42 protein-coding genes (2 of these 42 only partly in view) are annotated in these 57671 nt (G+C 41.6%); 15 read left to right on the forward strand and 27 right to left on the reverse strand.

Annotated elements, in window-relative coordinates; translation table 11 throughout:
• On the reverse strand, positions 1-2278 hold the 5' portion of the coding sequence (locus tag FHT21_RS13425; protein ID WP_167295149.1) for a SusC/RagA family TonB-linked outer membrane protein. The gene continues 668 nt to the left of window position 1, outside the view; only the first 2278 of its 2946 coding nucleotides appear in the window; it begins with the start codon at positions 2276-2278; its stop codon lies beyond the left edge, outside the window.
• 739 nt (positions 2279-3017) lie between these two features.
• Positions 3018-10652 (reverse strand): LamG-like jellyroll fold domain-containing protein, encoded by a 7635-nt coding sequence (locus FHT21_RS13430; protein WP_167295150.1) that lies wholly within the window; start codon positions 10650-10652, stop codon positions 3018-3020.
• A gap of 623 nt (positions 10653-11275) precedes the next feature.
• On the opposite strand from FHT21_RS13430, the gene FHT21_RS13435 reads away from it, so the two are divergent.
• Positions 11276-11446: a hypothetical protein gene (locus tag FHT21_RS13435; protein ID WP_167295151.1), complete on the forward strand. Its 171-nt coding sequence runs from the start codon at positions 11276-11278 to the stop codon at positions 11444-11446.
• A 253-nt stretch (positions 11447-11699) separates the two neighbouring features.
• Here the strand turns inward: FHT21_RS13435 and FHT21_RS13440 are convergent, their stop codons facing one another.
• The 3 genes from FHT21_RS13440 to FHT21_RS13450 form a co-directional block, all read right to left on the reverse strand.
• Positions 11700-12293 carry a hypothetical protein gene (locus tag FHT21_RS13440; protein ID WP_167295152.1) on the reverse strand — a complete coding sequence of 198 codons (594 nt, stop codon included), beginning with the start codon at positions 12291-12293 and terminating at the stop codon, positions 11700-11702.
• Between the two features lie 615 nt (positions 12294-12908).
• Positions 12909-13418 (reverse strand): hypothetical protein, encoded by a 510-nt coding sequence (locus tag FHT21_RS13445; RefSeq protein WP_167295153.1) that lies wholly within the window; start codon positions 13416-13418, stop codon positions 12909-12911.
• A 26-nt stretch (positions 13419-13444) separates the two neighbouring features.
• Positions 13445-13945, reverse strand: a complete 501-nt coding sequence (locus FHT21_RS13450) for a hypothetical protein (protein WP_167295154.1) — start codon at positions 13943-13945, stop codon at positions 13445-13447.
• A 484-nt stretch (positions 13946-14429) separates the two neighbouring features.
• Between FHT21_RS13450 and FHT21_RS13455 the strand changes: the two genes are divergently transcribed.
• Entirely contained in the window at positions 14430-14939 is a 510-nt protein-coding gene (locus FHT21_RS13455) for an O-acetyl-ADP-ribose deacetylase (RefSeq protein WP_167295155.1), read from the forward strand.
• A gap of 22 nt (positions 14940-14961) precedes the next feature.
• On the opposite strand, the gene FHT21_RS13460 is transcribed toward FHT21_RS13455, so the two are convergent.
• The 12 genes from FHT21_RS13460 to FHT21_RS13515 all read right to left on the reverse strand — a co-directional run bounded on the left by FHT21_RS13460 (position 14962) and on the right by FHT21_RS13515 (position 30805).
• On the reverse strand, positions 14962-15267 hold the full coding sequence (locus FHT21_RS13460; protein WP_167295156.1) for a hypothetical protein: 306 nt from the start codon (positions 15265-15267) through the stop codon (positions 14962-14964).
• A gap of 1 nt (position 15268) precedes the next feature.
• Positions 15269-20812 (reverse strand): DUF6443 domain-containing protein, encoded by a 5544-nt coding sequence (locus tag FHT21_RS13465; RefSeq protein ID WP_167295157.1) that lies wholly within the window; start codon positions 20810-20812, stop codon positions 15269-15271.
• 31 nt (positions 20813-20843) lie between these two features.
• A complete protein-coding gene (locus FHT21_RS13470; RefSeq protein WP_167295158.1) occupies positions 20844-21206 on the reverse strand; it encodes a hypothetical protein in 363 nt (120 codons plus the stop codon).
• 2 nt (positions 21207-21208) lie between these two features.
• Positions 21209-24289, reverse strand: a complete 3081-nt coding sequence (locus FHT21_RS13475; protein ID WP_167295159.1) for a hypothetical protein — start codon at positions 24287-24289, stop codon at positions 21209-21211.
• Between the two features lie 224 nt (positions 24290-24513).
• On the reverse strand, positions 24514-25257 hold the full coding sequence (locus FHT21_RS13480; RefSeq protein WP_167295160.1) for a LytTR family DNA-binding domain-containing protein: 744 nt from the start codon (positions 25255-25257) through the stop codon (positions 24514-24516).
• A 508-nt stretch (positions 25258-25765) separates the two neighbouring features.
• Positions 25766-26248, reverse strand: a complete 483-nt coding sequence (locus tag FHT21_RS13485) for a hypothetical protein (protein ID WP_167295161.1) — start codon at positions 26246-26248, stop codon at positions 25766-25768.
• Positions 26238-26801, reverse strand: a complete 564-nt coding sequence (locus FHT21_RS13490) for a peptidoglycan-binding protein (RefSeq protein WP_243853993.1) — start codon at positions 26799-26801, stop codon at positions 26238-26240. The genes FHT21_RS13485 and FHT21_RS13490 overlap by 11 nt, the downstream gene beginning before the upstream one ends.
• Positions 26720-27094, reverse strand: a complete 375-nt coding sequence (locus FHT21_RS13495) for a hypothetical protein (protein WP_167295162.1) — start codon at positions 27092-27094, stop codon at positions 26720-26722. Before FHT21_RS13495 ends, FHT21_RS13490 begins: the two co-directional genes overlap by 82 nt.
• Before the next feature lie 66 nt (positions 27095-27160).
• A complete protein-coding gene (locus FHT21_RS13500) occupies positions 27161-27799 on the reverse strand; it encodes a DUF6266 family protein (RefSeq protein ID WP_167295163.1) in 639 nt (212 codons plus the stop codon).
• A 540-nt stretch (positions 27800-28339) separates the two neighbouring features.
• Complete coding sequence (locus FHT21_RS13505; RefSeq protein WP_167295164.1) at positions 28340-28618, reverse strand: helix-turn-helix domain-containing protein; 279 nt, start codon at positions 28616-28618, stop codon at positions 28340-28342.
• A gap of 483 nt (positions 28619-29101) precedes the next feature.
• Positions 29102-29368, reverse strand: coding sequence for a helix-turn-helix transcriptional regulator (locus FHT21_RS13510; protein ID WP_167295165.1), 267 nt, complete (start codon positions 29366-29368; stop codon positions 29102-29104).
• A gap of 288 nt (positions 29369-29656) precedes the next feature.
• Positions 29657-30805: a hypothetical protein gene (locus FHT21_RS13515; RefSeq protein ID WP_167295166.1), complete on the reverse strand. Its 1149-nt coding sequence runs from the start codon at positions 30803-30805 to the stop codon at positions 29657-29659.
• A gap of 277 nt (positions 30806-31082) precedes the next feature.
• Here FHT21_RS13515 and FHT21_RS13520 point away from each other — a divergent pair, with 277 nt between their 5' ends.
• Both FHT21_RS13520 and FHT21_RS13525 read left to right on the forward strand, forming a co-directional pair.
• A complete protein-coding gene (locus tag FHT21_RS13520) occupies positions 31083-32177 on the forward strand; it encodes a sensor histidine kinase (RefSeq protein ID WP_167295167.1) in 1095 nt (364 codons plus the stop codon).
• Positions 32174-32911, forward strand: a complete 738-nt coding sequence (locus tag FHT21_RS13525; RefSeq protein ID WP_167295168.1) for a LytTR family DNA-binding domain-containing protein — start codon at positions 32174-32176, stop codon at positions 32909-32911. The genes FHT21_RS13520 and FHT21_RS13525 overlap by 4 nt, the downstream gene beginning before the upstream one ends.
• On the opposite strand, the gene FHT21_RS13530 is transcribed toward FHT21_RS13525, so the two are convergent.
• On the reverse strand, positions 32908-35919 hold the full coding sequence (locus FHT21_RS13530; RefSeq protein WP_167295169.1) for a lantibiotic dehydratase: 3012 nt from the start codon (positions 35917-35919) through the stop codon (positions 32908-32910). The genes FHT21_RS13525 and FHT21_RS13530 overlap by 4 nt on opposite strands.
• Positions 35920-36007: 88 nt before the next feature.
• On the opposite strand from FHT21_RS13530, the gene FHT21_RS13535 reads away from it, so the two are divergent.
• Positions 36008-36433 (forward strand): MauE/DoxX family redox-associated membrane protein, encoded by a 426-nt coding sequence (locus FHT21_RS13535; RefSeq protein ID WP_167295170.1) that lies wholly within the window; start codon positions 36008-36010, stop codon positions 36431-36433.
• A 118-nt stretch (positions 36434-36551) separates the two neighbouring features.
• Positions 36552-36851, forward strand: a complete 300-nt coding sequence (locus tag FHT21_RS13540) for a hypothetical protein (protein ID WP_167295171.1) — start codon at positions 36552-36554, stop codon at positions 36849-36851.
• 39 nt (positions 36852-36890) lie between these two features.
• On the opposite strand, the gene FHT21_RS13545 is transcribed toward FHT21_RS13540, so the two are convergent.
• The 5 genes from FHT21_RS13545 to FHT21_RS13565 form a co-directional block, all read right to left on the reverse strand.
• Positions 36891-38231, reverse strand: a complete 1341-nt coding sequence (locus FHT21_RS13545; RefSeq protein WP_167295172.1) for a RagB/SusD family nutrient uptake outer membrane protein — start codon at positions 38229-38231, stop codon at positions 36891-36893.
• 11 nt (positions 38232-38242) lie between these two features.
• Positions 38243-41428: a SusC/RagA family TonB-linked outer membrane protein gene (locus FHT21_RS13550; RefSeq protein ID WP_167295173.1), complete on the reverse strand. Its 3186-nt coding sequence runs from the start codon at positions 41426-41428 to the stop codon at positions 38243-38245.
• Between the two features lie 2 nt (positions 41429-41430).
• Entirely contained in the window at positions 41431-42027 is a 597-nt protein-coding gene (locus tag FHT21_RS13555) for a TlpA disulfide reductase family protein (RefSeq protein WP_167295174.1), read from the reverse strand.
• Positions 42028-42205: 178 nt separating this feature from the next.
• The gene (locus tag FHT21_RS13560; protein ID WP_167295175.1) at positions 42206-42484 is read right to left on the reverse strand and encodes a hypothetical protein; all 279 of its coding nucleotides are present in this window, start codon (positions 42482-42484) and stop codon (positions 42206-42208) included.
• 1493 nt (positions 42485-43977) lie between these two features.
• The gene (locus tag FHT21_RS13565; protein WP_167295176.1) at positions 43978-44262 is read right to left on the reverse strand and encodes a hypothetical protein; all 285 of its coding nucleotides are present in this window, start codon (positions 44260-44262) and stop codon (positions 43978-43980) included.
• Positions 44263-44664: 402 nt separating this feature from the next.
• Between FHT21_RS13565 and FHT21_RS13570 the strand changes: the two genes are divergently transcribed.
• Complete coding sequence (locus FHT21_RS13570; RefSeq protein WP_167295177.1) at positions 44665-45987, forward strand: hypothetical protein; 1323 nt, start codon at positions 44665-44667, stop codon at positions 45985-45987.
• An 89-nt stretch (positions 45988-46076) separates the two neighbouring features.
• Here FHT21_RS13570 and FHT21_RS13575 read toward each other — a convergent pair whose 3' ends face one another.
• On the reverse strand, positions 46077-46478 hold the full coding sequence (locus FHT21_RS13575) for a nuclear transport factor 2 family protein (RefSeq protein ID WP_208398917.1): 402 nt from the start codon (positions 46476-46478) through the stop codon (positions 46077-46079).
• 144 nt (positions 46479-46622) lie between these two features.
• On the opposite strand from FHT21_RS13575, the gene FHT21_RS13580 reads away from it, so the two are divergent.
• From FHT21_RS13580 to FHT21_RS13615, 8 genes are all read left to right on the forward strand, one after another.
• Positions 46623-47636: an AraC family transcriptional regulator gene (locus FHT21_RS13580; protein WP_167295178.1), complete on the forward strand. Its 1014-nt coding sequence runs from the start codon at positions 46623-46625 to the stop codon at positions 47634-47636.
• A 205-nt stretch (positions 47637-47841) separates the two neighbouring features.
• Positions 47842-48864: a histidine kinase gene (locus tag FHT21_RS13585; RefSeq protein ID WP_167295179.1), complete on the forward strand. Its 1023-nt coding sequence runs from the start codon at positions 47842-47844 to the stop codon at positions 48862-48864.
• On the forward strand, positions 48861-49637 hold the full coding sequence (locus FHT21_RS13590) for a LytTR family DNA-binding domain-containing protein (RefSeq protein WP_167295180.1): 777 nt from the start codon (positions 48861-48863) through the stop codon (positions 49635-49637). The genes FHT21_RS13585 and FHT21_RS13590 overlap by 4 nt, the downstream gene beginning before the upstream one ends.
• A gap of 110 nt (positions 49638-49747) precedes the next feature.
• Complete coding sequence (locus tag FHT21_RS13595; protein ID WP_167295181.1) at positions 49748-50581, forward strand: sterol desaturase family protein; 834 nt, start codon at positions 49748-49750, stop codon at positions 50579-50581.
• A 26-nt stretch (positions 50582-50607) separates the two neighbouring features.
• On the forward strand, positions 50608-50826 hold the full coding sequence (locus tag FHT21_RS13600) for a hypothetical protein (protein WP_167295182.1): 219 nt from the start codon (positions 50608-50610) through the stop codon (positions 50824-50826).
• Between the two features lie 43 nt (positions 50827-50869).
• On the forward strand, positions 50870-51259 hold the full coding sequence (locus tag FHT21_RS13605) for a hypothetical protein (RefSeq protein WP_167295183.1): 390 nt from the start codon (positions 50870-50872) through the stop codon (positions 51257-51259).
• Position 51260: 1 nt separating this feature from the next.
• Positions 51261-52304, forward strand: coding sequence for an alpha/beta hydrolase (locus FHT21_RS13610; RefSeq protein ID WP_167295184.1), 1044 nt, complete (start codon positions 51261-51263; stop codon positions 52302-52304).
• Positions 52305-52308: 4 nt separating this feature from the next.
• The gene (locus tag FHT21_RS13615) at positions 52309-53394 is read left to right on the forward strand and encodes a serine hydrolase domain-containing protein (protein ID WP_167295185.1); all 1086 of its coding nucleotides are present in this window, start codon (positions 52309-52311) and stop codon (positions 53392-53394) included.
• Between the two features lie 280 nt (positions 53395-53674).
• On the opposite strand, the gene FHT21_RS13620 is transcribed toward FHT21_RS13615, so the two are convergent.
• From FHT21_RS13620 to FHT21_RS13630, 3 genes are all read right to left on the reverse strand, one after another.
• Entirely contained in the window at positions 53675-54928 is a 1254-nt protein-coding gene (locus tag FHT21_RS13620) for a DUF2264 domain-containing protein (protein WP_167295186.1), read from the reverse strand.
• Positions 54929-54944: 16 nt separating this feature from the next.
• On the reverse strand, positions 54945-56303 hold the full coding sequence (locus FHT21_RS13625; protein ID WP_167295187.1) for a glycoside hydrolase family 88 protein: 1359 nt from the start codon (positions 56301-56303) through the stop codon (positions 54945-54947).
• Positions 56304-56462: 159 nt separating this feature from the next.
• On the reverse strand, positions 56463-57671 hold the 3' portion of the coding sequence (locus tag FHT21_RS13630; RefSeq protein WP_167295188.1) for a RagB/SusD family nutrient uptake outer membrane protein. 525 nt of this gene lie beyond the right edge of the window; the window shows 1209 of its 1734 coding nt (coding positions 526-1734); the start codon falls outside the window, past its right edge; the stop codon is at positions 56463-56465.

The following is a 57671-nucleotide window of genomic DNA, read 5'->3' on the forward strand; positions in this document are numbered from 1 at the left end:
ATATACCATTATTCTTTAATACCCAAAACTGATCAACAGCCTGGCCAACCTGTAACTTTCTATCATCTATAATAATTTCAGATAAGCCGCCCGGCAAAGCTTTTAAGGTATTCCGGTTAAAATTTATATTAACAGAGGAGTTCCAATTAAAACTTTTCTTTGCAACAGATTTTAAAATATCTGCTGATAAAAATAAATCGACACCCTTGTTATTAATATCCATACCTGGCTGAAACAATCCTTTATAGCCATACTCTGCAGCCCCGGGAATATTAATCAACTGATTTTTTGTTGTTGTTGAATAAAAGCTCAGTTCTCCTACAATCCTGTTTTTAAAAAACCCAAAATTTGCCCCTGCACTTAACTGCTCGTTATAACTCCAGGGTATGTCATACCCCAGATATCCATATAGGTAAGACCTCATTAACGTTGCGGTATTCAGGTAAGAAGCAATTCTGAGTTCATTTGTCCAGCCAGCTTCTGATGCGTATTGTGTTCCCAACGAAATACGATCGGTTAATTGAGCCATACCAATCCGACCCACACTGGCTTTAAGCGTTAAAGCCGAAATGATCCGAGACTTTGAGAGTTTGTGATTTTTGATGTCCCAGGCCCCTGAAATTACTGGAGAAAAGAACCAACGGTGAACCGGTTGCATATTAGATGCGCCATCAGTTCTGAGCAATAAACTTGCGCTGTAAAAATCTTTGAACTTATAGCTTGCGGCACTGTAAAAAGATAAAAGGTTTGTAGCGGTTTGGTCGAGAAACTTGAAGGTTAACTGGTCTTTAAAAGCGCCATTGGAGCTAAAACTGCCTGCTTTAAGCAAATTCACCTTTAAATAGTCGCTTACGCCTTTATAAGCGTAAGAATAGCTATACCGGTCTTTATCCCATTGGATAGAACTACCTACTGAGAAATCAAAAGAGTGCTTCGAATTTAGGCTAATTTTGTAGTTGAGCGAATTATCATAAACCAGGCGCTGGCTAAGCCCAAAATAGTTGGATGCATAGTTCGAATTATCTAATAATGTACTCGGGTAAAACAGGTCTCTTCCCCCTTCATTGTAACTCACTCCAAAACGGGTATTGTAGTTGATATCAAACGGCAGTTTGATCGCTACATTTAAAAAACCATTCACAATATTATTATAATTCTTATCAAATCCTTTATTGTACTCATTGATGAAAGAATTGTAACTGTCAATATTTGGTGCGGGAGCCTCTGCTAAGTCTGGTAAATACCCCACCTCTGCAAGGCGGTCTCTGTTGTACCTATTCCGATTCCGGTCTAACCGGGTACCTTTTATATTAGCACTCACCGTTATCCAGCTTCTCGGTATAATATTCAGGTCAATAGAGGTGTAATATTTATTCAAAGAAGTTTCGTCTGCGTTGCCTGCGCTTTTTTGTGTTCCCACATTAAACTTAAAGGTGGCTCTCTTAGACCCTCCAGACATTAAAGCATCAGCATTATATATCAATGCATTTTTATAATAAGCATCTGCCCAGGATGACTCACCATAATATTTGGTTGTAATTGAATCGCGCAAAAAACCAGGATAGGACTGTAACTGTGCAGGAGTAGCATATCTGGTGTAAAAGCGTTGTCTGAAACTATCTTCGTAACCCCCATTTAAGGTGGTAATTGATGGTTTTGCTGCAACACCCAGAGAAGAGTTAAAACTTATATTTGATGTTGTTGACCCGGCCCTTGTTCGGATATAAATTACACCGTTTGCGCCGCGGGGTCCGTAGATTGCCGTTTTAGACAGATCTTTTAATACTTCTACTGATTCTATATCAGCAATATTTAATCCCGCAAGCAGATTGGTTGACGGGCCAATTCTATTAAAACTATAATCAGGGCGTTGTATATCGTAGGTATATGGGTTTTCGTTTGAAAGAACAGGCAATCCATCAATAACCACCAATGGTTGGGTTTTTAAAACGTCTTCCTGCGTAATCAACGGAGTAGATGTACCATGAACAAACATGTACTGATAAGTGCCTGGCTCGCCACTAGCCTCGGTAGCAAATAACCCTGAAACATTGCCTTTTAGATATTGCTGTATACTGTTAGCTGGAAAGTTAGATTTTATAGGCACCGGAACACTCTGAAGACCCTTTGATTTGATCGGTTGCTTTTTGATCAAGATTTTCGAAGTATCTTCTAAAGGCTTTTTACTCGAAAGTGAATCAGATTGAACTTTTTGAACCGCACTTGCAGTACTTAAAAAGCCCAACAAAAAAACACACAAAACAACAATAATACGCATAGTTTGTTCGTTGATAATAAAAGTTCTTAGGACGGTTAGCTCTAAAAGATATTTTTGAACATTTTAGATTTAACTGGTCTATATTGGTTAGTTATTTACTCAGAGGTGAGTTAAGCCTCCGTGTGATGAAAGATTTCTGAATTAATCTGCTCCCAATTTGGTCGGTCTTTATCCGTTTCCTGCGGTTTAATTTGCTGTGGCAAATTTTATATACAGTAATGTGAAACTTTTAAAGTGGCATGTTTTAATATATCCGGTTCTCAAGGGCGAAGATTAAGGCTCTTCAACATCTCATCTAAAGCTTTTTCAAGCTATTTACCCAATAGACACGGCTCATCAGATTTAATACTCTGTTTATTTAAAAAAATAAATATTTATCTACAGGTATTCGAAAAGTAATCTCCGAACAGGAAAAAAATGATCGGCCTCCAGGTGGCTAAACCCTTCTATTATAGTTTACTAATAGGAACATACAACTACGGGTTTTTCCATTTTTAAATCAAGCCTGTTAATCTATCAGCTATCGGATCGGGCTTAGAGTACCGGGAATTTGTTCTTTATGGCGGTTTTTTTCCTTGCACCGGCCTTTGTTAAACAAATCGAACTCAGGTTTATCGTTTTCAGACTTCCATTTATATCTGCCTGATGGCTAGCATAACTCTAAATCACAGATCAGATAGTGCATAAAAAAACCGTCCCATAATTGCTTATGAGACGGTCTTTTTTGTCAGATGATATTTTATTTATCTACAATCAGCCTGATCGGTGTTAGTTTATTCAGATACACGAAATAAACACCTAAACGATAATTTCCTGATAAACCCACCTGCAGATCGCGGTCTGCAGCGCGATAGCTTCCGCTCTGCATTACCCGGCCTACTACGTCTCTGATGGTTACCATAATATTCTGATCTCTGAGATCCGGCGTAAGCCTTACTTTAAAAGACTGCTCTCTAACTGGATTCGGATAAATGATATTGCTGGTTAAAGACTCTGGCGTAAGAGGCTGTGCCGGAATTACACCTGAACGGGACTGTGTACTTGAAAGACTACCCGTAGCAGGCGCTGTTCCGTACACCAGTTGCCCTTTGTAATACAAGGTAATATGTGCATTGCTGTCCATTGCGGCTTTTGGCAGATACGAATGATCGTCAGCCTCGTAAAAGGCAGACCAGTTGCTTTTATAGATGCGGAACTGGATGTTTCCGGTACTGCTTAAAGGATGCAGTTTCCCTGCCGACTGGTCGATCGATAATTCCAGGTGGCTATCGGCCCCGGCCAGCGAAGGACTGATCTCTGTAAACTGCCCTTTGATCTTGTTATTCCCCAGTTTGGCATAATCAACTACCATATTTAATCCGGCTGTTCCGTCTTTGCTAAACCAGTAACGCGCAGTCAGATCACTATAATCAATAGCACTGTTGCCTGTGTTTTTAATGGCAATAAAAGCACTGATTGTATTGCTGTTTGCATTCTGGTTTTGATTCTGATACAACACATTCAGTTTAGTTATAACTGGTACAAGTGCCGGTTCTTCTCCAGATATCAATTTACCATTGCGGTATAAGGTTATCCGGTTGTTTGTTCCGTAGCTGCTGGTATTGGCCTGGTAAGAATAATCATCTGCTTCTGAGAAATTAGACCAGTCTTGGTTGGCAAACCTGGTACGGATTACCCCGCTGTTGCTGTTTGCATTTAACTTTCCGCCAGGTATAAAACTATATTCCATGTAACCCAGCGCTCCTGAAGCAGGATTTGGTAGTTGTACGTATTTCATTTTCACGTTACTGTTTCCCATCTGGGCATAGTCTATCCAGGTATTTATCCCGGCGTAATTTTCTGCTGTAAACCAGTAACGCAGGGTTAGCTCATTGTAGTTTATCCCGATCGAATCCTGGTTAACCAGGCTGAAATTTGGCCTGATCACATTGTTGGTGAGCTGGCCACCATCGCCATCCATTGATTGTACCTGGATATTGAAAGGGATCACGTTAAACGGCTGGGTCGAACTAACTGAAGCATAAGTGCCGTTCCCTGCCTGTTTTGCCGTAATAACGGCCGTTCCCTTACCTACCACCTGCAGTTTATCATTTACGATCTTGGCAACCGTGGTATCGGAACTCGAATAGCTCACCGGTAAATTAGCATTTGTTGTGGCACTTAATGTTACATCGGCATCTCCTATCCTTTTGGCAGGTAAGCTAGCGAAACTAATGGTCTGTTCAACTTTATGAACGGTTAAGGCCTGGCTTACAGGTGCGGCAGCTGTATAGGTTGCATTACCTGCCTGGGTAGCCGTAATGGTGGTAACACCTGCCCCTTTAACCTGGATCATATTGTTGGCAACCGTTGCCACTGTGGTGTCTGAACTGGCATAACTGATGGCCAAACCCGAACTGGAAACTGCACCAGCGTTAAAGCTCGTATCGGTAACCGTTTTTTCTGGCAAAGCATTAAAGGTGATGGTTTGCGCAACTTGATGAACGGTTAAGGCCTGGCTTACAGGCGCAGCAGCCGCATAGGTTGCATTGCCCGCCTGGGTGGCCGTAATGGTAGTAACACCTGCTCCTTTAACCTGGATCATATTGTTGACAACCTTTGCCACCGTGGTGTCTGAACTGGCATAACTGATGGCCAAACCCGAACTGGAAACTGCACCAGCGTTAAAACTCGTATCGTTAACCGTTTTTTCAGGCAAAGCATTAAAGGTGATGGTTTGCGCGACTTGATGAACGGTTAAGGCCTGGCTTACAGGCGCGGCAGCCGCATAGGTTGCATTGCCTGCCTGGGTGGCGGTAATGGTGGTAACACCTGCTCCTTTAACCTGGATCATATTGTTGACAACCTTTGCCACTGTGGTGTCTGAACTGGCATAACTGATGGCCAAACCCGAACTGGAAACTGCACCAGCGTTAAAGCTCGTATCGGTAACCATTTTTTCTGGCAAAGCATTAAAGGTGATGGTTTGTGCAGTTGTTAAACTTTCGGCTATCTCCGCATCACTTAATGCCCTGCTGTAAATCTTAAACTCATCAATTGAGCCCTTAAAAAGGGGATCATTAAACTGCGATTTACCCAGGTAATTCAACGTAGTGCCCGTAGTTGTACCTGAAGCGGTGAGCTGCGAAGGTTTAATGGTCAGGTTGGTATTGGTTGATATCAAAGTACCGTTAATGTACAGCTTTGCCGTATTTCCCGATTGGGTAACGGCCAAATGTGTCCAGGTATCCAACGGGAAAGCAAAGTTGGCACTTACGTTTAACTCGGTACCCCCGTTTTTAACGGCATAACGAACGGTTGATAGCTTTACACCATTTACAGTAGGCGTTCCCTGCTGAACGGTAAGGAACATATACTGCGTGGTACTGGTACCAAAATCGAATACACGCATCCAGGTAGAGAGTGCATCCATCCTTACCCAGGTCGAAACGGTAAAATCGGATACTGTTTTTACAATTCCTGCTGGCAAGCTAGCATAAGAAGTAGCTGTACCATCGAGTTTTAGCGAAGTTCCATCTTTTCCGGTTGCACGGGTTGCTGTTGCAGCCAATGCTCCGTGGGTAGCACCCCAGCTGTCAATAGCGCGGGTACCGCTCGCCTCATTGAATTTCAGGTAAACCAGCTGGCCGGCAGCAGGTTTTGCGGTTACCGCTGTACCCGGAGGCAATTCTCCTATGCTATCAACTGCTGCAATTACATAATAATAAGTAGTTCCATTGCTCACACCGGTATCGGTAAATTTAGGGCTACTTGTACTACCCACTGCAATATAAGGACCTCCTAATGCGGTTGAACGCTTAACGTTATAGGTAAAATTCTGAATAGCATCCCATTCCAGTACATTTTTTGCATCACCTGCAGCAGCAATTAAATTGCTTACCGCATTATTTTTCACCGTTAAGGTGATTGTTTGTGTATTGGTAATGCTGTCTTTAATAGCACCTATAATTACTGGAAAAGTACCATATTCGGTAGGCGTGCCTGATATTACGCCCGTTGTAGCATTTACACTTAGCCCGGCAGGCAAACCTGTTGCCGTAAAATTACTTAATGGCTTATCGGTAATGGTATAGCTAAATGGCCTACCCAATAAAGTAGTAAGCTGTGTATTAGTGGTAATGCCAACCAACAAGGTTCTTGCTTGTGATATTGGCCCATATACTTCATCTCCTGCCTGTGAAGCCGTAATGATTGCTGTTCCGGCCGATACGATATGAACATTCCCTTCCACTATCGTTGCAACTGCAGGGTTCGAACTGGTGTATTCTACCGGAAGCCCTGAAGAAGCGACAGCTTCCGGATCAAAATCATCACTACCTACCAGTTTTGGTGTAATGGTATTGAATGTAATGGTTTGGAAAACCTTCATGCCCTCTACAATTTCGGAAGCACTTAAAGCCCGCTTGTAAATCTTAAACTCATCAATTGAACCTCTGAACATCGGGTCATTAAATTGACCTCTGCCAAGGTAGTTTAAATTTGTACCGGTAGTAGTACCTGTAGGGGTAAGTTGTGAAGGATTAATATTAATTGCGGTATTGGTTGATTTCAGCACGCCGTTGATATACAGTTTGGCGGTGGTTCCGGATTGGGTAACCGCCAGGTGTACCCAGGTATTCAACGGGAAGGCATATGGAGAAGTTATACCTAACTCTGTACCCCCGTTTTTAGTTCCATATTTAACGGTTGATAAAATTACCCCATTCGCTGTAGTGGTTCCTCCCTGCACGGTAAGGTACATATACTGGTTAGTACCGGTACCAAAATCAAATACACGCATCCAGTTGGTAAGGGCATCCATTTTTACCCAGGCCGAGATGGTAAAATCAGTTACCTTACTCACAATTCCGGTAGGAAATGTAACATAAGAAGTGCTTGCCCCATCCAGCTTAAGGGCATTTCCTGTTTTACCTGCATCACGTGTTGATGTAGCTGCCATAGTGCCATAAATAGTTCCCCAGCTGCTCACACAACGGTTTCCGCTGGTTTCGTCAAACTTCAGGTAAACCATTCCTACATTCCGTGAGGCCGAAACTTCCGGACTGGATGCAACACCATCCGGCGAAGCAACGATGTAATAATAAGGTGTTCCATTCACTACAGCGGTATCAGTAAAGGCTGTGGTGTTCACTGTGGCAATATCGGTATAAGGCCCGCCTGGTGTGGTTGAGCGTTTGATCGTATAGGTTAAATTTGCAATTGGGTCCCATTCCAGGATGTTTTTTCCATCGGTAGCCGAAGCAGTCAGGCTTATCGGAACCGTTCCAACCGGTACAAAACGGAACGGAAAAGTATAGGGAACCGGGTCGTTATCATTTCCAAGCACAGCAAGTATCTGATTGCCATTTTTATACCAGTAGCCGTTTCCGGCGTTTTGTGCCCGCTGAACCGCATACGAGGTACCGTTACCATAAATATTAAATGAATTGTAAGCGTCGTTGTAGGCAATAACATTACGGCCAAATAAGGCATCCTCATAAATATAATTATTAAATGCCGGAAGTGGTGAACTCAAACAAATAATTTTATACCTGCCGTTCGCCTGCTTTTTCACATTCCACATTTGAGTTAAGGGATTAGGATTCAACACATCAAATAAGGGCCTGTTCGTCTCGTTTTTTGTCCATAACGAATCGCTGTCAAGAGGTTTAAGATAGTAATTCCCGTCAGCAAGGCTATTCGTATAGTAATACATGGTAGCCTTATACCGTTCCATCGCATTCTCCAATATCGTAACATAGTCACTGATCTGAAAAACTGTTGATTGGGGGTTGTACAAGGATTGTACATGGGTGATACTATCGTTCAACTGTACCTTGGCCGCCACCGGAAATTTACCGCCCTCCATTGTTGTACTCGTTTGGGTGGTATCGCGTAGTTTTATCGCTTCAGCCAGTGTTTTAAGGTAAGCAGAAGACATGTCTGGTTGCGTAACCGGTTCTATTCTATAAATCTGGTTAGGATTATCCAACCACCTGTTCAGGTTCATTGGAGCACCATTTAACGTACTCGAGCTGGCAACCTCTAGTGCTTTCTGGCTTGGTTTCCCCACAATACTGAACGTGCTGTTCTCCCGGTCCTTAATAGACCATATCTGGGCTGAATCTGTAGCCGAATAACTGCGTTGCTCGATAAGTGCATTATTGGTTATAGCGTTGTTCACCACATCCATCGCTTTCCCACTCCGCAGGTTTACAATCTTATAATCGGTGCCGGATAAAGGCGTTATTCTCCAATGCTGGTTACTGGAAGAAGAATAGGCATTTTGTCCCAATAAGGCCCCTTCGGCTGTTGATCCGTTTTTAACCTCCACGGCTTTATTGCTGTGTACGGCTATAATCCGGTACACCCCATTAAAACTATCTGAATTTAATACCTGCGGAACCGGTGGCGCCTCCGGAGTACCTCCGTCTCCTGGTGAATCTGCACTGGTGCCCGCAGTATTTACTGCACAAACTTTATAATAATAAGTCTGGCCGTTTGATAAATTATTATCCAGAAATGTATTTCCTGAAAGGCCTGTAGCAATGGTAGAATAGCTCCCGTTCAGGGAAGACGACCGTTTAAGCGTATAGCTCACTGCGCCAAAGGAGGATAACCACCTTACCCGCATCTCTTTATCTCCGGGATAGGCATATACCGAAAGCGGGGCTTGGGGTGCAGTAACCACTCCGCCCTGCCCGCCGGTAATACTCACATTACTAAAAGTAGCGGTATTTAAAGCACCACTGCCAGATGAACAAACCGCCAGGCCAATGTAGGCCCTGCCGGTAAAGCCCGTATACCTGCCCTCATGTGAGGCCGCCCAACTTACCCCATCAGGAGAATAATAAACGGCAACCATCTCCCCTACACGTTCAACTTTCACCCAGTAAGGAATGCTGGTTACCGGTCTCGACGCTTTCTCATAATAAGCACCGCCCCTTAGTTCTGACCATCCATGCATAAACGCCTCGGCTTTCACCTCAGGCGTTATCGCTATCCATGCCCTTTGCGCGGCATTAGGGCTCAGATCAGAACGGAGCATTACCCCCGCTTTAGAACTGGAAGTAGTACCTTCAACAGATTCTACTTTAGCAATGATGGAACAATTTCCGGTCACTTCCTTATAAACAAAGTGCAAGGCGTCTGCCCCATGGGTCCAGATATCTCCTTTTCCTTTTACCGTCCACACATTGTTATTGTAGGAACTGCTTCCGGCAGCAGATACCGTGCCTATATCAACAGAGGTTAAGCCCCCTGTTCCAACTTTTGTAGGCTCAGGAACAATTTCTGTTTGCGCCGGTACGGTGGCTGTAGCGTTGTCTTCTGATTTATAGAACCAGGTAATTACCGGGTCAAAACGTCGGGGGATGTTATTTAGCAGTTTGTTCAGGTAAACCGAACTTTGCTTTTTACGGACGATATAGGCCCCATGGGCTATAGTCGGGCCAAACCTTCCCTGATCCCATGGAACGGTTACATCATTTAGATAATAGGCATCAATAGTGCCAAAAGGAACGTAAGGGATGGGCAGGCTTAAATTTTTCCTGGAAAAATATTCGGCATTGGCCATAATCCGGTCTTCCAGGTCCGAATAAATGTCGATACCCTGTTTATAGAGCACTTCTGCAACGAAGGCCAGGTTGTTCCAGGTACCATGGGCATGCCCCTGGTCTCTTAAACTTTCTCCGTTCTGGCCACTGGGTAAGGTATTTTTAATTCCGCAAGAGGCGATATTTCTCGCCAGGTACACGATATGCGCTATCTTGGCGGGATCATCGGAAAATACGGCGATCACCGCTCCTGCAGATATACTCAGGTTACCTTTATTGGATGGGCCTATAGCATAAAAAGTACAACCCGAAGCCGGCCAGTATACGTTGTTAAAAAGGTTTTTTACGGCTGCTGTGTTCGCCGCCGTCCAACCACTCCAGCTGCCGCGGAGGATAGAAGCCGCGCCCCCATAGGCATAGGCATAATCCCCTAAGTCAAGGTTGCCCAACTGGCCTCCAAACTCTGTTTGGGTAGTGGCCCAGGCAATTAAAATATCTCTGGCCTTTGCAGCATAAGCTTCATTTTCAGTAAAATACCACATTAGTGATAAATAAAAGGCCGCAGTCATATCGTTTCTCCAACGGTAAAGGTTTAAATCAGGACTACGGGTAACCGTAGCAAAAGCCTGATATGTGTAGGTCAGTTGCGCCTTGCCATCGGCAGCCATAACATCATAAGCCTGTTTCCAGGGATAATCTCCGGCCCTAATGTGTGCTTTTAAGATACTCAGATCAGAAGCCGACAGCGGAGCCCCCGGGTGCACGAAGGTTTGGGATCGTGCCGAGAAGCAAACACTCAAAATGAATAACAGCAGGATAAAAAAGTACTTGTTCATCATATTTAATGGTTTAGGTTATTAATTATTTAAAAGGTTGCAGAAAATTGAAGTCCCACGCAAAACTTTTAACAGGTTCTTTGCTAAAAAAAAGAATGTCTGATCTGTTGAATAGTGCCAAAAGCAGCACAGCGGTGTATCGTCTTTCGGTATACGTTCAGGAAAATGCTTACAGGCCATAGCCTGGGCATGATGCGTTTTAAGTGAGACCATTTGTTAATTTATTCGAGCAATATTTTAGTGTTAAGCGTTGGCATATAGTACCCTATATGTTTCCATATAGACAAAATTATTATTTACCCATACTCTCTTTGTATACCATATTCTACAAACAAAAATTAATAACCAGTAAAGTACGGTATCATATGATATACATTTCTTCGGTGGCCCGAAAGTACAGCAGGCAAATTATGCCCATATTATATATTTGTTAATCTATTGATTTAAGTCAAATCTTGCCGCCAGGAACAAAAAAGTTCGGCTCATCACGGGCAATACCTGGGAAATAGAAGGAGTAGCGATAACAGAAAACTGACTTTTTTGGTAGAAATGTCAGAACAATGAAATATTGATAGGCGTTTGCGTCTGCCCTGCTGAGTTGGTTTGATTTTTGAATTGTTGTCCGTATGAAAAAGTATCTTCCATATTTGTTTGCCTCTGGCGTTTCAGCAGCAGCCATTATATCCTCCTTCACTCTGGCCGACCCTGAACTGGGAATTTCAACAGCTTTCTTAAGCTGGGTAACCTGTTTCTGGATTATTTCCCGAGACAGGAAAAACCGCAACTGCCTTTCATAAGTTTAGCATTCCATTAAGGCTCAAAGTTACCTGCGGTCGTAGCCGGCTCGCAAAGAGCTTCGATATTATATCCCATTTTCCATTGATGGAGGCTATGCTCATCAATCATATAATATTGATCTAAAACAAGCAATTGTTGGAAACCACCAGTTACTCCAATGATCTATATTTCACACATACTGTCGAAATATGAAATAAGTAGGTTATCAACGAAAGTTAAACAGACTATAGCCCAGGCTGAGTCAACTAATGATTACCAAATGACTGTCCAATAAATCACAGTCTTCTTTTCCTTACTAATTGCTATACCTCTCGAAAATCCATTCTTCCATGGATCAGGCATTTGTGGTGCTGGTCCCATTCCAAATTTTCGCTCCCAAGAATTGATTTTTTCACTTTCCAATACATAAATCATAAAAGAATCGTGAAGACTACCTCCGTAATTGACAAAATTAGGGACTGGGTATTTTTTTTGATAACATTCACGATGGATTAAAGAACTATCAATTTTAACGCGTAAATCTGGATTATCTAACGTCTCTTTTGTTTCAAAACGATTTACAATTAGTAAGCATGAATCTGATGCTTTATATTCTGCGACAACTTTATCTTTATTTTTATCCAAAACATGATTAATTTCATTTTGAGAAATACCATTCTCACATAACATAAGTATAAAATCGTTTTTTTTCTCATTTTTATCTGAGAACATCGCGCAACTTTGAGATGAAGCCGAAATCTTTACTGGAAAATGAGCAGTAAATTTCTGATCAAATCCTCGTTTATATTCTTCATAATCTCTTTCATCAGATAAACGAATATTTGTTTGTGCACAACCTAAATTCATCAGGCATAATATGCAAAAAAACAAGGCCATGATATGGATACCTTTACTTAGCATAATAATTCAATTATTTTTGTAAATTAAAAAATTCGAAATGAAAGTCAAAATAACCCCAATAGTAGCAGCGGTTGGCCGTCTGTTTCCGAAATATTCTGCTGTAGTATTCAAGCTTTGACCTACAGGCTTGTTGATATTGTATAGCATTGTAGCAATAGAGCTGTAAACAGATGATTTTTTACTCTTTCTAATGTCTAATTTTTGATCTACTAAGCTAGGACTAACATATGTCAGTTTAGTCGAACCCAATTGATTTATCTCCGAAGTTATAGTTTTAAAATTTTCTCCACCAACTGCTCCACCACTAACGAATTCCTGTTCTTGACCGGATTGTTCATCACTCTTTACGGATAGAGTTATATGGAGAATCACTAAGAAGAAGAAACTCTAAACTGAAAATGTATTTTTGTAAAAAAACAAGTTGTTAAACAGGACAAAAACATCTGTATTCAAAAACCAGTTTGCACAACAACTTTTGCTCTTTTAAAACACCAACTCTGGGGGCAATTTAAAATTGGCGGAAGGGGGCAAATTTATTGGTATATCCACTTACCCATTAATTTATTTTAGTTTGGCAAATCTGAAAAAGCCTTCATGAACTTCTATTTTTTCCTGCGATATAGGTAAGTTGAGATTTGGTACAAGCAGGCTTGTTATTGTAAACTGTTTTCCGTTATTCAAAAAGATTACCGAATAATTATAATCATCCCCTGTTGTGAAGCTAGTTCTTTTAGCCGCTAGATTGAAGGACATAAAACGGTCAATATGTTGAATATCAGCTAAACTAAAGATATCTTCTTCATTCCCGTGACCAACAGTAATCTCTCCACTAACATTATCATAATAGAAATAATATCCTCTATTGACGATGTAATAATTGATATGTGTTATTATAGCCGGGCCAGAAAGAATAACAAACACGACAAGCAATATCCACAGAAATACTTTTATACTGTCATCTGTCTTAATAGACATAAAATAACAAAAACCGAGACCTATCAGAAGTTGGATCAATATGTTTTTGGCACTTCTTAGCTGACTTAAAAAGTTTACTTTAAATTTCTCCTTCATTTATTATTTCCCTCCCATTGTTGCATTTATAATTGATTGTACAAAACTGGACCGCCCATCTGCGCATTTATTTCTGCAGCAATAGCAAGTTGCTTCATTGTACCATTTCTCTGACCAGGTGTCAATTTATTGAATGCTTTGGCCTGATCACTATCTTTTCCATAAGCAAGATCATTTTTCTCATGTACACTTGCAATAGAAAACATTTCTTTTTTTAGTTTATCAGTAATTTTATTAAGTCTAAAAGCTGAACTTTCACCATATACGGTCGCGGACTTACTAAGAAGTTCTTTATTACCAATTTCTAACTCGGTAATTCCACTTTTTTTTATGGCATCTCCATCCCCCTTTTTTGTATAAGAGCCATCTTTTGCGACGTATGCTTTATCGTCATCGATATGATCGGTCCCAAGCCACTTTCCATCCGTACCATAATAATCTCCAAACATTCCATCTGGATCAATGAACAAAATTGGATTATTAAAAGCATAACTGTAAGGTGTAGACTTCCGGTCCTGTTCAGCCATTGGATCCACCACATTCTACCTTCCAATTACCGGATCATAAAACCTTGCACCGTAATCGTACTGTCCCCGCTCTTTCTGCAGTTCCTTGCCATCGTAAAGATACTTGTTAAGCGCGCTTTTGCAGCCGGTTCTTTCCCCAATCCAAAGGCATAATAGTTGTCTTGCTGTATAACCTCCGATCGATTGGTTACAAGATTTTTAAAGAAAGTGGCCCTTCATTCGGTTAGCCGATTAAAGACAAAACCAATGTATTTAATTCCTATCATAATATAACTGGAACCCAAATTCGAAACAGCATGCATATGTATTCAATAATTTATCTGTAGTCTCCTGATGCTCAACTCTCAGGCTCAAGACTACGGATAGATGGATATTGAGCAATTAACGCTATTATTATATACTCACATTTATTGTACATTTGTTCATTGTTTCCATATCTTTTTAAACTGAAACCTCAACGTCAGGTCAAACTAATTTAAACCAAATGATTGATTTAATACAAGATGATATTACAACAATGAAAGTCGATGCTATTGTAAATGCGGCAAATTCTTCATTACTTGGTGGTAGCGGTGTTGATGGTGCAATACATAGGGCCGGTGGGAAATCAATACTTGAAGAATGCCAAAAAATTAGAAACAAACAAGGTGGCTGTAAAGTGGGAGAAGCTGTTATAACAACAGGCGGCTATCTTCCAGCAAAGTTTATTATTCATACTGTGGGACCGACTTGGAATAATGGCAGAAGTAACGAAGAAAATTTACTATCACTTGCCTATTCCAATAGCCTTAAACTTGCATTAGAGAATCAGATACAAACAATAGCTTTTCCAAATATAAGTACAGGAATCTATCACTTCCCAAAAAATAAAGCAGCTCAAATTGCGATTAATACAGTTTCCAATTTTTTAAAGGCTACAGACAAAATCAAGAAAGTAATTTTTGTTTGTTACGATGTAGAAAACTATAACATCTATAGTAAACTCTTAAAGTAGTAGAACTCCGAAAATAGCGGTTCTACTGCTGGATTAATAAAAGATGCTGCAATTCTTCAAACACTTTCTCTTTTTCTTCTTCTTGATTTGGCTCAAGGAAGACATTCAATATCTGTTTTTCCTTTTCATAGTTCCAAACAAAGAATCCGATCCAACCCAATCCCCAAAAATCAATATTACCACCTATCTGACTCGAATTAAACTCGACTTGATTTAGAGAGCCAAAATCACCATTCTTAAAAAATTTATATTCCAACTCATATCCATATCCTTCAAGTTTTGGCGCAATTTTATTTTTGAACCACTCAATATCCTTTATGACTTCCATTTTATTTAACCTTCAAAATTTGTGAAAGATTTTCAATCTTAGGTAATAACTGACCTCCTTGCTTTTGTAAAGCATTTTGCATTGCCTTACCAGCATTAGGCCCCAATACTTTAAACCAGCTGCTTTGCCCACCCTGTAAAAGGCTGTTTGTTGGAACTTGGAATTCTGCATAAACAGAGCCTTTTGTTGCAGCATTAAATGCACTAGGGCCACCAGTAGCCACAAACGTTTGTCCTCCAGCGCCTTCAACCATTTGACCACTTGACGCCATCGTCTCGTATTCTGCTTTAGACATCCAACGACCTACTGTTGTCATCTCAACCCCTGCTGTTTCTGCTACTCCCACTCCGATTCTGCTTAGCAGAACTCCTAACCCTGCAAAAACAGGTTTAAGTACTGCTCCGCCAACCGCTAGCCCTTCAAAGAAATAATTATTATCTATCTTGCTAAGTGATGGTCCAGTAGGAATATAACGGGTGGTAGCTATCCCCAAAACCTCACCACTTATTGCTCCAACCTTTACTGTTTTTCCTGATAAAGGATTGGTAGTTCCAGTAACATAGTTGTAATAGTCAAATATCTTTCCTCCTTTATCACTTACCTTAGTCTTATTACCGTTTACATCAACATTATATTCATCTGGTGGTCTTGCAGAATATTGACTTTGTAATTTTTTAAACGCATGTATCGCATCAGCTCCGTACAATGTTTCCATTCCGTTTGGATCAACATTATTTACGGGATTATTATCCGCATAGGCATATGGATTAACCGAGTGAACCTTCTCCGCTGATGGATCCACCACATTCCATCTACCAATCGCCGGATCATAAAACCTTGCTCCATAGTCAATTTGTTCCAAACCCAGTTCATTTTGTTTTTCCTTGCCGTTATATTTATAATTGTTTGCAGGACTTCCGGTAAACTGGTTACCTGGATTCATATCCAATCCAAAAGGGTAATAATCCTGAACCTGCGCAATACTACCGTCCTGTTTTACAATGGCTCGGGTATTGCCCAAATGGTCTTTCAAAAAGTATTCATAAACATAGGGTGTCCCTGGTAATGCCCTTCCTTCTTCGGTCGTAACAAAGTCGATTGAATTACCGTTATATTGAATTCCCCCTAAATACTTTGTACTCTGTCCCCCTAACTGCTTTTCAATTTTATTCCCCATTGCATCATATGTATAGGTCAGCAATTCTCCAGTACTCGCTTTGGTAAAGGACTGGGGTAAATTTAGAAAATTATAACTAATATTGGTAATACCATTCTTACTATTGCTGGTCTGATTTCCATTATCATCATAAGTATAAGAACTGTTCATTCCTTCTGTTCCGTTATCTGTAACCCCTGCCAGCACATTTCCAGTTTGACCATTATAGATGTAATTATATTGCAGATCATTCCATAATCCGGAAGAACCATTTTTTCTTTTCAACGTTAAGATATTGCCCATTATATCATATGAAATTTCCTCATTGAACCAATCTGTCTTACCTACACTATTATAGGCAGCCTTTTCCAACCTATTCATCTTGTCATAGCTGTAAGTGTAGCTTTGCTGCTGCTGGGCGAGTCCTAAGCCAGGAGGAACAAGAGTCTGCCAGCTTAATGAGCCAATATTTCCGTTAAAAGCATCCGGTTTATTACCGTATTCAATCTGCATCCCAAATCCGTGTGAAGCATCGATAGTATTGGGGGTATTTATAGCTGTCAGCCATCCTCGTTCATTATATTTATAATCGATATACTGGGCAAAAGAGCCACCCCCCGTCCCATGTAACCGTTTCTGGATAGGCTGCCCGATTTCATTATAGTCCATTTCACTAAGGATAATTTCACCTTGAGAATTAATATTTTCTTTTGTGCGTATTTTTCTGCCCAGGTGATCATAGTCATAGGCGGTAGCTATATTTACAGAAGCTGTACCAGATGTATGGTTTCTTACGTTCGTTTTAAGCTCACCAGTAAAGGAAAAGGAATTAACAGTTTCATCGATGCCACCAACATTGTTACTGCTCACTGTTCTTGTCAATTGCCTCTTTAGATTATAATAGTTTACCGTAAGCAGCATAGTCGCCGTCCCCAGTACCCGCACCTTGGTACCGGTAGGCAACCCTCTTATCCGATCATAGTCCATCTCCGGATAAACCGGTAACGGAAAACTATTACCCGGAAAACTGTAATCATCATAATAATTTATGGTATTGTAAACAATATTTGCATTCTCTTCACCTGCCATCGGATGGGTACGGACAGTATAACCATCAGCTCTGGATGCAGTGCGCTCTTCCCATATGGGCCCGGTCATATTGTCGACGTAGTCGTTCTGAATCGTAGCCCTGCTCATCAAATTATTACTCTCAACTCCCCTCACGATCACCCTGCCAAGGCCGTCATACTTTATAAAACTCCATTGGTGTGCGAGAAACTGGTTTGCATCTTGGGTATAAACAAGCTGATCGTTCTTATTGTATACCAAAAACTCCCAGCCTTTTCCTGGCATTTTTTTCTCAATTAGCCTTCCCTTTTTGTCATAACGATACTGATACCCATAGTTATCCAATGAAATCTGGCTGATGCCGCCACTATCTGGATTGGTTCCAGGTGTCAGGACAAATGCCAGTTCCCCAACGGGGTCATATACATAATAGGTGCTCAGCACCTCAATGCTTGCATCAGCTTTCCGGTTAAAACGTCGGATTAAGACCACTCTATTAGAAGCATCCTTATATTCTTCTATTGATCCAGCTTGCTGGTCTGATGCTATCCAATTTTCATCATAGGTAATGTTGACCCTTAACTCGTTCCTATCGTAAAACCCAGCTTCTATCAGTTCATGCTGGAACAGGTAATTACCATTATAGGTATATTTATACCTCGCGATATATTTCCGCACCTGTCTTTCTCCGCCTTGTTCGGTATTTGTGAGGTATTTTACCTTAATCGTATGGCCATTTGGGCTGGCTTGATCTGGTTGCCATAACAATCCAGGTGCACCCCGTTCCTCCTGCCTAGCCAATGGACTCTTTTCAAATTTAACAACACTGTAAGGATAGGAGGTCTGTTTTATACTTGATCCTACTACCTGGTTTTCATAAAAGCTTAACTGCGCATCAAGTCCATCGGTCCGGTAACCACCAGCGTTCGAGGCAGCGGTATAAGGCTGATAACTTATTGGCTCACGCCCATAAATATCATACCTTATCGGCTGTACAATATCTTTTCCACTTGGACTGCCCTGTACCTGAACAGTCTGTGCGGGCCGCCCTAATGCATCGAAATACTGGATATCGGTCTGTACCCTGTCTTTGTTACAGCTGGCCGCAACCACTGCACTCTGACTGGTGAGGCCCTCTTCACGGGGAAGGTAGGTAATGATGTAATTCTGGTTCTGGCTTGGGGAAAGACAGAGACCACCAGAAGTTACCTCCAGAGAGATTGTCGTGCTACCGCTTCCGCCACTACCATTAGCCGAGATGGTATAAACTGTCATAGGCGATACGGCGGCCGCTGTTCCTGAGATTACACCGGTAAACGGATCAATAGTAAGTCCGGCGGGAAGTGCAGGGCTCACCGAATAGGCAGCTGTACTGAGTTTCCTGATTACATTCCCACTACTTTCAGCAATGTAGATGTTACCACCAGTATCCATGCTAAGTCCGTAGGGAGAATTAAAACGGATTGCCGCCCCCGAGCCATTTACTGTTCCAGCTGTTCCGTTTCCTGCTAGTGTTGTAACCGTTCCCGAGGTACTTACCATACGGATACTATGATTCAATTGATCAGCCACATATATATTTCCTGCCGCATCAGCGGCTACCCCGTTAGGATAATTGAAAGTAGCAGAAGTACCATTCCCATTGTTATAACCTGCAGACCCGTTTCCTGCAAGGGTAGTGACAGTTCCGGAAGATGTGATCTTTCTAATACTATGGTTCAATCTGTCTGCAACGTACAGGTTCCCTGCCGCGTCAAACGATAGTCCCATCGGGTTTCTGAAAGACGAGGACAGTGCTGCTCCATTTGATAGACCGGCCGCTCCTGTTCCAGCGTAAGTACTTACTCCCCCAAAAAGGTCAATCTTTCGGATCCGATGGCTTCCATAATCCGCCACATAAAGGTTTCCAGAAGCATCTAATGCCAGTCCGATAGGACTGCTAAAGCTCGCTCCAGTCCCCGTTCCGTCCGCAAAACCCGCCGAACCACTACCTGCAAGGGTCGTTACCGTGCCCGATGGGCTGATTTTGCGAATCCTATGATTTTGCTGATCTGATACATATACATAACCGTAAGAATCGACGACAAGCGCCGACGGGTGTTGAAATGCAGCGGATGTACCTGTTCCATCTGCATAGCCTGCATAACCTGCTCCGGCAAGTGTGCTTACTAGCCCTGAAGGGCTGATCTTACGGATCAGGTGGTTATCAGCATCTGCGACATATACATTGCCCTGTTGATCTACCGCAGTGTTAAGCGGTGTGTAGAAAGTTGCGGCATTTGCACTTCCATTTGCTGACCCGAAGGATCCGTTGCCGGCAAACGTTACCGCAATAGCCCCACCGGTTACGGGTGCACCAGTATTTACGGGAGCTATACTCGCCGTACCGCCTACCGAAATTGTAACCGGGCTACTATATGAAATCGCTGGTATTGATGAAGAACCACCCGTTACATTTATCGATGTAGTAATATTCCCCGTATTCCCACCATAACCTTCAGAAACGAGATAGTAAGTACCAGCTGGCAAGCTTAGCTGAATATAAGCTTGAAAGCCAGGACAAGGGGAAGTAGAACTATCATCATTATAAGCAATTTCTGAACCATACTGGTCAAGAAGGTGCATATAAGTATCAAAACCACTGCCACAGTGAAGCATTTCCACGTTTGCAGTCCCCGAAAGAACAAACCTATAAAAAATATCGTTACTGCCCTGTCCAAAATTATTGCCCAGACAGGCATCCGCATTGCTACGGGTATCGGTAAAACTTCCAGAACTAGAAAAAGTTCCTGCATTGATTGCATTGGACATTCCAGAGCCAGGCGATGCACTGCTACCAGTGCCGGAAATGTTCACAGCTAGGGAAATATTACCGGTATTGCTGCTGTAGCCCTCTGTCACGATGTAATAGGTTCCTGCAGCAAGCACCTGGCTGAGCGAGGAACTTGTCCCTGTACACAGCACCCCGTTATCATCATTGTAGGCAATTACATTACTGGACTCATCCAGGATATATAAATAGGTATCAAAATTACTGCCGCAGAGCGAAACGCTTACATTAGTCGCTGCCGGGATTGAAAAGCGGTACCAGATATCAGGACTGGAGTTTCCGTAAGTATTGGTATAGGGTGAGGTATTTGACCTATTGTCGGAGTAAGAAGTATTTCCACAAGAGCTCAGTGCGATCGGGAACGCGGAACTCTTAGTGGTACCATCCTGCGCATCTGCGCAAAAAGGTGCTGCCACAAAAAACACCAGCACAACGGCTGTATGACGGAGCCAGCTACATATTGCAGCTGGTGAGAGGTTTATCACTTTCATCGGAGAGTTAATAAGGTATGATAATTGTACTTTACTGCTGTTTTGACGGCACTGTTGCTTCCCGCTCGGTAGTCGGGATCACTTTCTGTTGCTGCGATGGGTTGAGCAGTCCGCGGAGCTTTCTGTTTTTTTCCACGATCAACAGTTGGATCTTTGAGCGCCGACCTCCTTCAGTAAGACTAGAATCCGCAACCACTACCGCAAGGGCTTTTTTGTAGGTTTCTTGTATCTGAGCAACCTGCTCCGCCTTTGCAGAATCTACCTGGAGAGTCGTACGGTAATAATTACGCTGCTCACGTTTTTGGTTGGTTTCTTTTTTTTCTTGCGCCGAGCCCTTTTGACCAATGCCAATGAATGCAGCCAGCAGCAAGGTTATAAATATCATCTTTTTCATATCTATGGTTGTTTATAGTGGTAATCAAATTGTTTTACTATATTTCCGTCCTGATCCTTAATGGCTTTCAATCTTAAAAACCCGTCATATTCATAAAACGTTGTCATCCCTTTAGAATCGGTGACCGTACTCATCCCAATAAGTGGCCTATAAGAATAACTTCCGATCAATGAATTCTTGACACGCGAATCGTTCTGAAGAGGTGCAAGAAAATTATTGATCCCGTAATAGGTTGTAGGCATTGCAGTAGCAAAAGAAGCTAGATTACCTGCACCAAGAATATTTTCAATAGTGCTATAGGTTGCGTTTTCCACAGTCCCTACAATGTAGTTTTGATTGTAGGACCAGATTAAGCTTGTTGTTTTGCCTTTTTCGGTAAACTGCAGCAAATTGCCTTTATTATCATACTTATCAAAGGTTTTGGTATCTGGTATACTTCCGATGTAATGGCTTTCGAAATCCCTGACAAAATTCCCACCCTCCATCCTATAGCCATAGGAAGTTGAAGTTGAGCCAGACACGCCATTATTTGAGATGGCTGGATAACTTGTTTCAAGGCTTACACTCACCGGATCAGCTATTCTTCCATCGGCTATGATCGTGCTATACAGCGGATCCAAAGGATGGTCCGAGATATACTCATATCTTGCTGTTTCCCTCATTCCTTTATAGTCTGTTACCACAGTTTGAGGTAAATTGTAGGTGTTAAAATTAAATATTGATGATTTCGTCAAACTGTCTGTTTCGAAATATTCAACTTCCCGAACGTTATATGGATTGGATATGAAATCATATATCGGATAAATTGCTACCAAATGTTGAGGTTGTGCTCCCCATACTTTAGTATTGCTAGGAGTCTCAGTGTAGGTATAATAATAATTCTGATAGTCAGAAACCCGTAGGGCGTAGTGAAATGGAGTAGACAAATTCCGATATTCTTTGGTCACCTTTTTCTTTAATGTACCCTGTTGATCATAAATTTTAACGTTTTTTTCAAGCCCCGTTTTAGCAAGATTACGGTTCTCTAACGCAGGGACACTTATGGCTACTTTGCTCATAAACTGTACACTATTCGAAGGAAGCGTGTTTGGATAATTATGAAAATCTGTGACCGTATAGCCAAGATCTGTTCCTTGGTCATCCACTAATCTATCCGTCACCTGGTCATATCCTATACCGTTAACCGAACTTAAAGAGGCGGGTGAGTAATATCCGTTCCCGTTAAACTCCTCGCTAAAATACGACCTTACTTGTGCATTTGCGTTCCCACCGTTTTCGATAGCCGAGACATGGTTGCTTGTAAAGTTCCGGTATAGATTTATGGGTAATAATGCCTTACCACCGGAGTAGACATATACATGTTTCTGATAAGTTGTGCCAACTTCATTTCTATGTATTACCGATTTAATCCTCAGGCCACAGCCCTTAGAGGCTGTATTGGTATTGGTATCATAATCGGGTACCCAATAATTGTCAAACGTATTGAGCTCATATTCAAAATTTGCACTCCCCCCAGTAGGATAAACGATCTGGGTCAATACCTCTGCTCTGGTATAGGGCAGACTTGCAGAGTGGTTGTTCCCATTGTCGCCAAGCTCTGGCTTTAAATACTGAACAGGATTAGGGATTAAAGAACTGTTTGCAAGGTTGCCGTTATAAAAGCCCCATTGATCCTGAGCGAATGAATTCTTCGCTGGTAGTTGCGTCGGATCATAGTTGAATGTATATGTCCCACCCGTCCCGTCAGTCACTGAGGCTAATTTTAAGCGCAAAAACACAGTACTGCCAAACACGCCAGTGTCATATACGAAACCTCCCCCGCCAACATTTTGTGCATCCGAATAAGTATAATTAAGGTTGATGTTCCTTACAGTTTCCTGTGAGCTGACCCTGATATTATCAATTTTTTTGCCCCCGAGGATATCGGACCTATCCGAGGTATAAAAGTCTACCCTCCCATTGGAAAACACGATAGAGGACAGGATAATGTGCGATTCAGTCTGTTCACTTCTATTTGAAGTCAACATGCCTTCCGCATTGGTATCTGGCAGGTTGGACATAAAAGCAAGAAAATTCATCGAACCATAATAAATACTGACCCCAGTCTCCTTGACCCGTTTCCAGGTTTGCGAAAGTTGAGGGAATGCACTAACTGCAGCCGTTTTTGTATAGTTGATAGCTATTTCATGTTTATTTTTTGTGGTTATTCCAGTCAGCACCCACGTCGCGGACGAGTTACCCGGATTCAGATAACCGCCTCCTCCATACTGCCCTCCAGCAATCTTGATAGTTGAATAAACCAAACTAGAGGCGGCATTTTTCAATGCGAAGGTATAGATCTCACCACTGGGAACCGTTATGGCAAAAGATCCGTCATTAAGATACTTTACGGTATAGCCAAGTTGATTAATCACGGCAATCTGGTAGCCATTTTTCCAATCAAGAACAAAATTAACACTATGCCCAAAAAAATTGGCCTTGAAGATATCTGGCTCAGAATCATAATTGGCAGCTGTCAAAAAGCTCTGGATATCATAATGTCCATTGATAGGATAATATCGGCCAGTTGCAATCGGAAATGCGTAATTTGGAAGAGGAGGATTTACGGGCAAAGTTGGTCCGGATCCATAAGACTCCACCGGCCATTCCCAGCGGTATGGTAATTCCGTAGGTATGGTAGAGCCGATGTAATCTGGCAAACTCTTTGTAAAGCTCGGGTCTAAATCATCTAGATCGTTAACTATCTGCACAATACTTCCCATCTGCATACTCCAACCTAGCCCAACCTCACTGGCCTCCTCACTGACCCTTACACCTGCGCTATGATAAGACAATGTTATTGGCAGGTGAACGCCATCTTCTTCAATCTGATAAAGCGGTACTGAGATATCAGCTACTCCAGTATACTTGCCGATCGGCATATCGGTATATTTCAGGTATTGAAAGGCAGATGGGGTTAGCGGGCGTGATTCATCCAACAATGATTTAGTCTGAGAAAAAGATTGGTGATAAAATAAGATCAATAGTATTGATACAAAAAAAGAAAAGCTCTTTCTCTTTAAGGAGAGGTCGGTAGATATCATCTTTAGAGTGTTAATATTAGTTGTGGTAGCTAAAGTAAACACGCTAACATCATTTCGGCATTTTTTTTGCCAATGACACAAACCGAGAGGTGAACTAATATAAATGGCAGGTATATAAAATTCTTACCCGAAACTGTTATTTCAGATGCTGACCCACTTCCGTGATAATTTCCTTGCTAAAGTCACATTGCGATGCCAGCTTCGGTTAAGTGTTAAGTGATTACTCAAAACCGTTTAACGTTTTTTTTACCGATAGTCATTTCATTTTTTTTCTCAGTGAAAGCTTTCCGGTAAGTAACCCCTATTGGAATCTTTTGGGTATTGCCTTTAAGGGTGAGCAAGGGTCCTTTAACTTCGCTCACTTTTCTGTAATTTATGATAAAAGATTTATGTACCCGGATCAAATAATTAGGCAGGTATTCTTCCATCTCTTTCATCGTATTGAAACAGACATGTTTTCTTCCCTCTACCATGGTTAATAAAATGTGGTTTTCTATAGCCTCAATCATTAGTATTTCGTTGGAGTTTATCAGCAACTCTGTTTTTCCCTTTGCATCGACATTGATAAAAAAAGAATCCAGGCCATGTTCAGGAACTTCTTGTAGAAAAGAGGTCCTATTCAACGAAAGTCTTACGATTTTGCTCATACAAACCTCAAACCTTTTTGATCTGACCGGATAGGACATGTAATCTATTGCTCCATCTTCAAAAGCCTCGAACGCATCACTTGGCGTAACAGACATGTAAATTATAGCTGAAAACTGCATAAGCCTGGTAAGGGCTTTTTTGATGGTTTTCCGCATGGCAAAGTCAACAAATAAAACCTGTGGTTTCTTCGCAAAGATTTCTTCTAAAACAGGTTGACCAGTACCATGATCATCTATGAGTTCAGCGAAGGGATGTTTTTCAACAAGTTTTTTTACATCATCGATGTCAGAACCTTCTCCAATAAAATAACATTTTATCATACATCAACAAAAAGGTTTTATTTCCTTGAAACTAGAATATTGCACTTTTTCACTGATACTTCAAGGTGATATCCCGGCCGGTTCAGCTTACCAATATAGAAAAAAGTAATATTATAATTTAAATAATTTTGTGGCATAACTTTCTTTATCTGTATTAAATATATGCAATCTAGAAGTCTGTACCACCCAAAAAAAACTCTTTAGTCTAACCATTTAACCCATGGTGATTGATATTACATAAAACCAAAAACTTTTTTTTCGTATAATCGAAAGTAAGGTCTGAGCGCCTTACATCCGGCGAAAGCCAGAGCACATTAATGATTAGCGCAACCATTCATTTGGTTGTCCTTTTTTGTCTTGGTCAATATCTATTCTTCCCCAGATCAAACGGGAGCACCTCACTATTAATTATTATTTACTCGATTACAATTGATGGATGGTAATAGTGTTTAGAGCTGATTATGAAATAAATGCTCCCCTAACTGCTTAAAGGGAGCATTTTAAATGTTCAGGTAAACAGCCGTTTTCTCATTAACCAGCAAGCCAGGCCCAGTACCGCTACCAGCCCGATGTATAACATAGCCAAACGCGGCTTTCTGCTTTTATCAATGTGCTGCATCTTCTTTTTTAGCTGTGTGCTTTCGAGGCTGTGTTTTTGGTGCTGAAGCTGGTGGCCCGCTTGCTTTTGGCGCTGAAGAATCTGCCTTTTACCCGTTTTTCCGCTTACCAGCACTTTTTCGGCCAGACCTTCAAAACCATTTTCGGCACTGTAGAAAAATTTCCCCACCGGGGTAATCTGCACCACATATTCGCTATTACTGCTATCAAGCAGCAGGGTGTTTTCTTTTACCCAGCTTTGCAGATTGGTAATTTCCTGCTGATAGCTGTTCGATTGAAGGTTTTCCGTATGCAGCGTTTTTTTACTTTTTAAGCTTCCGCAGGCCGAAAGCAGTATGCTGCAGGCCATCAATAAGTTTAACTCAGTTTTCATTGTCTGCTCCTTTCTTTTTGGCCCAATCGGCAAAGTACCTGATGGCTTTTAAGGGGCGCCGTTTGCGGTATACCCCATCGCCTTCCCTGCTGCCTGCTATATTGGTATTCCCTTCGATGGTAATGAGCCAGTCGCCTTCCTGTCGCTCCACCAAACCACAATGGGCAATGCGTTTCAGGTGGCTAAAGTAAATGCCGAATACCATTGCAGGGCTTATCTCTTTGGTGCGTTTACTTAACGGAAATAAGGCCGGGCTCCAGGCGCTACGTGGTGCGGGGTATCCGGCCTGGCCAAAAACCCAGCTTACAAAAGCGGCACACCAGGGGCTGCCCTGTTCAATGCCTGTATAACGCAGGTACGCCGCTACCCGAGGCCCATCGTTATGGCCGGAAAGTTCGCGCACACCCAGTTCGTTTTTTGCAATGCACAACAGTTTGGCCCTATCGGCAAATGCCCTGTTCGGCGCCTGGTTTATGTTATTGCGGCCAGGCAGGCTATCCCTGCTAAAAAGAGCAATGCAAACGATGCCCAAAAAAATCTTAACTGTTGCCATGATGTGAGTTGTTTAAAGCGTAAAACCATATCTGTTAAATTAAGCAGGCCCAGGCCGAGCCAAAAGCGGTACAAGAGCCACCAGGAAATTTGCAATAGGGCCACATAACACAACAGGCCGAGCAAAAGCAGCTGCCAGATACCTGCATCGAGCAGCGCAGCAGTGGGTTCGAAGCTTCTTAATAAATTAGGGAGTGTAAGCCAGCCTAAAACCAAGATGGTGGCCAGCATCAGTTTTTCGAGTATTTGCTTTTTCGGCATCAGCGCCGTTAAAGCCAGTTTTAATGTTTTCATATCTTTTCTTTTTAAAAAAGCCCAAACCTGCGGTTTTGCAAGGCTTGGGCAGGGTTAACTAACAAACTAAGGAATGGTAAAAGTGCCCAGGTACTGGCTGCCTGATACCGAAGTGGCATCGCGTTTGACTGCAAAAGCCCATCCGTGAAAAACATCACCCGTAAAGCCGGCACCAATTGCAGCGGTATAGGTAAGCGCGCCGCGCTGTGCTTCTTCGTACACCAGGTACATCTTTTTGGTATCGTTAAAGAGCACTACCGTTAGCAGGTCATCAGTAAAGGCACTGTAGCGGTTTAAAATGCTCTGCCAGTTCAGTACCAGGTCTGCACCCTGCAGGCCTGCGTTAAGGCCATGGAAAACCGAAAGCGAACCTTTGCTGAGTACTACCTGCGAAAAATCGACTGTATAATCAGGATAGTCGCCTACAATTGCCTGGTTTAGAAAGACCTTTACTGCTGCATTGTAACCTGTAAGTTTGCTCAGGTGTTTATCTTTAAAGCCAATGTTTAAAATGTCTTTAATAGGGCTCAGATAGAGCGGCGCCAGGGCAAATTTGCTGCGCTGGGCCAATTGTGGTTCGGTACTGGGTTTACTGCTCTTTTTGGGCAGGCCCTTTAGGTAATCTACACTGCGCCAGTTGCTGCCAATTACACTGCCTACTTTGCCCGAGAATGCGCCATTTGCGCCTTTTGAATACGTTGCCATAATTTTTGTTTTTTTATTGAAAAAATGTTGTTCAAAAAAGGATTTCTGTTTATACCGGTATGTTTAAATCCATGCCCAAACCTAGCGGCTTAGCAGCATTGGCGCCTCATTTTGAGCTAAAATGAGCCAAATTGAGCTAAATAAGACCGTTTTTGAGCTAAAATGAGCCGTTACACTTGTGGTAGGCAGTGCAAAGGCCGAGTGCTTAGGGTGCCCCAATATTACTGGGTTAAACCATTCGGTACGAAAAATAATTTAACCACAGATAGAAAGGATGCACACAGCTACAAAAATCTGTGTTTATCTGTGTGCATCTGTGGTTAAACGCTTAGCTTAATGACATTGAGTGGCGACCTGCTTAAGGGCAGCATAACCCTAAGCAGTGGCCCCATCCTGCAAAAACAAACGTTGGCTTTACCTTTTAGGTAAGCAAAAGGTAAAGCAGAGGTAACCCTGGGGTAAGCCTGGGGTTAACCTGGTAGCAATAAAGAGTAAACAAAGGGTAAACAACAGGTAAAGGATGTCTTGTCCGTATATAGCTCAAATACGGCCTTTCCGCTGGCTCTCCAGGTAGGCGGCCAGTAAATCTTTCGCGTAAAAACGATCGCCGCCCGGTAGTTTTATGGGCTTTAAAGTGCCGTCTTTTACCTTACGTTTGTAGGTGCTTTCGCTTATGTTCAGGTAATCTTTTACCTGTTGGCGGGTAAGTTGCGCGTTAGGGTCGCCGAAGAGATCGATAAAGGTAAAGGCGAGTTGTTCTTTGTTCAATACGAGGTAAATGTTGTACATGATCTGTACAAGTGCATCAAGCTTATTCATGTGGCGTTAAGTTTAAAACATGAAACGAATCGGTTAGAAAATGGGGTGCTTATCTGTAAATTTTTGCGCTAAACAGCATTAAACGCTGTTTAACAAACCCAATAAAGTTTAAATTAATGGTGGTGTGTATAATGTAACCTGTTGCAGGGGCAACTTGCCCCAAATTTACGGATAGCCACGGCCACGGCAGATGAGCCCCGAGTTAAAAGGAATACAGGCCACCCGCTGGGGACCCTTTTGCCGTGCATAAACAATAAACTTATGCACTGGAGTAAATAATTCAATTGATAGGGATGAAAAAATAACTGTGGTTAGTTTTTCCATCATGCGTATATTTAATCAGTAATTAAAGACGTAGTTTAATTACGCCTTACACCCTGTATAACGACAACTTTTTTCTAATCGTATATCGAAAACAGGCATCTGCTGCAAAAGCATCTTTTCAGATTTTTATTGCTGCTTGTTGATTTTTACTATATGTTATTACTTCACGGGTTGATCAAACCCATCACCAAAGAACTCAGCAAGGGTGATATCCAATGCTGAAAGCACTTTGAGCAAAGATGAGAAATACAGATCCTCTCCATTTTCATATCGCCAGAGCTGCGTACGGTTAAGGTCATGTTTAAAGGCAAATTTTTCATAGTTCCGTTCCCCTTTAGCTTCCCTAAGGGAACGAATCCGTGCACCAAGCAATTTTAAAACTTCCTTTATATGCTCGCTCTCCTCTTCGTTTTTAGCTCTACTCATAACGTAAAGTAAACCAAAATGGTGCGCGAGAGGTACTTCTAAAAAGAAACATCATATTAGATACATCTTATTAGAAACAAATTTATTATCTTTATAAAGCTGCAGGCATTAAAAAATATATGGAAAAGGAGGAATTATTACAGACCCCTATTAACAGGCTTGGTTTTAGTACTGAATTCTGTAAAGTTTGTAGTTCGATGCATTTCAGCACATTGAAAGACATCACATCTCTTTTGCCTGAACAACTGATCAATAAAAAAGGGTTTAGCTATAGCTGGCTGGGGGAACTCAGCGCGTACTTAGATAAGAGAGGACTGTTGCATTTATTGCAACGGCCATAGGAAAAAAATTACGGTTAATCCGCTGTACCATACGCTGTAACAGATCCCGCACTCGTGCGGCAGTATGTTGGTCAATACTATAAAATTCTTTACTCAGGCTTCCAGGAGATATAACAGCTTGTCTTTTACTTTGATAGTGACCAGCGAAACCTTTAAAAATAAACTGAAGATTCTGAGTGGCGAAAACACTTTCTTCGTATAGCAAACGAATTAAGCAGGACAGGTGAGCGACTGACATTTTCAATGGTATCTTAGGAATAGCAACTTCACTCCTCTTGCTCAAAGACTTTTCTGTTAGCAGAATTTCTTCCTGGAGCCAATCTCCCAACATAATTTTTAGAGATGGCCATGAAATATTATAAACTACATGTTTCACTTCAGGAACAGATGCCACCGTAGCCTTTTGATGATGTAGATAGTTGATTTTGTCGTCTAAACAAATAAAAGCTTCCAATTCCTGACGGATCTTATTCTGTCGGTAAACTAAAAAAGCAAGGTGGTTAAAATTAGCGCTGGAAAGAAAAGAGATGAGATTGTTATCTGCCTTGTCCGAAAAGATATCAATCAAAAGCATTTGCTCAATAATATACTTAGAATAGGATATTTCCCGAAAAGAATACCGCCTGGAGTAATTGATCTCATTGAGTTCCTCTACCCATTTACAGACCGAAGTTTTCAGCTCAGCGCTTATTTGTGCTTTTTTAAGTTTACTTTTCAGCAGCCGAACATCCTCGCTCCATTGTTCAATTGAGCGTTGATGATAGGCTATAGGCGCAATCGCATCTTCATTAAAATAATTGAAATGGTATTTCCGTAGATGATCTATAAGTGCTAAAAGTTCATTTTGGAGAAGTACATTTGTTTCAGAATCGTGAGAATTAGATAATGTATTGGAGATGGTTGATATAATATCTAGGTGATAATGGAAATAACGCACCAGAGTATCCTCTGGCGTATTGGAAAATATTACCGCTTCCCATGCTTTACAGATTTGGCCAAAGTGGGTTTCAAGATTAATCTGAGCTATTCTAGTGCTGTCGGAATATTCTTGCTCAATTAATATTTCTTCTATATCCTTCAGTTCATTCTTAAGCATAGCGAAATGATTTCCCTGGTGCATTATTCATATTTCCATCTATTGGTTGAAAATATGAGTACTTGAAACAATTGTGGTGTTCACCGTAGTGGTGTCAGTTTCAGACCATTTATTCTGGCGTTTAAAAGATCTGTTTTGGTTAAGAAGCTGTGTGCTTTTTTGCGGAAGTTTTTTTGATTTGATCATAATTTTAATTTTTTATGTTAATTTAAGATTGCATATATTAATTAGGTAATTTATTACAGATTCGATTGACTTGGGAGTTAAAACTATAGGAATGATAATAAATTTTATAACAGCGAAACTAAGCCCAATAGCTCGAAAGTTATTTATTGTTCACGCTACTTGCTGGATACTTTTCATTACCTATGAATTAACGTTCGTATACTATCACGTTGGAGCTTTAGAAAGACCCTATATTTATATCGCATTTTATTCAATAAATTTAGCGCTGTTTTATTTACATATCAGATTGCTGAATTTCGCTTTTACTGAACCAAAATCCAGTTACATAGTGGGATTTTTACTATTTGTAGTGATTGTTGTACTTTATCTCGTAATTAAAGGTATAGCAGATAATTTTTTGGGCAACCCGCAGCCTGCGCGATATGATTCTCATATTTTCATTAGAGCATTTTTACCAAGAAATCTTGCACGGGCTTTTTATTTCATTTTAATGGCAACATTTTACTGGGCTGCAAAACACATCGCCCATTTTAGAAGGCAGGCTTTGGAAGCTGAAAAGCGTCAATTAATTATTGAAAAAGAAAAAGCAGAGTTAGAAACCCAACTTACCAAGTCTCGTAACGCCTACCTGCAACAACAGATTAACCCCCATATGCTCTTCAATGCGCTCAACTTTGTTTACAACAGCACACAAAAGTATTCCGATGATGCCGCTAATTGCATTTGGCTCCTATCGGAGATCATGCGGTTCAGCTTGGAAGAAGCAGGACCGGACGGAAAAATTAAACTGGATAGAGAAGTTGAGCAGATTGAAAATCTCATCGCGATCAACCGCTACCGGTTTAAAGAACCTCTATATCTTAAGCTGGAAATGAAAGGTGATTTCAGTCGCTATAAAATAATTCCGCTTATTTTGCTTACACTGACAGAAAACCTGTTCAAACATGGGAACCTGACCGAAATTACCTCTCCGGCTGAACTGAAATTAACAACAAACGAAACCGGACAATTAACGTTCTACAGCAGGAACTTAAAAAAATCAAAGAACGCTCGTCCCCGTCAGCGAAAAGCACTAGGCCTACAAAACATCCGGCTCCGCATGGATTCATTTTACAAAGGCAATTACAAGCTGGAAATCAATGAGCCTGGCGAATTTTACGAACTCACTTTAACCCTTAAATTATGAGCTTAACCTGCTATATCATTGATGATGAATATCATTCAATTGAAGTACTCGCTAAGTACGTCAATCAAACCCCAGGCCTGGAACTGGTTGGCAGCTCCACCAACCCGCTTTTAGCACTGGAAGAATTGTGCACTATCCAAACTCCCGATATTGTTCTTTTAGATGTCGATATGCCGCAACTTAACGGCCTTGATGTGGCAGACCTTATCGGTTCAGCAAGCAATATTATTTTCACAACCTCCTACCGCGAGTACGCACCTGAAGCATTTGAAAAAGATGCAGTAGATTACCTGCTAAAGCCCATTAATTACGCCAGGTTTTTAAAGGCAGTTACCAGAGTACGCTCAAACCTTACCAGTCAGATAGATCAAATTACTGCTAGCCCATTTTTTTTCGTTAAAAGCAACATCAAAGGAAAATTTAACCGGATCACCATCGCAGAGATCCGTTATATAGAAAATGTAGGCAACTACATCATTATCCACATGAATGATGAAAAAGTAACCACTTACCTCACTTTAGCGGAAGTCCTTTACAAGTTGCCTGTTGAAGGTTTTTCCAGGATCCATCAGTCTTATATCGTCAACCATGCGGCTATTCATTCATTGGAATACGCCCAGGTAAGACTAAGCGGAGGAGTGAGTGTTCCGATTGGAGGGACTTACCGCACCGCTTTCCGGGAAAAAATCCAGCCCGCTTTACTCATCAGTAAAAGAGACAAAAGTGATCACTAGACTGAAGATTTTCCGCGGGCCAAAAGCGAAACATTATATTTTTGCAGGCAATAGTAAACGAGCAACTCCTGTTGCCTTTGTCTAACGGAAAAAGTCCGGTTCAGTTGCATATGCACCAGGTCGGCTAATAGTTCCATTTTTTTATCATTTGAATAGCTGCTGGTAAGCCCGTTTAAAACTGACATCTGCTTTAAAAGTGGCAAAAGGTGCTTCGATAATTCTTTGCTTTCCAGCAAATCCGCTATTAATAATTTCTTCTCCCGGTATTTCTCATCCATTGCGATCTTAAGCGTTTTATCTGCCCTGAACTCCGCCATAAACCGGTCCTTCACCTTACCAAGATAATGCAGGGAATCAGCCAGAGACGGAAAAAAGCAGCTGACCATGCGACAGGCAGTAAGTATGGCCAGTTCAAATTCGCTTAGTTGAAGGGAACTGTTCCCCCTTAAAGTTAACGCAAACGCAGCAAGATGGCTTCCCGCGCAAAAAAGTTCTTCAACATGTGAAATGAGACCGGGGCCATACCGTTCGAGTTCTCTCCGGTAGGTATCTCCCTGGAAATCCCGAATGAGTTTATCATATCTGGATGATTCAATTTTTTTACGCAAGGCCACGAGTATTGCGCCAAGATCATGTTCTTCCGCCTGAATACGCAGGCGCAGGTGATAACCTTTATCGCTGTAGCGGATGAAAAACCACTTTTTGATCCGCTTTTTCTGTCCTTTAATGAACGGAAAAATCACCTTACTAAGGATTTCATCCGAAGCACGTGGAATGCAGAAAATTTTAAGGTAAAGCCAGTTACTGCCCATTAAAAAGTCGCGTTGCTTTTCGCCGTAAACAGTAGTACTTTCCTTTTTTAAGGGTTTATAAATATTATTTTCGTGGGCAAGAAAAGCAATCATTTGCCCTGCAAGTGGCTTTTTACCAGACAGGACGGAGCGGTCTGGCCATAAATATTCCTGAATAGTCATCCGCTTTAAACCGTCAATGCACTGCAAAAAAAATCTTGCTTCGGTGGAATTGGCCAGATCAAAAACCAACTGCTGGTCTGTTGCCCCTATGGTGATGTGGCGGGGCAGGTGGTGCTTTCTGCGAAAACCATCCAGGGTTTTAAATGGATCAACGTTATCTACCGAAGTTAAAGGCTTTATGTCTGATTCCTTAAAATTCCATTTCGCCAGACAGAGGATCACCCTTCCGTAACAGACACGTGGATAAAAAGTCAGGCCCGGAAAAAAGTTCTCCAGGCTAAATGAAAGTCCTGCCTGTACCCCCTGAAATTGCAGATCACACAATAGCCGGAAAACTGGCGAATGGTTATTCCGAAAGTTATAGGCTGTGGCCAGACGGGGAATTACTCTTTTGTTTAGCTTAGACGACTCTAATACCAGTTCATCCCCTTTAAGAGAAAGTATGAGTTCGCCTGGCAGTACCAGGTTTTCAGCCGGCTGCGAAGGAAATACATTCAGGGGTATCTCGTTAGCATAAATGGGCTTGCGGCGATTGATATTATCCACATGGCTATCAGACTGCTGGGCAATGTCGGCAAAAACAACTTCCGGGTTTGCGGTAGTTTCCCTTTCGGCAAGCTCGCGGCAAAACTGGTGTACCGGATCACTAAAGCAGGAGAACCTTCCAATCAGCGAAGTGGCGGTTACCCCACCCGAGCTTTCAATAATCAGGTGCTCGCCCGTCGAGCGGTACATGAGCGCCTGCGTTTGAGGCAAAGGCAATACTGCCTTTTTATGATTTTCCAGTTTAATCAGATCATCTTCACTGATCTGCAGGGGCGACCAGGGATCGCGAAGGGTATCCCCTATCCAGAGTTTGAAGATAAACTGCTGGGAGGCATGCCATCCAAGGGTCCTGTTTTCTTCTTCTGGCACGGGAAAAGGAATATTCTCCAGGATATCCTGATCAGGCATGGATGGTTCCATCTCGCCATAATGCAGTCCTCCATCAGGATCTAAGGCTCGCAGTAAAGGCACCCTTTCCTGATCAAAGCGGGATCGGAAATCACGGATAAAACGCGACAGATCAGCAGACTGCTCAGCATTTGCCAATAACTGCAGCACATGGACTGCTTTGGACAATTCTTCCTGTTCAGCGCTATCTGGTCCGCCAGTGTTGTTTGGCCTTTCCAGGGCCGCATAAAATGGTTGGACAAAAGGTTTATTTTCTTTTGCAATTTTCCCGATATCCCTGGCCAAAGCCGACAGGGGTACTTTACCCAATAAGGGATTCATTGTGTAATTTTTCCAGAAACCATTCCAGCCAGGCAAGCCAAAGAACTCAATAATCTCATTACTGATCACTTTGCCCTGAGTGCCATTGAAAACCGCCCCTGCATCAAGCAGAAACCCGATGTATTCTTCTGCATCTTCTGCTGAACATTCAGCATGCTGCACAATCCAGCTCAGCAGTATTTTTTTTGAAATCTTCTTTGAAGATAAAAATGAAAACAGCTGTATATTAAATTTTACGGCTGCAATCCCTTGCAGGGAAAAACTAAACCGGCCCTTATCATCCAAAGATGATTTAGTAAAGCGGAAAACGTCATTAAACCGGTACAGCGTAGGGTTGACCATTAATCCGGCTGGCAGATCAGCCTCCGCCCTGTTCTTCAATTTTCTCAAAAATTTCTGGTCAGGCAATAAATGAAGGATTGACTCGTCGCTTCCGGCAAGCCTGACCTGACCACCGCTTCCCCATTGGAGTAAAGTGAAAGAGGAGAAGCTCCCAAAAGGGGTTGGCCGGAAACACATCCGGTTATAATACTTATAAAGGGTATGTTTTTCCTTATCTGCTAATTTATCGAAATCAAATTCCTTTTTTTCAAGCAGCGCATAAAACGCTGCGCTTGCCAAAAAAACTGCATTGCGAAAAGCCTGCTCCTGCAACACTTCCGGCAAGCGCGAGAGATCATAGCCTGTAAAGCTATAGTACGGTGCCCGTAAAAATAACTGCGGTAAAAACCGGTATAGCATTGACTTACTTTCTTTCATCTCTTCGTCGCTTAAAAGGGTATACTACCCATCTCATACTGTTTTGGCTTTTCTAATCGCCCTTAATTTGTTTCATAATTCTTCTACCATGAAAGCCATTTTTAAATCAACCGTTCCACCCCTGCTCGTGCTGCTATTTAGTTATGCCGCCTTCAGTAAGCTCTTCACTTTTTCAGCTTTTGACCAGCAGCTACACAACCAGGCTTTTCCCGGCTGGCTGGCAGATTTTCTGCTGTATTTTTTGATCCCTGCAGAAATTATTACCGCAGTCCTGTTATGTTTCAAAAGGACCGTACTCGTTGGCCTGCTGTTTTCATCTGTACTCCTGCTCGCCTTCACCGCCTACATCGCACTGGTGTTGGCAGACTATTTCAGCAAGGCACCCTGTAGCTGCGGCGGCGTATTAAAATGGCTCGGATGGAAATCGCACCTCATTTTCAATCTTGTATTCACCACATTAACGATAACTAGCTTAACTATTCACCTAAAGCAGGAGGTTCGTGACAAAGAGTAACCAGCTTAAACGGATACCGGTCCTATCCCATACAGAAAAATCAACCGATCGAAAGACCACCCAGCCAGATCGACTTCATTTATCCTCCCTTATCGGAGATCATTTAAAACTAAATACCATGTCAAAAAAAATCAATTTAGGCCTTGCAGCCCTTGTATTAGGGTTCGGCCTTATCGCCTCACAAAGTGCATTCACTAACAAAAAAACTACTTACTACCACTACAAAACCGGTAATGGCCCTGTTGACCAGACCAGTTCATGGGAACCTGCAGGAAGCCCTACTGCGTTTGAATGTAACGGGGACCCGGAAGTACCTTGCACAATCGGTATAGAAACTTCGCTTTCTAGCTACCTTTCAGGTAAAGACAACCAGGCAGTGCTGGACTCTCAAGAATTGATTTCTGCCAGAGAGCAGTAACAGTAGTCAATGGTGCAGATGAATGCTGCACCATTGCATTTAAGGATTCTGCGGAAGACCTGCTATCTCGATCACCCGCTCGGGGATAGGAAGGGTAAAGCCCGTACTGTTAGCCTTAAGCTGATAGGTCACACCTTTGTAGCTCCTGCTAAAAGAAATATCTGCATTCTCCATATTCAGCCTTTTCACATCTACCCACCGCAGTCCCCTGAGCAGCAGTTCCTTCCTCCTCTCGATTAGAATATCACCCAGCACCGCCTGCTGATCACTCCCCGTCTTCTCAATGAAAGTATTTTTCTTATACCGGTTGCGTAGCAAACGGTTCAAATCAGCCAGCGCTTCTGAAAGCCTGCCGGCCCTGGCCAGGCATTCACTCCTGATCAGCAGGATCTCATTTACAGCCACCCCGCTAAAGAGATTCGAGTTCCCTTCATAACTTCCCTTAAAACCATAAGTCCCGTTTTTGTTATCACTAAAAAATACAGTCTTTCGCAAATCGTTCGGCTCATACAGCGCATAAAGCGCAGGATTGATCTTTCCCCTTGCATTGTTCAGCATCGGGGAAGTAAAGTAACTGTCCTGCAATACCTCAACATTAAATTGGCCAATGGGATAACTTGCTGCTGCATTCAAAGTATTATAATCCAGCAAATCAGCCTTTAGCGATAAACAGGAATCGGCATACAGCTTTGCCAGCTCGTAGTTGCGCATCGATAAGTAAACCCTCGCGAGCAGGCCATAAGCCGCAGGCCTGGAGGGCCGCATCACATGTACTGCTTTAAGGGGAAGCGCCTGAACTGCCCTTTGCAGATCGGAGATTACCTGCGCATAACCTTGCGTAACAGTTGCCCGCACCGAGGGCACATTAAAATCTGACCCCAGCCTAAGCGGTACCCCCAAATCTGATGGCGACTGTTCACCATAGGCATTACCCCATATATAAAGTCCCCGGAGATGGTTTTTCGCCCGGATGAAATAAGCCTGCCCGCAGACATTTTCCCATTCGGCAGCATTGCTGGCAGTTTTGCCAATTTTAGCAATAGCCTCCAGCACGACGTTGGTACGGTTAATGGCCCTGTAATTATAAAACCATTCGTTACCATCCAGCAAAAAGATATTGCTGCGCTGCCAGGTGTACATATTGTGCTCATTTTCAGGCCTGGCAGCTAAGTCTGCATCGTTCAGGTATATATCATCCGTGCTGATTTCGGCCGCATTCCCGTCTACATAATTCAGCACCTGGTACTGATCAAGCAAAGCCTGCAGGTCAACCAGCGTTTCAGGTATAGCCTGGTTCTGGTTGGACTTCTCGTCCAAAAACTTCTTACATGAGCTGCAAAACAAAAGCACCACCATGCATAAATAAATTAACTTTTTCATATCGCTTAAGCTTATAAAGTTGATTTGAAACCAAATGCAATGCTTTTTGCATCCGGTATACCATTGTAGTCAGGATCAATGTGCTCCTTGTTTGCCCGCCAGATGATCCCCAGGTTACCCGCCACCACAAACACCTGCAGTTTGGAAAAGCCTGCTTTCTTTCCACGGGGTAACTTAAAGTCATAACCTAAGTTCACGTACTGCATACGGATATGGTCCCCTTTGAGCACATTCACCTCAGATCCCCAGTAAAACTCATCCCTGAGGTCAGAGTTGGGATAAACCCGGCTCGGCACGTTGGTATGCACTTCATCGCCCAGTTTTTGCCACCTACTGGCGTAATCAGCAGTCCCTTGCCTGCCTATCATGAGCGAACCGTAATCGAGCACATTTTTCCTGAAATAGTATCCCAGCTTAAAGCTCATCCTCAAACTGAGCGAAAAACCACCATAAGCAAAACTATTACCCAGCCCGCCGGTAAAAAGGGGCAGCGCGGTACCATGGTATACCATGTCCTCGAATTTAAGTGAGCTGCCCATTAGCGCATTATAATCTTTACTCACCGCCCCGTTCAATATCCCCTGCGGGTCGCCTGTCGCAGGGTCCAGGCCTGCCCATTTAAAGGAAATCATCCCATAAAGCGGATATCCAACAATACCTGTATAGGAAACATTCCCGCCGAGTTTTCCCCTGCCGTTAAAAGTGCTGTTGTAATTCTTAATCACCTTATCCTTATAATAGTTCAGAAAGAAGTCCGACGACCAGCTGAACTTGCCCGTAATATTCCTGCTACTGAGTTCCAGGTCTACCCCATCGCCCGATATCACGCCTGAATTCTTCACCAGCGTAGCACCCACACCTGCGGTTAAGTCTATCGGGGTCAACGCCAAAAGGTCAACAGATTTTTTGCGGTAATATTCCAGACTTCCTTTTAGCCTATTCCCACGTAAAGCAAAGTCGAGCCCCGCATTGAACATAAAAACGCGCTCCCACTTTAACTCCGGATTCGCATAATTACTAAACAGCGCGTAAGGGCTTTGAGTAAATACAGAATTGAAGCCCGAGTAGGTAATCGTAGTCACTGCCGTAGTCCTTGGATCAGTGTTTCCGCTTGCCCCAAATGTAGTCCTGAGTTTTAGGAAAGAAACGAGGCCCCCTCCCCAGAATTTCTCTTTGGAAACTTCCCAGCCAAACCCAGAAGAAAATAAGGGGGTCCATTTATCATTGGTATTCAGGCCATACAGATTGGATGCATCCCTCCTCCCGCTCAATGAAAGCGTATAGCGCTCATCAAAGGTATAGGCCAGATTAGCAAACAGCGAAACATAACGGTTCAGCGTTCTTCCCATAGCGTCCCTGTTGGGCACATTGTCGGTTCTTCCGGTAACAAAGGTTTTAATGGGGTTCAGGTAATCTACCACCGAAGTACTTAAAGTGGATTCATTCAGCCCATATATCCGACCTGTGCTGGTCTGGACGCCCGTGCTCCTGATTTCTCCACCAATAATTCCCGAAAGCGAATGCCTGCCCATCACTTTATTGATATCTGCCTGCACCCTTGCATTATGCGCTGACAGTAAGGAATAATCCTGATCGCGAATACTGCCCAGTGGAATGTTCCGCTTTAACGCCCCGGAGGCATCGATGGAAGAAAACACATTCACCAGGTTACGCACATAATAACTTTGCGGACTATTAATCGTTGTGATCTGCCCATCCTGCTGCTCAAACTGGTAGGTACCTGCCAGCTTCAACCATCCGGTCAGCTGATAAGCTGACCTTAAAGATGCCAGAACATCGTTCACCTTATTTACCGAGCTGGAATACTTATCATCCTCCAGCGGATAATAAGACCAGTCCAAAAGTTTACCGTTTCCGGCACCATTAATATAGCCCGTCCTAAAATCCCTGATTACTGAAAGCGCATTCCCCTGCCCATCTGCCAACTGCGTATAAGGTGGAAGGATACCTGTAGCGGAGTTGATCTGCGACGGGTCTGTTTTACCGTTTTTACTCTTAGAAAGAGTCAGCATCAGGTTTCCCGTCAGGGTTAACCGCTTGCCAAGCCTAAAGTTCTGCTCCGCCTTTACATTGTACCGGCTAAAGGGCGCAGCAAGCGAGCTGACATTATGGTCATACCCTGCAGAAAGCAGCCAGTTCCTTTTCTCCGTGCCCGCCCCCAGCTGCAAATTGTATTGCTGCGCAGTAGCATTTTCAAAAACATAACGATTAAGCTGCTCACGCAAATCATGCCCCCTCAGCGCGTCAATCCGTGAACGCGCATCCTCCTCACTGATCAACTTGTCGCGCGCTGCAATCCGCAGTTCAACCACCTCAGACAGCGGCGGGTGCGAATTGTCCGTTTCAAAGCTGCTGTAATAGCCTTTGTCAAAAAGAAAATTTTCCTGGTCTATAAAATCACCGACACTAATCCTGCTCTGGTAATACTGGTCAGGCTTTCCGGTCACTTTCAGATTGCCCGAAAAAGATACCTTCAGTTTATCATTAAACCTGGCCTTTTTGGTATTGATCACAATCACCCCATTCCCTGCCCTCGCACCCCATATCGATGCAGCAGCCGCATCACGTAAAACGGTTATGCTTTCAACATCATTGGGATTGATGTTACCCAGATCCCCCTCATAAGGAAAGTTATCCAGTACAATGAGCAGACTGCGCGGTCCCTGCAGCGTACCGATCCCGCGAATAATAATCCCGTAGCCTTCACCGCCATTACTCTTACGGTCTATGCTCAGGCTACTGGTCACCCCTTCCAGCCTTGAGATAATATCGGTACCCACCTGCTCATTCAGCAGCTTACCCGATAACTTCAGAAACGATCCTGTCGCCCGCTCTTTGGGCAAGGTCTGGTAACCTGTACTCACTTCCACTGTTCCCAGCTCCTGGTCCTTTCCGGTAAGCACTACCGAAAACAAACCTGCAAAAGGTACAACCACCACGGTATCCAGCCTTCTAAAGTTCATCGCCAAAAACGACAATTTAACCCTATTTGCCTTTAGTCCCAAGGCAAACGAACCATCATCTCCGGTCAACACCTGGTTACCAGCCCACGCTTTTACCACTACCCCTGCAATCCCTTTCCCTGTTCCATCCATCACCAATCCTTTCAAAACATCCTGCGCCCTCACCCCTGAAATAGACAGGAGCAAAACAAAAACTAAAATAATCCTGCCCATAACTAATCCTTTGGCTCCCTAAACCGCTTTAGTTTACCCACCGTCTGCACATGCTTACGGTTACGCTCCACCATCATCACCACGTTTTCTTCTGTCAAAAAATCACTTGAAGTAATCCCTTCTATCTCCCCACCGATTATCCAGACATAATGCGGGATAGACCGGTGCGGAAAAGCCTTCAAAAACAGTTCATCCTCAACCACAAAAGGCAGACTCATCTCAGCCAAAGCCCCGTCCCGCCCAGCCTTTGCAACAAGCGACGCAGCCGTATCACCGGTCCCCAACGAATTCACCAGTAAAACTTTAAGATCATCAGGATACTTTTCCTGCATCTTCTCCAGAAGCGGAAATTTCTTCAGGCAGGAGCCGCACCAGCTTGCCCAGAAATCAATAATAATCAGCCTGTTAAAATCAGCCGAAAGCGAGGTAGCAGACAGTTGCCTGCCTTTAAGCACCTTACTCTCTAAAGTAAAAAGCGCACGCGGCAGCTTTGCCCCTACATAAAGGGGTGCGATAGAATCCACTTGCTTGCCTTGAGCCCATAGCCCAGTACACATACTGCAAAGCAGCAATAAAACACAATAAATATTTTTTTTCATGATTAGTTTAGTTAACAGGTACATCAGTGGTCACATCAGCTATCCAGGTTTCCCAAAGCTGAAAAACCACCACAAAACATTATTATCCTCGGCATAAACCCCAAAAAATGGGCATAACAATAGCAGGAAGCATATTTTAAGCTTCATTTTGATTGATTTAAACGTAAAAAAATTAGAATTAAACTGTAAATGCCCTTATTCCTTCAATCTTACCCTGCTCCATCAGCGTCCGCACCGCCGTGACCAATTCGATCAGGCCATCAAAAACATCACTGATCTCCTGCTCAGTGATATTAAGTTCCAGAAAACCCTTTTTATCGTTTAAGGCATACCCCTGAAAAGACTCGAGCAACGTTAGCTTTATTTTATGATCACTATAGTGTTGATAAAATAATTCCAACACCTGTTGAGCTGTTTTCAAAGAAGGGCTTCCAGAATTATAATCAGGTAAAGTCATAAATTGATGGTTAGAGAAAAGTGTTAGTTGATTAAAGCAAGAGCAAAGTTTGACTACTTTACAGTAACATTTGGCGACTGGATTTCAGCAGTGATCGAAAAAATCTCAGCTGCCAAGGTAGCCTTATTCTGGACCTTTAATAATATTTTTGATAGGATTTTGGAGCGAAGGTGAAATAAAATCAATCTCAGAATTTGTAACCAAGCTCACATTGCCATCAATACAACAGAAACACGTCAAATCAATTGGGCCTGGCTTCATTCTGCCTGTATTCCGTGGCACCTGTCCGGACTCATACTTATTCTTAATAACCAGTCCCTGCCTGCTACCACCTACAGGCCAAATGCTCCATACCGCCAATGAGCTATACAAAAAAGCCCAACAGAGAAAAAAAAGCGGCAAATAACTACTATCGGTCTTCATATGCAGAGTTAAAAATTCTAAACTAAAAATTGATCAAAGGCAGTCGCCCAAAGTACCCAATTGTGGAAGAGGCTAAGTGGCAGAAAACTCCCACCCTGGCCTAAAAATCCAGACGTACAAATCCCGTTACGGCAAAGCCGTTTATTTTTTCAAACACAAAAAAATCGAGGAAGGATGGGCAAACGACACCCCAATAAACCAGCGCCCAAGCTCCAAGCAAACAAAGAATGAGGCAGGCCATCATTATTAAGAACCTATTTTACTTTCGACCATAAAGGCCAACCTGCCCTATTCAAAAAAAATTATTCAGGATTCTTTGGCTTCAAGGCGTAAAGCCGGTCAAACGGACAAGTCAATAAGGACTGATACAGAAATGCTTGAAAATGGCAAACCATTAAAACAAAATACTGAGGTATAGCTACATCGGGCAGCATCAACCAGTTAATCGAATTTATTTTTTGTTTGCTCATAATCGTATGTTATGAGTCCTGGCGGAGAGAGAAAAAGTGGGCTTCCCAAACCATAACCTCATAATGTTTCTCACGCCTTACGTTGAAATGGAATTACAGCAGAAGCCCAATCTTATTTTGGAAAGCTAAAAATAGCAATTCCGCTATAAGAAATGGGATAAAATCTGCTGTCCTGCTCCAACGGCGTGAGATTTGAGGTTGCAAGACTCTTAATTTTACCTTACTGGTTTTATTTTTTATTACGTAAATGTAAATAAAAAAAAGCTAAACGTCAAGTAATTACATGACAATTTAAATAAAAACATCAAAAAACACTGTCAACTATATTTTTTAGCAATAAAATGATAAGTGAGAGAGAATGTAAGGGGGTCGGCACATTGTTTTCCTTGCTCCCGTCTAACTGTACCCCAATATTCATTTGAGCATAAATGCGATTGCTGCACAATAGTAGCACGCTAATTATGATTAGAAAGTTAAAAAATTGATTTTCATTTTGTATTACCAAAGTAGCAATCAATTATATTGTAAATGATATGATTTACAGCAGAGTCTCGACGTCTTTCCAATCGCAACTTTGATTTTAGAATTCTTTACCTAGCTTTATTGATAGAAAAGTTCACTCAATAACTTACAGTCGCTTTTAGCAATTTTTATTGTACCACCACCACCTAAACTCACGGCCTTAAGACGATAGTCAAACCTATAGCAATCGGATTCATCGTCTACAATTACCTTATAATATTTAAGGTTAAACCCTCTTCTTTTCATCCGTTTATCGGCCAATATCTTTGCCTGATCTTTATTACAGTTTTCAATTTTTTTCTTATTCAGTACGCAACCTTGAAAAAGAATTACAGTGATAATCAAAATTTTAATAAATTTCATAGACTTATGAAAAAAAGAAAGTGGTTAAACGATAAGGATTAAATAGTCTCTGAAACGGCAGAAAATTCAATTGTTTCCACACCACTTGATGCAAGTTCTCCGCCCTAAGTATGCCAGGTGGTTCTGTATCTCGTGCCAGGTTGCGAGTTATCATCATTTTCTGAATACTTTGTTTTGTGATACCTTATTTACCTTTTTAGCTATTGCCTGAAAACCTCACTAAACAATTAAAATGGCTACTTTACTCTTATTCTCTTCGCTAAAATACCCATTACTAAGTATTCTTACAGGGAATAAAAAACTTATCTTTGTATTGTAACTCGTTGTCCTGAAGCTTGTTCACATTATATAGCTTTAGAAAAAACGGGGTATCTCAACGCTACATCTAAATAACCTCTGAATATGAAATATCAGACCAACTTAAGAATAAAATGTTGTGATCACACTTTTTTATTCGCATTAATTTTACTCTTACCTTTCTCTTTAAGCGCACAAGAACTTCAATTTCAAGGAGGTGGAACAAAAGAAATAAAACGACAGTCTGAGGATAAAACTTATTCAATTGAATTTGGAATTGAAAAGCCGACACAGCCCTATAAAATAGAATATAAGATAAATGCAGAAGATAAAAGAAATGAAGCCTATCCGAAAAGAGATTATGTATTTGATAATAACAGCATCACCTTAAACGAAGGTAATGGCTATAAAGGGAAAGTAGATATTTTAATAAAGGGAAATAATTATAAAGAACGTTTACCTTTTGTGATTACATTTAGCTATACCGACGATAAGAAGAAAGAACAAAAGAAAGATTATTATGTCATTATCAATGCAAAAGATGATGGAGGTGCTGGAGAAGGCAATTTGACCGAAAAAGAAACAGGTATTTTAGACCATGTAGGCATAGAATTATTTACTGGAGGTACGTTAGATTTTTTTAATAACCTTAAATTTCAGAATATAGGCGGCGAATTTATCATCAACGCAAATGATATTGCCGGTCCCGAATCCCGTTTAGGTGGTTTCATTGGAATTTCCAATTTTCAAAATTTCACCAGGGATTCATCAAATATAAATGGCAGGACGCAGCTCGTGTTATTAGATACGGGAGCTTATGTTCCTGGAAAGTCGAGATATAAAAGTACAAGATACATTGATTATTTAAAAGTGAGCAGTAATCAATGGAGCTACTATGTTAACCCAACTTATCGCTTGAACGATATTAGAAGTAATTTTTTTAATATTTATCTATCGCTCAGACTGGAAGCTTTAGTGGTTTCTACAACACGAAGTTATACAACAGATACATTATTTACAGATACAAGTACGCGGGCTTTGCAAAATCCAGTTTTTCAATCAGGCAAAGGCTACCTTATCCAGAACCTGTCTGATATACAAACAAGCGGCTATTTTAGTGTAGGCATACCCATGTTTCTGAATGCCAAAGGAAAATTTAAACTTTATTTCGATCCAAACCTTGGCATCGCACGATATAACATTTCTACATACCACCCTAACAGCGACCAATCTAGATTAGAGAAGTTTATCGTATCGGATGTAAGACCATTTTATCTTGTTAGAATGAGGGTGAGTGAACAATTTTCTGGTTTACAGGTAACTATTGGCGGAGAGATAAGGGGCTTTTTAAAAGATTATGCGCCGACTATTAATGCTTATTTGGGGATAAGGGCGAATATTGCCGGGCTATTGGGGGCAAAAAAATGATCGTTTTAGAAAGTTGGTTTTCATATATTTTAGTATTACAACATCATAGGCCGGACAGTACGAAATAGTCTGTCCGGCACTTAAGTGATTTAATTTTTCCAGAAGCCATCCTCCTGCACCTGGTCGGCAGAAAAAATCTCTACATTACATATTTTACCATTCTCAACGGTGTAAATATCGATATTGTAAACGTCGAGTTTTTCTCCAGAGGGTTTCTCTGCTATCCAGTGTAACAGACATGCCACCCGGTTGCCATTTAAGCTAATAGAATGATAAGCATCTAACCGTAGTGTGTTACCAGAAAGCTCGAACATTTTACCTACCATTCCGAATACCTCTTGCTGTGAACGCTTTAGGCCAGAGATTTCGTTGTTGCCAGGCTGCGACCAGTTTACCCCTGGAGATAACAGTTGGCCAATTTTTTCAAGATCGATCGCTTTGACCGAAGTCAAAAATTCTATCACTGTTTGTTTTGACTGATTTTCCATCATATTTTTTTTATTAGTTTCTGAACCAAAGTTCGCAGGTTGAACCGGAGTTAAGATTACCATTACACGACATTGAATTATCTTTTTCCGCCAAATTATTTTTATTCTCTACGATATTGATATTTTAGCTTTACGTATTTATCTATTATGGAAGACCAGGTTAAAAATTTCGTATTAAGGCTAATTGGTTACGCAGTTCAAAGAGACATATCGGCAGAAAAACTTCTCCGTGCCTCAAACATCACCTTAGATGAACTCACCGTATTAAAAAAGCCACTTACGGCTAAACAGATCGATGATGTTTGGTTTAATGCCGTGGCTATAAGTAGAGATAACTTGTTTGGTCTTCATTTAGGTGAATCTTTACAGATACAGGCATTGGGAATTGTTGGAGAAATAATAAAAACAAGCAGAACAGTGGGCGAAGCGTTAACTAATGCTGCTCCCCTGGCCCATATCATCTCGGCATCGATAGAACTTAGCATTTTTAGGGATGACCATCATTTTTCGATAACATTTGTACCGGCCAGCGGGGATTGGGCCCAGCATACAGCCGAAATACAAGCCGTTGATCTTTTGATGGTTCTGGTTATACACGAGCTTGACGGATTATTGTTTAAGAAACTGTACCCAAGTTCGGTCAGCTTCGCCAGATTGCTGGATAACCCTGGTGAATATGAGCGCGTTTTGCGCTGCAGGCCGGAGGAAAATGCAAAAACCACCCAAATTTCATTTGATATTGCCTATTGGGATGAAAGAATTATAAGATCAAAACACGAACATCAGCAGGTTTTGCTTTTGGAAGAAGGTCTTTGGCAAAATACGCATGTAACTGACCGGGCATTAAAAAAGCGTATCTACAATTACATACGCTCTAACTCCTATCTAAAAATGGTTACCCTCGAAGATATTGCGTGTAATTTTAATCTCAGTCCGCGCACGCTCCAGCGTAAATTAAAAAATGAGGAGATCAATTTTCAGCAGCTGGCTGATGAAGCCCGTAAAAACCTTGCTTTAATGTATTTGAAAGATGATTCGCTTCAGATAAAAGAAATAGCGACCATGCTTGGTTACAATGAAGTAAGCGCATTTATACGTGCCTTTAAACGATGGACAGGAACGGCACCCGCTCATTTTCAAAAAAAAATGCATCTCCTGTAGATACCCTAGAGAGGCCGTTATGGTGAATTATGCCTTAGACTAACAAGGGCATGGTACTTCACTTATTGATATTGACCGATACCCTGAACCTTTGCCATGGCAGAGCACAATAAGGACAAGCATATTTTGGTTAACTGGCCCCTGAATCTGTCAGCTTCACCGTGGTTAAAAACAGTTTGATGTATTTTTTTCATATGTTTAACCGATGGATAAAAATGAGCGTCGAATTTCCTGGTACAGTTCGCTGTTGATAGCCTTATTGGTTAATACACCGAAGCTGCTGGCGTTACGCGAGAAAGGAATTGTTGCGCAATACTGGCATTTTAATCCCTTTGAACTGCTGTACCAGTTTTTGTTCAATCTGTTTTTCTGCGGATTAATATTCCATTTAAACCTGACCCCATCTTCAAAGCTTTACATTTACCGTGAAAGACATAAAACTGGCCTGTATGTTGTTTTAAATGTATTAATATTCCTTTTTGCTGTTTTTTTGGGAGGTGTGCTTCAAAACAAATTATTTTTATCGGCGCAATTGCCGAGGATTTACATAGTGGGCAACTTCGTGCGGTTATTTTTAAGTAGTATTTTAACTGGTATTCTGATTAAAATTATCTTGCTTGTACGTGCTGCAAAAAACAAGGAAGTAGAAAACGAGCAGCTCAAAGTGGCTTATATGCAAACAGAACTGGAGCTTTTGAAAGAGCAGATGAACCCACATTTTTTGTTTAATTCTTTAAGTAGCCTCTCGGGTGTGATAAGGGAGAATCCGGCCCTGGCGCAAAAATATGTCCGCGATCTATCTACCGTTTTTCGCTACGCTTTAAATCCCTCCAAAAATAATCTGGTAACACTTCATGATGAATTAAAGATGTTAAAGGCATTTGCCCAGCTCGTTACCATGCGTTTAGAAAATGCTTTTAAAATGGAAATCAATATTCCGGATGAGGTATTGAATTATAAATTACCCCATTTAACTTTACAACCTTTGTTAGAAAATGCCGTAAAACACAATGCTGCAACTTTTACAAAACCCTTAATTGTAAAACTTTATATATATGGTGATTTCCTTGTTCTTAGCAATAATCTCAACGAAATTCCGCGGCCTGAAAGCAGCAACGGAATGGGACTTGCAAATTTGAACGAACGCTTTAAGATTATGGTAAAAAAAGAGATCGAGATAAGCAAAAGCCAAAAAGAATTTCTGGTAAAAATCCCTTTAAAAGCATGAAGACCATCCGTACTGTTGTTATAGAAGATGAAGCTGTTACCGCGAGGAACCTCATTCATTTATTAGGAGAAATAGCGCATGATATTGATGTTGTCTCAACATTAAGTTCGGTTGAAGAGGCCATTAACTGGTTTACCGCCAACGAAAGCACCTACGATTTAATTTTTATGGATATCAGACTTGCCGATGGATTATCATTCGATATCTTTAAACAGATCAACATTGATAAGCCTGTAATTTTTGTAACCGCATATAACGATTATGCCATCGCGGCTTTCAAAAATAATGGTATCGACTACATCTTAAAACCTTTTGATGAGGAAGAAATTGCCAATGCCGTAAACAAGTACAAAAGATGGATTGGTAGTGTTGAACCACAGGTATTGCCGGTGTTTGCAGATTTATTGGCACAGATTGGAAACCGCTCTAAATCTTATAAAAAGTCTTTTCTTATTCACTACCGTGATAAATTGATACCTGTAGAAACGGCTAAAATTTCGTGGTTTTATACCGCTAATGAAATTGTTTATGCCAGAACAATGGATGATAGGCAATACGTGATGGATTTTACCATAGAACAGCTGGAACAGCAGCTTGAGCCAGATTCTTTTTTCCGGGCTAACCGCCAGTTTATCATCAATCGTCAGGCGATAACTGAAGTTGAATTTTATTTCAACGGAAGATTGTTGGTTAAAGTAAAACCAATTGCAGAAACGCAAATTTTGATTAGCAAAGCCCGTGTACCCGAGTTTAAAAGATGGATGAACACTTAAATTGTTTCACCCCTTTGTTTTTCAGCTTCACCTGTTTTTAGGCCACAGCAAAATTCATTTTTATTCAACTTTATCCTGTCTTAACAAGTCAGAATTTAATTTAAATGAAAATGAAAAACCACATTGGTCAATATCGCGTTTACATCCTGTTATTTCTTTTTGTATTAATTGTTGCCGAAATTATCTGGAGCTGGAAGAAAGAAAAAGAAGCTTATGATGTTAAGGAAACTTTTGCTAACCTCCTTATTTTTGCGGGCTTTCAGTTTTCAAAATTCATATTCGCAGGTTATCAGTTAACGATCCTGGGCTTCTTTGCAAACCTGGCACCAATAAAACTGCCGCATAATGCCTTTGTTTTCGGGCTAACGTTTATCACCGCAGATTTTATTTATTATTGGTTTCATCGCATTTCGCATGTTTGGAAACCACTTTGGGCATTTCATTTAATTCATCATTCGGCCATGCACATGAATTTAACCGCAGCATACCGTCTTAACTGGTTTTCTGCAATTGTTAGCCCCTTGTTTTTTATCCCGGCTGCATTATTTGGTTTACCTACCGATTTTATTGTGATTTCTTATGCGCTTAATCTCTCTTACCAATTTTTTCTACACACGGAAGCAGTTGGAAAATTGGGCCTGATTGAGCAGGTGATGGATACGCCGTCATCCCATCGCGTTCATCACGGGAGCAACCCGATTTACATCGATAAAAACTTTGGTGGGGTATTTATTATCTGGGATAAACTATTTGCTACTTATCAACCTGAAACAGAAAAAGTATGTTACGGCTTAACTACGGGTTTTTTAAGTTATAATCCATTCCGCCTGGTGGCTCAAGGTTTTATCAACTGGTTTAAACCGAAAAGTTCAAGTCCACTAAATAACAGTTCAACCCCACATCTTTCTGTTTCAACCGAAAAGCAAGAACATGCACTAAATTAATTCGTCTATTTAATAAAAAACACATCATGAAAAAATTTATTTTAATTATCGGTATTGCATTTTCAAGTGTATTACTTGCAAATGCCCAAAGAAAAATAGCTGTGTATACACCGGCCAAAAAAATTATAGTGCATCATCGCCCGATACTTGTAAAACCTGTTGCCAGCGTTGTTGCAGTAAAACCCGCACCGGTTGTGGTGGTAAAACCTGTTTTCAGGAGGAGAGTAGTGGTTGTTCATCACTAATCTTAAGCAATTTTCATATTTTTAAATCAATGGAAACCCAATCATGAAAGTCCCTAAAATTATAAATCGCTTTGCCGTTATATCGGTGTTATTAATATGCGGCTCAAGCTCAGCGTTTTCCCAAAACAAAGAGAATGATTTCAAGAATAAAACACCCGAAGAGCGTGCTAAATTTCAAACAGAAATGATGAAAAGCAAACTCAATCTCAATGCTGAACAGCAAAGTAAAATTGAAGGAATAAACTTAAACTATGCTAAAAAGTTCGAGCCAATTATAAAAAGCAGCGATAGTAAAATAAGCCGGTTTAAGCAAGCAATGTCTTTACAGAAAGCTAAAGATGAGGAGTTAAAAAAGGTGTTTACGGCTAGCCAATATAAGCAGTATGAAAAGTTTCAAGAAGAGTTAAAAGGTAAGCTAAAAGATAAAATTTAACATGAAAAAGTTACTCAGATTTTGCTTTTTACTACTCGTTTTATCAGGTTGTTCTAAAGGCGGAGATTCGCCATCAACCGAACCGGTAGATGATGATTTAGATGGTCCTATTTCCCGTCCGGTTTCCGGTTACGGAGCAGATGGAAACTTTAAGTTTGCAGAGATTAATTTTGCAAACCCCACCTATTCCGGAACCAATGTAACCATCTTTTACCCTGCAGGAATTACCACTCCGAGGGGAACCATTTTCTATTCACATCCTTATGGAGGAGAAGATAAAAATTATGCTAGAGGCCTTTTCGAGTTCATTGCAAAAAAGGGATTTGTAGTTGTTTTTGTCCCTTACCCAACAACTGGAGTAAGCATTGATGATAGATATAACACACTTTGGGCAGGATTTTTAAAAGCCGCAACAGATTATCCAAATCTTATCGATAAAACCCGTGTAGGTTTTATGGGGCATTCTTTTGGCGGAGGCGCCTCAATTGCCCTTGCTTATAAAGCCTTTACCGATTATGGCTGGGGACAAAATGCTCGTTTTCTTTTCACTATGGCACCTTGGTACAGCTATCAGATTACCAACGTTCAACTTCAGAATTTTCCGGCCAATACAAAAATGATTGCCCAAGTTTATGATGAAGATACTGTTAACGACCATCGCTTAGCGATAGATGTATTCAAAAACATCAGTATTCCAAATGCAGAAAAAGATTTTATCTACATCAAATCGGCCACAATTGCAGGTTATACTTACCACACAGAACACACCATGCCAAATACCCGAACAGCGTTTGATGCCTATGATTATTATGGCATTTACCGTTTGCTCGATGCCATGATGGATTATAGTTTTAATGGTAACCAGGCTGCCAAAAACGTTGCTTTAGGAAATGGTTCGGCTGAACAAATAACCATGCCGGGCTATAAAAATGAAACCTTGCCAACACTGGAAGTGAGTGATAATCCTGTGCCGAAGTATGCGCAAAGCCGTTACGAATTTCAGTGCGGCAATATTGTTAACCCCAGAATTGGAAATTGTAATTAAACAGATGAAGAAGTTGATTTTTATTGTTTCGATTTTATTTTATTGCGGAAATTTAAGCGCACAAAATTTTTCTAAAATCGATAACTGGCTCCAGGACCACGCCGATGTGATGGGCGGTAGAGTTTACCTGGTACTCTATAAAGACGGGAAAATTGTTTACAGCAAAGGAGTAAGCAAGCTTTCTGCAAAACAGAAAGTGGTAGGAAAAATCTTAGCGAAGAGACAAGGTAACACTGCCGATTTCAGCGATTACACGGCTACAACGCGGCAACAAATTGCCAGTTGCAGTAAATGGCTCAGCGCTGCTCTGGTTATGACTTTTGTTGATGAGCACAAGCTGAAACTTAGCGATACGGTTGGAAAATATCTTCCCGTGTTGTCTAAATCGGGCAAAGGGAATATTACCATTAGCGAATGTTTATCACATATGACCGGCATAAAATCGCCTGGTTTAAAAGAGAGTTTAAGCGATATGCGCCAAACCAACAGCATGGATGAGGCGATCCAAATGATTGCTGATTTGCCTATGGAGGGCGAACATGGGAAGGTTTTTCGATACAGCAATACTGGATTACAAATAGCTGGGGCAGTAATTGAAAAAATTAGCGGCAAAAGTTTCGAAACCTTATTTTCGGAAAGGATTGCTAAGCCTTTAGATATGAAAAATACCGATTTTGGGAAAGGTAAAGTTGCATTGCCTGCTGGTGGAGCAAGCAGTACACCAAACGATTACATGAATTTCCTCATCATGATTGTGAATAAAGGCCTGTTTAATGGCAAAAGAATTCTATCAGAAAATAGCGTAAACCAAATGCAAATTAACCGGGTAAACGCAGAGGTTAACAAAGCTTACGCACCTACTGAGGCAGGGAATTTTGGTTATGGTTATGGAGAATGGGTAATGGAAAACAGTACAGCCGGCAAGCCAAGTAATTCAGTAACCAGCCCGGGCCTATTTGGCAGTTTCCCCTGGATTGATAATCAAAAAAAATCTGCTGGTTTTTTGATGGCTTTTTACCTTAATAACAAAGGCAGACATGAATATTATATAGAGTTGAAGAAATTAGTTGATGAAGCCTTAGCGTATTAAATGCACGTTGATGACGGCATGTTCTTTTTAACCGTGAACCGGATTACTCTTCATTGCCCTTTAATTTGACAAAAATGAGGCTGTATCATAAATTTTATTTCCAATCGAATTTGTCACATTGAGCTTGCCGATGCATCATATAGTCTAAAGTTTTGCTCAACATTTAAACAGGTTCATCGACAGGCTCAAGATGACAACTATATTTATAATACAGCCTCTTTTAACAGGTAATTGCAAAAACAAGCTTGCATATAATTAAAATGAATTTGTTTTCATTTAATTATTTACCCGCTGAGTGATCTTTTAAGAAAGCATTACCTGTCCAGGCTTTTTGAGCGGTCCAGGGGGCGGCAGCTGCTGTCCAAAACACATTATCAGCAGGCAGGCCTAAAGGTAAAAAACCCAATGTTGCCATATAAAGGCTGCCTGTACAGGTGTATGGATCGGCAATTTCTGGCTGGTGGCCATTAAATCCTAAAACCAACCATCCCTGTTCATCAAAATTCTGGTTACCCGCATACATATTTTCGAATACTTTGGTCAGCGCACAACGCACCTGTGCCGGGCTTAATTCTTTAGGTAGTTTTCCATCCAGCGCAATCTGCCCAAGGGTTTGAAAAGCGGCAGTACGGTAAGTTACACTTCTTCCCAGCGGCGGATATTCTCCTGTTGAAGAAATCATGCGTTCGGTAATCTGGGCATAACGTGCAGCCCGCTCAGTGGCCTTGGTTAACTGTAGCTCGGCCATCTTTTTCTTGGCTACCATTACCTTCAGAATGTCTATCATCATCGGATGGATAACATAAGAATTGTAATAATCGGTACTGAAGCTCGAGCCATCAGAATACCAACCATCTCCAACGTACCATTCGTTTAGTTTGTTAATGGCGGTCATGGTGCGGTATGGTTCATAGTCTTCACCAACGCTTAACAGCCATGCTTCTTCTATTGCTGTAAATAAGAGCCAGTTGTTATAAGCGCCAGTTCTGTTTCTTAACGATTTAATTTCGGCTATGTACCTTTTTTGGGTAGTTTCGTTTAGTGCTTTCCAAAGATTGGGCGCACGCAAAAAGCCCTGTACTACATATGCGGCATCTACAATGGGCTGTGCATCTGTTCTGAAATTGATATAATCAGCACTTAATGGATCAACGGCATTGCTTAAAGCCTGAATGGTTTCTGCTTTAAACTTTGCCCTTAGTTTTCCCTCTTCGGTCTCATCATCTGACAGGCTTAACCAAGGGGCTATACCAGCAAAAGTACGGCCTAAAGCTTCTGTATACCCCACCTCCCTTACATTGTTATAGTAGTGTGGCGCCACCTCGGTAGCCATATTTTTTTTCAATGTATTGCCGGCCAGATTATGAATAACGGGATAGGCAATTTTGTATAAAGTTTTTACCCAGAATGCCCTGTCTTGTGCACCACTTGTTATTGCATTTACTTTCTTCTTCTTTCCAGTTTGTGCATGGGTAACTGCACTTGTGGTTAAAAATACAAAACCTATTAAAAAGGCATATTTAAAATTGTTCATGGTTAATTTTATCATTTTATTTGATGCTGATTTCGAAAAATTTGCTGGCTCCGGCGGTAAAATCCTCATTAAGATATACCTCGGTTATTTTTTCATCTTTATAATTAATACCTAAAGGCACAATTTGGCCACTAGCAGCGTTTCTTGCTATTAATTGTTCGGGATTTTTTACTTTAACCTTTTTTATAATTTGCGGCCATGCGATTTTTATGGTCTGATTATTACTGGTTGAAGATCCATTGTATGCCTCGGCAATAATGTTTCTATCATGATTTGCCAGGTTTAAACGGAACAGCTCACTCCCTGCCAATAAAAAAGCGCCAACACCGTAAACATCTGTATCGTCGTATCCAACCTTATCTGGTGCTGCGCCTTGTGCCTGCACAAAACCCAGCTTGCCATCAGGATGAACAGAAGAGCTAAGCGCATCCCATGCTTTAGAAATTACCCCATTATATTTTTTGTAAGGGATGAGCCCGTTATTTACGCCCCAGGCCATTGCATAACAGATAAATCCGGTACCGCTGGTTTCTTTTGAAGCATAACTTTCGGGATCGAGCAAACTGGCATGCCAGCTTCCATCTGCCTGTTGCAGCGACGCTAACCGCTCAGCCATGCTCTTAAATAATTTCACTAATTTCTTACGCTCGGGGTGATTTTCGGGTGTTACCGATAAGAGGCGCACTAAGCCTCCCATTACCCATCCATTCCCCCTGCTCCAGAATACTTTTGTTCCATTTTTTTCCTTTTTGTCGAAGTAACGGCTATCGCGGTAAAAAAGATGTTCATCCTTATCGTATAAATAGGCCGTAGATTTCCACCATAATTGGATTGATTTATCCAGGTATCTGGCATCTCCGGTTGCCTGGCTTAAATAAGCCAGTGCCGGTGGCCCCATAAACAAGGCATCGCACCAGGCCCACTCTCGTGTATAAATACCATTTTTCCATTCCAGGCTTTCTGAATGTGGTAAAGAAACAATGGTATCGGCCAGGGCTTTAAACTTCCGGATATATTCGGGTCTTTTATAAATGGTATATAACTGCGAATAAAGCTGACCAACGCAATAATCGTCTGCGAAATATCGGTATCTTCCTGTTTCCCACTTGTTATCTTCACCCACCTGAATCAGCTTTTTATAATAACTATCGTTATCGGCCAGGCGCCCCCATGCCATCATTCCAGCATACATGGCGCCACTGGTCCAGTCTTTTTTCGGGTTTTTCCACCCGGCCGTTTCTAAATTTGTCCATTGCCAATCGGCAACCTTTTTCATCTGGCTAATGATCTCACTTGCCAGCAGCTGTTTTTTCTGCGCATTTACCTTTCCGAAAGCGAAAAGAACCAAGAGGAATAGAATTATTTGTTTCTGCATTTAATGATTGATTTTAATGACCTGGCTAATGAAATTTGATCATTTATTGTTTATTAGGATATTTTTAATGTGTGGTAAAAATTCTCGAGATATTCAGGTATGGATGTATTTCATCTTGGATTGATTACATTTCACCGATCATAAAACTTCTAAAGTGATTTACCAGCCTGGGTTTTGAATAAGCTTATCTGAAATATTTACCTGAACTGCAGGGATTGGCAGCAGGTTCATTTTTGGTTCTATAAATATAGATGCTGGCTTTGGCAGATCAAATTTCTCATATGTATAACTTCCATTTGCATTCCTGATAATTTTCATACCCTTAATCGGAGTGCCATAGGTGCTGGCACCAATTTTCCACCTGCGGATATCCCAGAAGCGATGATCTTCAAAAGCTAGTTCAATTCTCCTTTCATCTCTGATGTATTTGCGCATTTGCTCCTGATTTAATCCTGATGGCAGGGCGGCAGGTGAAAGTCCTGCCCTTTCCCTGATCTGTCTCATCGGCTCATAAGCTTCTGCCGTTTGTCCAGATTCATTTAAAGCTTCTGCATAATTAAGCAATACTTCAGCGTATCTTAAAAAAGGAAAAAAGTGCTGTGTTCCTCCGGTTGAACCCGTAACGTCTTCACTCATCATCTTTCTATTGTAATAACCTGTTTGTGTACCTGGCGTAACAAAAGGAATGCTAAGGCCATCATTTGGGGCATTAAAATAAGTAAGAACAGGTTGTTTGGTATTGGTTGATGGGTTTAACCAAGAGGCACCGTTATAAATAATGGAGCGATAGAATCGTGGATCGCGGTTTACATAAGGATTCTGAGGATCATACCCTGATCCAGGTGCAGTTATCGGCATCCCGTTCCGCATTGGATAAGTATCTACGTAGTCTCCGTTAGGCGAGTTATGATAGGCACCTCCCCTGCTTGATGGCAGATGGGCGTTTTCGTAAGTACGGTTACTTCCTGCAAGTCTTACAAAGATCATCTCCTTATTTACTCTCAACAGAAATACATTGTAGAAACCCTCGGCAGTGCTGTTATTCCCACCATCACCCTGTAAAAGGCTAAAATAATTCAGGTCTATAACTGCTTTGGCTGCTGCCGCAGCCTTTGTCCAACGCTGTTTATCTTCTGTTGGGTATCCAAAAATAGGGTTTGAGTTGGCAGCACCTCCATTAAATAAAGGGCTGGCGGCAAATAACAGTACGCGTGCCTTAAGCGCTAAGCAGGCACCCTTTGTAATACGGCCGTGGTTATAACCTTCTGTTCCGGTGTATTCCATTGGAAGATCTGCGGATGCTTCTTCCAGATCCTTAACCACATAGTTCACACATTCTTCGTAACTATTTCGTGGAAGGTTAAAATC

It is taken from the genome of Pedobacter sp. SG908 (assembly GCF_011759615.1).
GTDB lineage: Bacteria > Bacteroidota > Bacteroidia > Sphingobacteriales > Sphingobacteriaceae > Pedobacter > Pedobacter riviphilus.

Coding starts and splice junctions, on each gene's coding strand:
- FHT21_RS13430 (WP_167295150.1), bottom strand. CDS start 10,652: ATGATGAACAAGTACTTTTTTATCCTGCTGTTATTCATTTTGAGTGTT.
- FHT21_RS13435 (WP_167295151.1), top strand. CDS start 11,276: ATGAAAAAGTATCTTCCATATTTGTTTGCCTCTGGCGTTTCAGCAGCA.
- FHT21_RS13440 (WP_167295152.1), bottom strand. CDS start 12,293: ATGAATTTAGGTTGTGCACAAACAAATATTCGTTTATCTGATGAAAGA.
- FHT21_RS13445 (WP_167295153.1), bottom strand. CDS start 13,418: ATGAAGGAGAAATTTAAAGTAAACTTTTTAAGTCAGCTAAGAAGTGCC.
- FHT21_RS13450 (WP_167295154.1), bottom strand. CDS start 13,945: ATGGCTGAACAGGACCGGAAGTCTACACCTTACAGTTATGCTTTTAAT.
- FHT21_RS13455 (WP_167295155.1), top strand. CDS start 14,430: ATGATTGATTTAATACAAGATGATATTACAACAATGAAAGTCGATGCT.
- FHT21_RS13460 (WP_167295156.1), bottom strand. CDS start 15,267: ATGGAAGTCATAAAGGATATTGAGTGGTTCAAAAATAAAATTGCGCCA.
- FHT21_RS13465 (WP_167295157.1), bottom strand. CDS start 20,812: ATGAAAGTGATAAACCTCTCACCAGCTGCAATATGTAGCTGGCTCCGT.
- FHT21_RS13470 (WP_167295158.1), bottom strand. CDS start 21,206: ATGAAAAAGATGATATTTATAACCTTGCTGCTGGCTGCATTCATTGGC.
- FHT21_RS13475 (WP_167295159.1), bottom strand. CDS start 24,289: ATGATATCTACCGACCTCTCCTTAAAGAGAAAGAGCTTTTCTTTTTTT.
- FHT21_RS13480 (WP_167295160.1), bottom strand. CDS start 25,257: ATGATAAAATGTTATTTTATTGGAGAAGGTTCTGACATCGATGATGTA.
- FHT21_RS13485 (WP_167295161.1), bottom strand. CDS start 26,248: ATGAAAACTGAGTTAAACTTATTGATGGCCTGCAGCATACTGCTTTCG.
- FHT21_RS13490 (WP_243853993.1), bottom strand. CDS start 26,801: ATGGCAACAGTTAAGATTTTTTTGGGCATCGTTTGCATTGCTCTTTTT.
- FHT21_RS13495 (WP_167295162.1), bottom strand. CDS start 27,094: ATGAAAACATTAAAACTGGCTTTAACGGCGCTGATGCCGAAAAAGCAA.
- FHT21_RS13500 (WP_167295163.1), bottom strand. CDS start 27,799: ATGGCAACGTATTCAAAAGGCGCAAATGGCGCATTCTCGGGCAAAGTA.
- FHT21_RS13505 (WP_167295164.1), bottom strand. CDS start 28,618: ATGAATAAGCTTGATGCACTTGTACAGATCATGTACAACATTTACCTC.
- FHT21_RS13510 (WP_167295165.1), bottom strand. CDS start 29,368: ATGAGTAGAGCTAAAAACGAAGAGGAGAGCGAGCATATAAAGGAAGTT.
- FHT21_RS13515 (WP_167295166.1), bottom strand. CDS start 30,805: ATGCTTAAGAATGAACTGAAGGATATAGAAGAAATATTAATTGAGCAA.
- FHT21_RS13520 (WP_167295167.1), top strand. CDS start 31,083: ATGATAATAAATTTTATAACAGCGAAACTAAGCCCAATAGCTCGAAAG.
- FHT21_RS13525 (WP_167295168.1), top strand. CDS start 32,174: ATGAGCTTAACCTGCTATATCATTGATGATGAATATCATTCAATTGAA.
- FHT21_RS13530 (WP_167295169.1), bottom strand. CDS start 35,919: ATGAAAGAAAGTAAGTCAATGCTATACCGGTTTTTACCGCAGTTATTT.
- FHT21_RS13535 (WP_167295170.1), top strand. CDS start 36,008: ATGAAAGCCATTTTTAAATCAACCGTTCCACCCCTGCTCGTGCTGCTA.
- FHT21_RS13540 (WP_167295171.1), top strand. CDS start 36,552: ATGTCAAAAAAAATCAATTTAGGCCTTGCAGCCCTTGTATTAGGGTTC.
- FHT21_RS13545 (WP_167295172.1), bottom strand. CDS start 38,231: ATGAAAAAGTTAATTTATTTATGCATGGTGGTGCTTTTGTTTTGCAGC.
- FHT21_RS13550 (WP_167295173.1), bottom strand. CDS start 41,428: ATGGGCAGGATTATTTTAGTTTTTGTTTTGCTCCTGTCTATTTCAGGG.
- FHT21_RS13555 (WP_167295174.1), bottom strand. CDS start 42,027: ATGAAAAAAAATATTTATTGTGTTTTATTGCTGCTTTGCAGTATGTGT.
- FHT21_RS13560 (WP_167295175.1), bottom strand. CDS start 42,484: ATGACTTTACCTGATTATAATTCTGGAAGCCCTTCTTTGAAAACAGCT.
- FHT21_RS13565 (WP_167295176.1), bottom strand. CDS start 44,262: ATGAAATTTATTAAAATTTTGATTATCACTGTAATTCTTTTTCAAGGT.
- FHT21_RS13570 (WP_167295177.1), top strand. CDS start 44,665: ATGAAATATCAGACCAACTTAAGAATAAAATGTTGTGATCACACTTTT.
- FHT21_RS13575 (WP_208398917.1), bottom strand. CDS start 46,478: ATGATGGAAAATCAGTCAAAACAAACAGTGATAGAATTTTTGACTTCG.
- FHT21_RS13580 (WP_167295178.1), top strand. CDS start 46,623: ATGGAAGACCAGGTTAAAAATTTCGTATTAAGGCTAATTGGTTACGCA.
- FHT21_RS13585 (WP_167295179.1), top strand. CDS start 47,842: ATGGATAAAAATGAGCGTCGAATTTCCTGGTACAGTTCGCTGTTGATA.
- FHT21_RS13590 (WP_167295180.1), top strand. CDS start 48,861: ATGAAGACCATCCGTACTGTTGTTATAGAAGATGAAGCTGTTACCGCG.
- FHT21_RS13595 (WP_167295181.1), top strand. CDS start 49,748: ATGAAAAACCACATTGGTCAATATCGCGTTTACATCCTGTTATTTCTT.
- FHT21_RS13600 (WP_167295182.1), top strand. CDS start 50,608: ATGAAAAAATTTATTTTAATTATCGGTATTGCATTTTCAAGTGTATTA.
- FHT21_RS13605 (WP_167295183.1), top strand. CDS start 50,870: ATGAAAGTCCCTAAAATTATAAATCGCTTTGCCGTTATATCGGTGTTA.
- FHT21_RS13610 (WP_167295184.1), top strand. CDS start 51,261: ATGAAAAAGTTACTCAGATTTTGCTTTTTACTACTCGTTTTATCAGGT.
- FHT21_RS13615 (WP_167295185.1), top strand. CDS start 52,309: ATGAAGAAGTTGATTTTTATTGTTTCGATTTTATTTTATTGCGGAAAT.
- FHT21_RS13620 (WP_167295186.1), bottom strand. CDS start 54,928: ATGAACAATTTTAAATATGCCTTTTTAATAGGTTTTGTATTTTTAACC.
- FHT21_RS13625 (WP_167295187.1), bottom strand. CDS start 56,303: ATGCAGAAACAAATAATTCTATTCCTCTTGGTTCTTTTCGCTTTCGGA.